Origin of the sequence: Streptomyces sp. NPDC002701, from assembly GCF_042889045.1 — a bacterium.
Lineage (GTDB): Bacteria > Actinomycetota > Actinomycetes > Streptomycetales > Streptomycetaceae > Streptomyces.
Map to the genome: position 1 here is coordinate 1 of NZ_JBIAQL010000016.1, position 57,671 is coordinate 57,671.

General features: G+C 72.0%; 46 protein-coding genes (1 of these 46 running past the window's edge). 18 read left to right on the top strand and 28 right to left on the bottom strand.

Annotation, left to right across the window (positions count from 1 at the left end):
- Window positions 1-436: 436 nt before the first annotated feature.
- Entirely contained in the window at window positions 437-1,444 is a 1,008-nt protein-coding gene (locus ACFYXC_RS30765; RefSeq protein WP_389555283.1) for a stage II sporulation protein M, read from the bottom strand.
- 116 nt (window positions 1,445-1,560) lie between these two features.
- On the opposite strand from ACFYXC_RS30765, the gene ACFYXC_RS30770 reads away from it, so the two are divergent.
- The gene (locus ACFYXC_RS30770; RefSeq protein WP_389555284.1) at window positions 1,561-2,613 is read left to right on the top strand and encodes an RDD family protein; all 1,053 of its coding nucleotides are present in this window, start codon (window positions 1,561-1,563) and stop codon (window positions 2,611-2,613) included.
- Between the two features lie 24 nt (window positions 2,614-2,637).
- Here ACFYXC_RS30770 and ACFYXC_RS30775 read toward each other — a convergent pair whose 3' ends face one another.
- The 9 genes from ACFYXC_RS30775 to ACFYXC_RS30815 all read right to left on the bottom strand — a co-directional run bounded on the left by ACFYXC_RS30775 (window position 2,638) and on the right by ACFYXC_RS30815 (window position 12,751).
- Entirely contained in the window at window positions 2,638-3,252 is a 615-nt protein-coding gene (locus ACFYXC_RS30775; RefSeq protein ID WP_389555286.1) for a hypothetical protein, read from the bottom strand.
- Between the two features lie 83 nt (window positions 3,253-3,335).
- A complete protein-coding gene (ahcY, locus tag ACFYXC_RS30780; protein WP_388920400.1) occupies window positions 3,336-4,793 on the bottom strand; it encodes an adenosylhomocysteinase in 1,458 nt (485 codons plus the stop codon).
- Window positions 4,794-5,128: 335 nt separating this feature from the next.
- Entirely contained in the window at window positions 5,129-6,106 is a 978-nt protein-coding gene (locus ACFYXC_RS30785) for a cation diffusion facilitator family transporter (RefSeq protein WP_389555289.1), read from the bottom strand.
- A 155-nt stretch (window positions 6,107-6,261) separates the two neighbouring features.
- Window positions 6,262-7,413, bottom strand: a complete 1,152-nt coding sequence (gene manA / locus ACFYXC_RS30790) for a mannose-6-phosphate isomerase, class I (RefSeq protein WP_389555291.1) — start codon at window positions 7,411-7,413, stop codon at window positions 6,262-6,264.
- 85 nt (window positions 7,414-7,498) lie between these two features.
- Window positions 7,499-8,626 (bottom strand): SIS domain-containing protein, encoded by a 1,128-nt coding sequence (locus ACFYXC_RS30795; protein ID WP_388920409.1) that lies wholly within the window; start codon window positions 8,624-8,626, stop codon window positions 7,499-7,501.
- Window positions 8,627-8,698: 72 nt separating this feature from the next.
- Window positions 8,699-8,881 carry a Trm112 family protein gene (locus ACFYXC_RS30800; protein WP_388920412.1) on the bottom strand — a complete coding sequence of 61 codons (183 nt, stop codon included), beginning with the start codon at window positions 8,879-8,881 and terminating at the stop codon, window positions 8,699-8,701.
- A gap of 203 nt (window positions 8,882-9,084) precedes the next feature.
- Window positions 9,085-10,449: a phosphomannomutase/phosphoglucomutase gene (locus ACFYXC_RS30805; RefSeq protein WP_389555294.1), complete on the bottom strand. Its 1,365-nt coding sequence runs from the start codon at window positions 10,447-10,449 to the stop codon at window positions 9,085-9,087.
- 127 nt (window positions 10,450-10,576) lie between these two features.
- Entirely contained in the window at window positions 10,577-12,193 is a 1,617-nt protein-coding gene (locus ACFYXC_RS30810) for an L-lactate permease (protein ID WP_389555296.1), read from the bottom strand.
- Between the two features lie 180 nt (window positions 12,194-12,373).
- The gene (locus ACFYXC_RS30815) at window positions 12,374-12,751 is read right to left on the bottom strand and encodes a DUF3499 domain-containing protein (protein ID WP_388920421.1); all 378 of its coding nucleotides are present in this window, start codon (window positions 12,749-12,751) and stop codon (window positions 12,374-12,376) included.
- A 320-nt stretch (window positions 12,752-13,071) separates the two neighbouring features.
- Between ACFYXC_RS30815 and ACFYXC_RS30820 the strand changes: the two genes are divergently transcribed.
- Window positions 13,072-13,524, top strand: a complete 453-nt coding sequence (locus ACFYXC_RS30820; protein ID WP_389555453.1) for a metallopeptidase family protein — start codon at window positions 13,072-13,074, stop codon at window positions 13,522-13,524.
- A 102-nt stretch (window positions 13,525-13,626) separates the two neighbouring features.
- On the opposite strand, the gene ACFYXC_RS30825 is transcribed toward ACFYXC_RS30820, so the two are convergent.
- The 3 genes from ACFYXC_RS30825 to ACFYXC_RS30835 form a co-directional block, all read right to left on the bottom strand.
- Window positions 13,627-15,174, bottom strand: a complete 1,548-nt coding sequence (locus ACFYXC_RS30825; protein ID WP_389555298.1) for a DUF5719 family protein — start codon at window positions 15,172-15,174, stop codon at window positions 13,627-13,629.
- On the bottom strand, window positions 15,171-18,926 hold the full coding sequence (locus ACFYXC_RS30830) for a glycosyltransferase (RefSeq protein WP_389555300.1): 3,756 nt from the start codon (window positions 18,924-18,926) through the stop codon (window positions 15,171-15,173). The genes ACFYXC_RS30825 and ACFYXC_RS30830 overlap by 4 nt, the downstream gene beginning before the upstream one ends.
- Window positions 18,927-19,162: 236 nt before the next feature.
- Window positions 19,163-19,426 (bottom strand): WhiB family transcriptional regulator, encoded by a 264-nt coding sequence (locus ACFYXC_RS30835; protein ID WP_053723761.1) that lies wholly within the window; start codon window positions 19,424-19,426, stop codon window positions 19,163-19,165.
- Between the two features lie 726 nt (window positions 19,427-20,152).
- Here ACFYXC_RS30835 and ACFYXC_RS30840 point away from each other — a divergent pair.
- The 4 genes from ACFYXC_RS30840 to ACFYXC_RS30855 all read left to right on the top strand — a co-directional run bounded on the left by ACFYXC_RS30840 (window position 20,153) and on the right by ACFYXC_RS30855 (window position 24,125).
- Window positions 20,153-20,650: a cysteine dioxygenase gene (locus ACFYXC_RS30840; RefSeq protein ID WP_388920430.1), complete on the top strand. Its 498-nt coding sequence runs from the start codon at window positions 20,153-20,155 to the stop codon at window positions 20,648-20,650.
- Between the two features lie 42 nt (window positions 20,651-20,692).
- Window positions 20,693-21,652, top strand: coding sequence for a 2-phospho-L-lactate transferase (gene cofD, locus ACFYXC_RS30845; protein WP_389555302.1), 960 nt, complete (start codon window positions 20,693-20,695; stop codon window positions 21,650-21,652).
- Window positions 21,649-23,013 (top strand): coenzyme F420-0:L-glutamate ligase, encoded by a 1,365-nt coding sequence (locus ACFYXC_RS30850; RefSeq protein ID WP_389555304.1) that lies wholly within the window; start codon window positions 21,649-21,651, stop codon window positions 23,011-23,013. The genes cofD and ACFYXC_RS30850 overlap by 4 nt, the downstream gene beginning before the upstream one ends.
- A 65-nt stretch (window positions 23,014-23,078) precedes the next feature.
- Complete coding sequence (locus ACFYXC_RS30855; RefSeq protein WP_389555306.1) at window positions 23,079-24,125, top strand: DNA-3-methyladenine glycosylase family protein; 1,047 nt, start codon at window positions 23,079-23,081, stop codon at window positions 24,123-24,125.
- A 107-nt stretch (window positions 24,126-24,232) separates the two neighbouring features.
- Here ACFYXC_RS30855 and ACFYXC_RS30860 read toward each other — a convergent pair whose 3' ends face one another.
- On the bottom strand, window positions 24,233-25,315 hold the full coding sequence (locus ACFYXC_RS30860; RefSeq protein WP_389555308.1) for a sugar phosphate nucleotidyltransferase: 1,083 nt from the start codon (window positions 25,313-25,315) through the stop codon (window positions 24,233-24,235).
- Window positions 25,316-25,471: 156 nt separating this feature from the next.
- Window positions 25,472-27,139 carry an N-acetylmuramoyl-L-alanine amidase gene (locus tag ACFYXC_RS30865; protein ID WP_389555309.1) on the bottom strand — a complete coding sequence of 556 codons (1,668 nt, stop codon included), beginning with the start codon at window positions 27,137-27,139 and terminating at the stop codon, window positions 25,472-25,474.
- Between the two features lie 128 nt (window positions 27,140-27,267).
- On the opposite strand from ACFYXC_RS30865, the gene ACFYXC_RS30870 reads away from it, so the two are divergent.
- The 4 genes from ACFYXC_RS30870 to ACFYXC_RS30885 all read left to right on the top strand — a co-directional run bounded on the left by ACFYXC_RS30870 (window position 27,268) and on the right by ACFYXC_RS30885 (window position 33,416).
- Window positions 27,268-28,023: a TIGR03089 family protein gene (locus ACFYXC_RS30870; protein ID WP_389555310.1), complete on the top strand. Its 756-nt coding sequence runs from the start codon at window positions 27,268-27,270 to the stop codon at window positions 28,021-28,023.
- A gap of 280 nt (window positions 28,024-28,303) precedes the next feature.
- Window positions 28,304-29,587, top strand: a complete 1,284-nt coding sequence (locus ACFYXC_RS30875) for an LCP family protein (protein ID WP_389555312.1) — start codon at window positions 28,304-28,306, stop codon at window positions 29,585-29,587.
- Between the two features lie 259 nt (window positions 29,588-29,846).
- Window positions 29,847-31,589, top strand: a complete 1,743-nt coding sequence (locus tag ACFYXC_RS30880; protein WP_389555314.1) for an LCP family protein — start codon at window positions 29,847-29,849, stop codon at window positions 31,587-31,589.
- A gap of 78 nt (window positions 31,590-31,667) precedes the next feature.
- The gene (locus ACFYXC_RS30885; RefSeq protein WP_389555316.1) at window positions 31,668-33,416 is read left to right on the top strand and encodes an LCP family protein; all 1,749 of its coding nucleotides are present in this window, start codon (window positions 31,668-31,670) and stop codon (window positions 33,414-33,416) included.
- 108 nt (window positions 33,417-33,524) lie between these two features.
- Here ACFYXC_RS30885 and ACFYXC_RS30890 read toward each other — a convergent pair whose 3' ends face one another.
- Window positions 33,525-34,553 carry a glycosyltransferase family 2 protein gene (locus ACFYXC_RS30890; RefSeq protein ID WP_388920460.1) on the bottom strand — a complete coding sequence of 343 codons (1,029 nt, stop codon included), beginning with the start codon at window positions 34,551-34,553 and terminating at the stop codon, window positions 33,525-33,527.
- 117 nt (window positions 34,554-34,670) lie between these two features.
- Here ACFYXC_RS30890 and ACFYXC_RS30895 point away from each other — a divergent pair, with 117 nt between their 5' ends.
- Window positions 34,671-36,128: an LCP family protein gene (locus ACFYXC_RS30895; RefSeq protein ID WP_389555318.1), complete on the top strand. Its 1,458-nt coding sequence runs from the start codon at window positions 34,671-34,673 to the stop codon at window positions 36,126-36,128.
- A 285-nt stretch (window positions 36,129-36,413) separates the two neighbouring features.
- On the opposite strand, the gene ACFYXC_RS30900 is transcribed toward ACFYXC_RS30895, so the two are convergent.
- Complete coding sequence (locus tag ACFYXC_RS30900) at window positions 36,414-36,959, bottom strand: acyl-CoA thioesterase (protein WP_388920466.1); 546 nt, start codon at window positions 36,957-36,959, stop codon at window positions 36,414-36,416.
- Window positions 36,960-37,078: 119 nt separating this feature from the next.
- Here ACFYXC_RS30900 and ACFYXC_RS30905 point away from each other — a divergent pair, with 119 nt between their 5' ends.
- Window positions 37,079-38,344: an LCP family protein gene (locus ACFYXC_RS30905; RefSeq protein WP_389555320.1), complete on the top strand. Its 1,266-nt coding sequence runs from the start codon at window positions 37,079-37,081 to the stop codon at window positions 38,342-38,344.
- Between the two features lie 84 nt (window positions 38,345-38,428).
- On the opposite strand, the gene ACFYXC_RS30910 is transcribed toward ACFYXC_RS30905, so the two are convergent.
- Window positions 38,429-39,586 (bottom strand): acyl-CoA dehydrogenase, encoded by a 1,158-nt coding sequence (locus ACFYXC_RS30910; protein ID WP_388920472.1) that lies wholly within the window; start codon window positions 39,584-39,586, stop codon window positions 38,429-38,431.
- Between the two features lie 248 nt (window positions 39,587-39,834).
- On the opposite strand from ACFYXC_RS30910, the gene ACFYXC_RS30915 reads away from it, so the two are divergent.
- Window positions 39,835-41,178 (top strand): UDP-glucose dehydrogenase family protein, encoded by a 1,344-nt coding sequence (locus tag ACFYXC_RS30915; protein WP_388920475.1) that lies wholly within the window; start codon window positions 39,835-39,837, stop codon window positions 41,176-41,178.
- Window positions 41,179-41,403: 225 nt separating this feature from the next.
- Here the strand turns inward: ACFYXC_RS30915 and ACFYXC_RS30920 are convergent, their stop codons facing one another.
- From ACFYXC_RS30920 to ACFYXC_RS30930, 3 genes are all read right to left on the bottom strand, one after another.
- Complete coding sequence (locus ACFYXC_RS30920; RefSeq protein ID WP_389555322.1) at window positions 41,404-42,549, bottom strand: dipeptidase; 1,146 nt, start codon at window positions 42,547-42,549, stop codon at window positions 41,404-41,406.
- A gap of 194 nt (window positions 42,550-42,743) precedes the next feature.
- Window positions 42,744-43,775, bottom strand: a complete 1,032-nt coding sequence (locus ACFYXC_RS30925) for an LCP family protein (protein ID WP_389555323.1) — start codon at window positions 43,773-43,775, stop codon at window positions 42,744-42,746.
- A 195-nt stretch (window positions 43,776-43,970) separates the two neighbouring features.
- Window positions 43,971-44,996, bottom strand: a complete 1,026-nt coding sequence (locus ACFYXC_RS30930; protein ID WP_388920481.1) for a LacI family DNA-binding transcriptional regulator — start codon at window positions 44,994-44,996, stop codon at window positions 43,971-43,973.
- Between the two features lie 143 nt (window positions 44,997-45,139).
- Here ACFYXC_RS30930 and ACFYXC_RS30935 point away from each other — a divergent pair, with 143 nt between their 5' ends.
- The 4 genes from ACFYXC_RS30935 to ACFYXC_RS30950 all read left to right on the top strand — a co-directional run bounded on the left by ACFYXC_RS30935 (window position 45,140) and on the right by ACFYXC_RS30950 (window position 50,742).
- The gene (locus ACFYXC_RS30935) at window positions 45,140-46,516 is read left to right on the top strand and encodes an ABC transporter substrate-binding protein (protein WP_389555325.1); all 1,377 of its coding nucleotides are present in this window, start codon (window positions 45,140-45,142) and stop codon (window positions 46,514-46,516) included.
- A gap of 125 nt (window positions 46,517-46,641) precedes the next feature.
- The gene (locus ACFYXC_RS30940; RefSeq protein ID WP_388920791.1) at window positions 46,642-47,457 is read left to right on the top strand and encodes a carbohydrate ABC transporter permease; all 816 of its coding nucleotides are present in this window, start codon (window positions 46,642-46,644) and stop codon (window positions 47,455-47,457) included.
- A 4-nt stretch (window positions 47,458-47,461) separates the two neighbouring features.
- On the top strand, window positions 47,462-48,367 hold the full coding sequence (locus ACFYXC_RS30945; RefSeq protein ID WP_388920487.1) for a carbohydrate ABC transporter permease: 906 nt from the start codon (window positions 47,462-47,464) through the stop codon (window positions 48,365-48,367).
- A gap of 68 nt (window positions 48,368-48,435) precedes the next feature.
- Window positions 48,436-50,742 carry a glycoside hydrolase family 3 N-terminal domain-containing protein gene (locus ACFYXC_RS30950; RefSeq protein ID WP_389555328.1) on the top strand — a complete coding sequence of 769 codons (2,307 nt, stop codon included), beginning with the start codon at window positions 48,436-48,438 and terminating at the stop codon, window positions 50,740-50,742.
- Between the two features lie 67 nt (window positions 50,743-50,809).
- Here the strand turns inward: ACFYXC_RS30950 and ACFYXC_RS30955 are convergent, their stop codons facing one another.
- From ACFYXC_RS30955 to tsaB, 4 genes are read right to left on the bottom strand one after another with little or no spacing between them, the layout of a single operon-like run.
- Window positions 50,810-51,067: a hypothetical protein gene (locus tag ACFYXC_RS30955; protein WP_388920493.1), complete on the bottom strand. Its 258-nt coding sequence runs from the start codon at window positions 51,065-51,067 to the stop codon at window positions 50,810-50,812.
- Window positions 51,064-52,155, bottom strand: a complete 1,092-nt coding sequence (gene tsaD, locus ACFYXC_RS30960) for a tRNA (adenosine(37)-N6)-threonylcarbamoyltransferase complex transferase subunit TsaD (protein ID WP_389555331.1) — start codon at window positions 52,153-52,155, stop codon at window positions 51,064-51,066. The genes ACFYXC_RS30955 and tsaD overlap by 4 nt, the downstream gene beginning before the upstream one ends.
- On the bottom strand, window positions 52,148-52,639 hold the full coding sequence (gene rimI / locus ACFYXC_RS30965) for a ribosomal protein S18-alanine N-acetyltransferase (RefSeq protein WP_388920794.1): 492 nt from the start codon (window positions 52,637-52,639) through the stop codon (window positions 52,148-52,150). Before rimI ends, tsaD begins: the two co-directional genes overlap by 8 nt.
- Before the next feature lie 20 nt (window positions 52,640-52,659).
- On the bottom strand, window positions 52,660-53,319 hold the full coding sequence (gene tsaB, locus ACFYXC_RS30970; protein ID WP_389555333.1) for a tRNA (adenosine(37)-N6)-threonylcarbamoyltransferase complex dimerization subunit type 1 TsaB: 660 nt from the start codon (window positions 53,317-53,319) through the stop codon (window positions 52,660-52,662).
- Between the two features lie 118 nt (window positions 53,320-53,437).
- On the opposite strand from tsaB, the gene ACFYXC_RS30975 reads away from it, so the two are divergent.
- Window positions 53,438-53,992 carry a hypothetical protein gene (locus ACFYXC_RS30975; protein ID WP_389555334.1) on the top strand — a complete coding sequence of 185 codons (555 nt, stop codon included), beginning with the start codon at window positions 53,438-53,440 and terminating at the stop codon, window positions 53,990-53,992.
- Window positions 53,993-54,692: 700 nt separating this feature from the next.
- Here the strand turns inward: ACFYXC_RS30975 and tsaE are convergent.
- The 3 genes from tsaE to alr form a co-directional block, all read right to left on the bottom strand.
- Window positions 54,693-55,235 carry a tRNA (adenosine(37)-N6)-threonylcarbamoyltransferase complex ATPase subunit type 1 TsaE gene (gene tsaE / locus ACFYXC_RS30980; RefSeq protein WP_389555335.1) on the bottom strand — a complete coding sequence of 181 codons (543 nt, stop codon included), beginning with the start codon at window positions 55,233-55,235 and terminating at the stop codon, window positions 54,693-54,695.
- Complete coding sequence (locus ACFYXC_RS30985; RefSeq protein WP_389555337.1) at window positions 55,201-56,451, bottom strand: alpha/beta fold hydrolase; 1,251 nt, start codon at window positions 56,449-56,451, stop codon at window positions 55,201-55,203. The genes tsaE and ACFYXC_RS30985 overlap by 35 nt, the downstream gene beginning before the upstream one ends.
- 102 nt (window positions 56,452-56,553) lie before the next feature.
- On the bottom strand, window positions 56,554-57,671 hold the 3' portion of the coding sequence (alr, locus tag ACFYXC_RS30990; protein ID WP_389555338.1) for an alanine racemase. Its footprint extends 34 nt past the window's final position; only the last 1,118 of its 1,152 coding nucleotides appear in the window; its start codon lies off the right edge, out of view — the gene reads right to left on this strand; it ends in the stop codon at window positions 56,554-56,556.

Consider the following 57,671-nt stretch of genomic DNA (forward strand, 5'->3'; position numbering starts at 1 on the left):
CTGGCGTTGATTTTTGGCACGCTGTTGAGTTCTCAAGGAACGGACGCTTCCTTCGTACTCACCCTCTCGGGCTTTCCTCCGGGCTTTTCCCTTCGTGTTTCCAACCTTACCAGATCCGTTTTCCGTTCCGTTTCCGGTCGGAATTCATTTCCGGTGGCCAGTTGAGGGGCCTTTGCCTATTCGATTGCCTTCCGGCTCTCTTTCGGCAAGTTCGACTTTATCAGAAGTTTTCGATCGGCCTGACCGGCCGCTCAATTCCGAATTATCGAGAAGTGCTCCACCGGAATCAGTTCCAGGAAGCTGACAGAGACTAACTGCCACCGCCGAGCTTGTCCAGCTCTAGGCAACTGTTCGAATCTACCTCCCCACACGTCCCGTGTCAACGGTTTTTGTGGGGCGGAGAGGAGACTAGCAGCCTGGCGGGGGTGCCCGCACATCAGGCCGCGGTCGGTACGGAGGCGCTGCGCTCGTCCTCCTCGACGTCGCCCGTCTCACCGGCCCGCACGGCGCGGCCGCCCAGGACATAGACGTAGGCGAGGAAGAGCAGTTCGGCGGCTATGCCTATGCCGATGCGGGCCCAGGTCGGGAGGCCGGACGGGGTGACGAAACCTTCGATGGCGCCGGAGACGAAGAGGACGAGGGCGAGACCTATGGCCATGCCCAGTGCCGCACGGCCCTCCTCGGCGAGGGCCGCACGACGAGTACGCGGGCCCGGGTCGATGACGGTCCAGCCGAGACGCAGTCCTGTGCCGGCCGCCACGAAGACGGCGGTCAGCTCCAGCAGTCCGTGCGGGAGAATCAGGCCCAGGAAGGTGTCGAGGCGGCCCGCCGAGGACATCAGGCCGATCCCCACACCGACGTTGAGCATGTTCTGGAAGAGGATCCAGACGACCGGCAGACACAGGAAGGCGCCGAGTACCAGGCACATCGCGGCTGCCTGCGCGTTGTTCGTCCACACATGGGCCGCGAAGGACGCCGCGGGGTGGCTCGAGTAGTACGTCTCGTACTGGCCCCCGGGGCGGGTGAGCTCCCGCAGCTCGCTCGGCGCCGCTATGGAGGACTGGACCTCTGGGTGAGTGCCTATCCACCACCCCAGGAGGACGGCGAGCGCGGTGGACAGGAGTGCGGTCGGGACCCACCAGTGGCGTGCCCGGTAGACCCCCGCGGGGAAGCCCTGCGTGAGGAAGCGGGTGACATCGCGCCAGGAGGCTCGGCGGGTGCCTGTCACGGCACTGCGCGCGCGGGCCACCAGTTGGCTCAGGCGGCCGGTCAGCTGGGGATCCGGGGCGCTGGACTGGATCAGGGAGAGATGCGTCGCCGTGCGCTGGTAGAGGGCGACCAGTTCGTCGGCCTCCGCACCGGTGAGGCGGCGCCGGCGGCCGAGTAGTGCGTCGAGCCGGTCCCACTCGGCACGGTGGGCGGACACGAAGACGTCGAGGTCCATCGGGTCGGTTGCTCCTCGGCTGCTCGTCGTGTGGTCAGCTTGTCGCACTGCGGCGCGATGTGCCTCAGCTTGGCAGACTGTCTGTTCTCAGGGCAGTTCGGGGAAGGACGGCAGGCGTGAGTGAGCTCGTGACGGGCGAGGCGGTGGCGCTGGAGCTGCGGCCGGCGAAGCTGCCGAGCCGAGTACTGGCCGTGGTGCTCGACCTGGTGGTGGCGGTGGCCGCCTATGTCGCCGTGCTGATCGCCCTGGTGCTGTCCACGGCCGCTCTCGACGAGGCGGCGCAGGCGGCCGTGTCGATCGCCGCGTTCCTTCTTCTGCTGGTCGGCGGGCCGATCGCGGTGGAGACCCTCAGCCACGGGCGTTCGCTGGGGAAGGCGGCGTGCGGTCTGCGGGTGGTGCGGGACGACGGCGGGCCGATCCGGTTCCGGCACGCGCTGGTGCGCGGGGCGGTCGGGGTGGTCGAGATCCTGATGACGTTCGGGGTCGTGGCGTGCGTCGCCTCGCTGGTGTCGGCGCGGGGGCGGCGGCTCGGTGACGTGTTCGCGGGGACCCTGGTCGTACGGGAGCGGATTCCCGCCGGGCGTACGGCGTTCGTCCCTCCTCCGCCGCCGTGGCTGTCGGGGCGGTTCGCCGACCTTGATCTGTCCGGGGTTCCGGACGGGCTGTGGCTGGCCGTCCGGCAGTACCTGACGCGGATGCAGCAGCTGGACCCGCAGGTCGGCTGGGCGATGGCGGTGCGGCTCGCGACCGATGTCGCCGAGCGCACCGGGACTCCGGCGCCGCAGGGCGTCCCGCCGGCGGCGTTCCTGGCGGCCGTGATGCAGGAGCGGCAGGCGCGGGAGGTACGGCGGTCGTTCGGTGGTGGCGGCGCGGGGAGCGGTCCGGGCAGCCGGTACGCGTACCCGGGCGGGGCCGGTCCCGGTGTGCCGTACGGCCCGGTTCCGTCCCAGGGCCCGGTGTACGGCCCCGTCCCGGGCCCGCCGCAGGGACCGTTCCAGGCCCCGGTGCAGCCGGTGCATCCGATGCAGCCGGCTTCTGTTCAGCCGGTGGCTCCCCCGCCCGTGGCGCCTACGGCGCCCGCGGTGGCCCCGGTGAGCGCGCCGCCTCCGCCGCTCGTGCGGGAGGCCGATGGCAAGCGGCCCTCCACCGGGTTCGCCCCGCCCGCCTGACCGGTGTCCGGCGTGGTGTCGTCGTCAGGCGAAGGCCGACGGCGGTGATTCGAGGTCTTCGAGCTCGATGCCGGGAGCGGAGAGCACCACGTCGCCGGAGAGGTGGACGGCGTGCTGTTCGCCCGTGTCCAGGGCTGTGACCTGGTATTCCTCCACCGCCAGGGGGCCGTTGTCAGTGGCGTGTGTTTCTCTCGTGATCAGGGCCCAGGACTGGTCGAGGGTGCGCGGGGCGAGGACCGGGTCCGTGAGGGCGACGAGACGTACACGCGTGGCGGAGGCATCGGGGGTGAGGCGCAGCAGACGTGCGGTGGCGACGAGGAACGCGGGGGACGAGCCGGTGAAGGCGTGGGCGCGGACATTGCCTTCGGTGGCGTGCTCTCCGGTGGGGTCGGTGCGGACCCAGGTGACACCGTCGAGGGCAGCGCCGCGGACCTGCCAGCCCGACGCGTGGAGTTCGAGGCGGATGGGGCGGCCGCGGTCGTCGAGGGCGAGGTCGACGGAACCGGCGGGGGTGCCGGAGGGGGTGGTCAGGTGGGAGACGTAGCGCCAGCCGGAGGGGCCGGGTGCGCAGTGGAACCGTTCGTCGGCGAGGGGGGTGTGGTCGTGCGGGTCATGGAGCGAGTAGCGGCCGCGGGGCATGGTGGCTCGGGGTCCTCGATAGGGGGCAGGCCCCCGCCGGTGTGGGCGAGGGCCTGCTGACAACCGTCCGGTGAGCGCTGGGCTCAGTAGCGGTAGTGGTCCGACTTGTACGGGCCCTCGACCTCGACACCGATGTACGAAGCCTGCTCGGGGCGGAGCGTCGTGAGCTTCACGCCGAGCGCGTCCAGGTGGAGGCGGGCGACCTTCTCGTCGAGGTGCTTGGGCAGCACGTAGACGCCGGTCGGGTACTCCTCGGGCTTGGTGAACAGCTCGATCTGGGCCAGTGTCTGGTCCGCGAACGAGTTGGACATCACGAACGACGGGTGACCGGTCGCGTTGCCGAGGTTCAGCAGGCGGCCCTCGGAGAGGACGATGAGCACCTTGCCGTCGGGGAACGTCCAGGTGTGCACCTGCGGCTTGACCTCGTCCTTGACGATGCCGGGGAGCTGCGCGAGGCCGGCCATGTCGATCTCGTTGTCGAAGTGGCCGATGTTGCCCACGATCGCCTGGTGCTTCATCTTGGCCATGTCCGAGGCCATGATGATGTCCTTGTTGCCGGTCGTGGTGATGAAGATGTCCGCCGTCTCGACGACCTCGTCGAGGGTCGTGACCTGGTAGCCGTCCATCGCCGCCTGCAGTGCGCAGATCGGGTCGATCTCGGTGATGATCACGCGGGCGCCCTGGCCGCGCAGGGACTCCGCGCAGCCCTTGCCCACGTCGCCGTAGCCGAAGACGACCGCGGTCTTGCCGCCGATCAGGACGTCGGTGGCGCGGTTGATGCCGTCGATCAGGGAGTGGCGGCAGCCGTACTTGTTGTCGAACTTCGACTTGGTGACGGCGTCGTTCACGTTGATCGCCGGGAACAGGAGGGTGCCCTCGCGCTGCATCTCGTACAGGCGGTGGACGCCGGTCGTGGTCTCCTCGGTCACGCCGCGGATCTCCGAGGCGAGCTGGGTCCACTTCTGCGAACCGCCCGAGATCGTGCGGTTGAGGAGCTCCAGGACGACGCGGTGCTCTTCGTTCTCCGCGCTGTCCGGGGAGGGGACCTTGCCGTCCTTCTCGTACTGGACGCCGTTGTGGACGAGCATGGTGGCGTCGCCGCCGTCGTCCAGGATCATGTTCGGGCCGCCGGTGGGGCTGTTCGGCCAGGTCAGCGCCTGCTCCGTGCACCACCAGTACTCCTCCAGGGTCTCGCCCTTCCAGGCGAAGACCGGGATGCCCTGGGGGTCTTCGGGCGTGCCGTTCGGGCCGACCGCGATGGCGGCCGCGGCGTGGTCCTGGGTGGAGAAGATGTTGCAGGAGGCCCAGCGGACCTCGGCGCCCAGGGCGGCCAGGGTCTCGATGAGCACGGCGGTCTGCACGGTCATGTGCAGCGAGCCGGTGACGCGGGCGCCGGCGAGGGGCTGCGCCTCGGCGTACTCCTTGCGGATCGACATCAGGCCGGGCATCTCGTGCTCGGCGAGGGTGATCTCCTTGCGGCCGAAGGCGGCAAGGGAGAGGTCGGCGACCTTGAAGTCCTGGCGGTTGTCGACGGTGGTCATGCGAGCTGCTCCTCGGGTTGGGCGAGGTCGGGTTCGGCTGGTCTGCGCGGCGGTGGGCACGGTGAGCGCCCCACGGGGCACACGAATGCCCGGTGCCTTGCGCAGCGCAGTCCGTCGGAGGCCCTCTCTCCCTCGGCCGGCCTGCTGGGGCCGCCCGACCGCCATCAGCAGCGACGTCTGGCTCGGTGACGAATCTACACCGATCGGCGCAGTGGGCCCCAGTCCGCCTGAGAACAGTTCGAGCGGTTGTCGAGGCGTGGACGGAGCCGGAGACGGGCCTGGGCCCGCCGAATGGTTCGGCGGGCCCAGGTCAGGTACGGGTCGGCGGGTGGGGATCAGTGTCCGGCGGTCGGTACCGGGCCGCCCGGTGATGCCTCCGGGTCCGCGCCCCTGGCCGCCTCGGCCTGGTTGTAGATGTCGGGTTCGAGGTAGATGACGCGGGCGATCGGGACGGCCGCCCGGATGCGGGACTCGGCGGCGTCGATCGCCGTGGCGATCTCGGTGGCCGTGTCGTCGTGCTCGACCGCGATCTTGGCGGCGACCAGCAGTTCCTCGGGGCCGAGGTGAAGCGTGCGCATGTGGATGACGCGGGTGACCTTGTCGCCGTCGACGATCGCGGCCTCGATCTTCTCGACCGCTTCGAGGCCGGCGGCCTCGCCGAGGAGCAGTGACTTGGTCTCGGCGGCCAGGATGATCGCGATGGCGATGAGGAGGACGCCGATGCAGAGGGTGCCGATGCCGTCCCAGACGCCGTCGCCCGTGGCCAGGGCGAGGCTCACGCCGCCGAGCGCGAGGATCAGGCCGACCAGTGCGCCCAGGTCCTCAAGGAGGACGACGGGCAGCTCGGGTGCCTTGGCGTGGCGTACGAAGTCCTTCCAGGACTGCTTGCCGCGGGTCAGGTTGGACTCCTTGATGGCCGTCCGGAAGGAGAAGGTCTCGGCGATGATCGCGAAGACGAGGACGCCCACCGGCCAGTACCAGTGCTCGATCTCGTGCGGGTGCTTGATCTTCTCGTAGCCCTCGTAGATCGCGAACATGCCGCCGACCGAGAAGAGGACGATGGAGACGAGGAAGGCGTAGATGTAGCGCTCGCGGCCGTAGCCGAAGGGGTGCTGGGGGGTCGCCTCGCGCTTGGCCTTCTTGCCGCCGAGGAGCAGCAGTCCCTGGTTGCCGGAGTCGGCGAGCGAGTGCACGGACTCGGCGAGCATCGACGACGAACCACTGAAGAGGAACGCCACGAATTTCGCTACCGCGATCGCGAGGTTGGCGGCGAGTGCCGCCACGATCGCCTTGGTGCCGCCTGACGCGCTCATGTGTTCCCGAAGTCCTTTCGTCTGTCACTCGGTTGCCACTCGGTTGCGGCCCGGCCGCCGTCCGGCCGCCGTCTCGCGCTTTGCCTGTCCTTTGCGGTGCGCCATTGTTGCAGTCCGGGACCGCCCCGGAGTGCCGGGTGGTCACAGTGCTTCACTCAGACGACGACCGTGGCCCGGAAAAGCGTCCCGCTTCCGGACACTTCCGCCTTTTCGTCGGCCGGTACGAAGACGGAGTCACCGGGTGCGAGCGGGTGGTCGCCCGCCCGTACGGAGCCCGCGGTGCACAGCAGGATCTGCGGGGTGCCTCGGGTGAGGTCCTGGCCGGGGCCGCCCTCCGCGAGGACGTACCGGGAGAGGCGGAACTCGTCGATGGGGGTCTCGTAGACCTCCTCGCCGTCCGGGGACGCCTCGGGCCGCAGTACGCCCGGGTCACCGGCTTCGAAGCGCACGATCCGCAGGAGTTCGGGGACGTCGACGTGCTTGGGGGTGAGGCCGCAGCGCAGCACGTTGTCGGAGTTGGCCATGATCTCGACGCCGAGGCCGTTCAGATACGCGTGCGGCACGCCGGCGCCGAGGAACAGGGCCTCGCCCGGCTGCAGTCGGACGTGGTTGAGGAGCATCGCGGCGATGACACCCGGGTCGCCGGGGTAGTGGTGGGCGATCTCGGCGTACGGGGCATGGGCGCCGCCGAGCCGGGCGCAGGCCGCGGCCGCCTCGCTGACCGTGGTGGCCATCGGCTCGGGGTCCGCGGTGAGCACCGCGGTCAGTACCTCGCGCAGCGCGGCGTCCTCGGGGCGGGCGTGCAGCAGGTCGACGTACGGCTTGAGGGAGTCGACCCCGAGGGCCGACAGGAGTGCGGCGGCCTCCAGCGGGGCGCGGAACCCGCACAGGCCGTCGAACTCCGTGAGCGCGCAGATCAGTTCGGGCTTGTGGTTGGCGTCCTTGTAGTTGCGGTGCGGCGCGTCGGCCGGGACACCGCGGCGCTCCTCGTCCTCGTATCCCTCCTTGGCCTGGGTGAGGTCGGGGTGGACCTGGAGGGAGAGGGGGGCGCCGGCGGCGAGGATCTTCAGCAGGAACGGCAGGCGCGGGCCGAACCGGGCGACCGCCTCGCTGCCCAGTTCCTGTTCGGGGGCCGCTTCGATCACCTCGGTGAGAGGACCGCGGGGGGTCCGTGAGGGCGCGCCGGGGTGGGCGCCCATCCACATCTCGGCCTGCGGTTCGCCGGTCGGCTCGACGCCGAGGAGCCGCGGGATGGCCGTGGTGGAGCCCCAGGCGTAGGGGCGGACGGTGTTGTCGAGGCGGTCCATGCTGTGTCTTCTTCTCCGTACGGGTGCTGGTACGCGTGCTGATCGACGGGTTCTGCGGATTCTGGTCAGGAGGCGTTGCCCGAGATCAGGCCGTCGAGGCGAGCGCCAGGTAGACGGCGGCGAAATCCGTGGTGGCGATCAGTTCGGCGAGTGTCTCCAGGTCGCTGCCCTCTTCGGGGGCGAGTTCGCTGATCGCCGTGTCGTGGCCGAGGGCGAGTTCGCGGGCGGCGGGGGCGGCGGTGCGGCCGCCGGCCGGGCGGTCGCGGAGCAGGACCACGCGCGCGTGGAGGACCTGGGCGTCCTCGACGCGGTCACGGAAGAAGTCGTCGGGGTCGGCGCCGGCCGCCAGGGCGCCGGCGAGGAGCACGCTGTGCGAGGCCAGCGCCTCGGGCAGTTCGGCGGTGAGCGCGGGACGTCCCGCGAGCTCCGCCAGGGCGGCGACGAAGCGGCGGCCCGCCGGGCCCGCGGAGTCGCCCTCGGTCCAGATCACCGGGAGCGATTCGGCGAGCTCGGCGGCGAGGGTCTTGGCGGGGTTGCTGTAGGTCGCGATGGCGGGGCCGCAGCGCTCGGCCACGTGGTCGAGGCGGTCGGCGACCTTCTGCAGGGCGTCGGGCGGCGCGGACAGGAGGCCGGTGCGGTCGAGCAGCGCGAGCAGCGGGGTGAGCAGCGCCCACAGGGAGCCGGGGGCCGAGGCGGCGGCGGGGGCCTGCGGTTCGTAGGGGGCGGTCGCCATCGGCACGGTGAGGCCGTGGGCGACCGCGACCGTTTCGGTCAGCGGGGCGCGGGGCGGGCAGACGGCGACGACGGTGAGGCCGCGCCGGTACGCCTGCTCGACGAGGAGCGAGAGGCCGGGCTCGCTGCCGTCCGGGGTGGCGATCAGGAGCAGGTCGACGGGGCCCGCCCAGCCGGGCAGTTCCCAGAGCAGGGCGCCCGCGGCGGGGGCCACTCCGCGGGGGGTGAGGCGGGTGACGGGGCAGGCGGCGCCCGCGAGTGTGCCGAGCAGGTCGGCCACGCAGGTGGCGGCCAGGCCGGGGCCCGCGGTCAGGATGGCGCGCGGACGGCCGTCGGGCTTGAGCTCGGCGATGCCGGCCTCGTTGGCGTGCCGGACGGCGGTGCGTACGCGGGCGCCTGCCTCGGCGGCACCGCGGAGCAGTTCCCGCCGGTCCGCGCGGGCCAGCCCTTCCTGGTCGTCGAGGAGTGTTTCGTCGAACATGGTGGGCAGCCTCCGGACACCTGGCGGGGTTGCTTCTGCGGGAGCGGCGGGGTTGGGCGGGGCGGGTGGGGGTTACGCGGGGCGACGGGCCTCGTCGACGAGGAGGACGGGGATGTCGTCCCGGACGGGGTAGGCCAGGCCGCAGTCCTGGCCTGTGCAGACCAGCTCCTGCTCCTGCCCCTGCCCCTGTTCCTTGAGGGGCGCGTGGCAGGCCGGGCAGGCGAGGATCTCCAGGAGGCCGGCTTCGAGCGGCATGTCAGGTCCCTTCGGAGCGGGTTCGATCTTGCGGTGATGTGGCCTGGTCAGGGTACCGCCGGTGGGGGCGAGCGTCTGATCCTGTTCTCGCCCCCGCCGCCCCTTCCCTTCCCGCCCCTGGGGGCTCCGCCCCCAGACCCCCGTTGCGCAGTTCCCCGCGCCCCTGGGTACCCAGGGGCGCGGGGAACTGCGCGATCAGCCCCTCAGCCCCTGATGATGGCCAGGACCTCGTCCCGGGTCCTGGCCATCGTCGGCTCGTCCCGTGCCTCCGCGTTCAGGCGCAGGAGCGGTTCCGTGTTGGACGGGCGGACGTTGAACCACCAGTCGGCGGCGGTCACCGTGAGGCCGTCGAGTTCGTCGAGGATGACGCCCTCGCGGCCCTCGTAGGCCGCCCTGATCGCGGCGAGGCGGGCCGCCTGGTCGTCGACGGTGGAGTTGATCTCGCCGGAGCCGGCGTAGCGGTCGTACTGGGCGACGAGGGCGGAGAGCGTGCCCTCCTGGCCGCCGAGGGCGGCGAGGACGTGGAGCGCCGCGAGCATGCCCGTGTCGGCGTTCCAGAAGTCCTTGAAGTAGTAGTGCGCGGAGTGTTCGCCGCCGAAGATCGCTCCGGAGGTGGCCATCTCGGCCTTGATGAAGGAGTGGCCCACGCGGGTGCGGACCGGTGTGCCGCCGTGCTCCCGGACGACCTCCGGGACGGACCAGGACGTGATCAGGTTGTGGATGACCGTGCCCTTGCCGCCGTGTCTGGCCAGTTCGCGGGCGGCGACCAGGGCCGTGATGGCGGACGGGGAGACCGGCTCGCCGCGCTCGTCGACGACGAAGCAGCGGTCGGCGTCGCCGTCGAAGGCGATGCCGAGGTCGGCGGACTCCTCGCGGACGCGCTTCTGGAGGTCGACGAGGTTCGCCGGGTCCAGTGGGTTCGCCTCGTGGTTCGGGAACGTGCCGTCCAGCTCGAAGTACATCGGGACGAGCTGGAGGGGCAGGCCCGCGAAGACGGTCGGGACGGTGTGCCCGCCCATGCCGTTGCCCGCGTCCACCACGACCTTCAGGGGGCGGACGGAGGTCAGGTCGACGAGGCCGCGCAGGTGCGCCGCGTAGTCCTTCAACGTGTCGCGCCGGGTGATCGTGCCCGGTGTCGCGTCCGAGGAGGGGGCTCCCGAGTCGATCCAGGACTCGACGAGCCCGCGGATCTCGGTGAGGCCGGTGTCCTGTCCGACGGGGGCCGCGCCCGCCCGGCACATCTTGATGCCGTTGTAGCGGGCCGGGTTGTGCGAGGCCGTGAACATGGCGCCCGCGAGGTCGAACGCGCCCGACGCGTAGTACAGCTGGTCGGTCGAGCACAGTCCTATCTCGGTCACGTCGACGCCGCGCGCCGCCGCCCCGCGCGCGAAGGCCCGTGACAGACCGGGTGACGAGGGGCGCATGTCGTGCCCGGTCACGATCGCGGTCGCTCCCGTCACCTGGGCGAAGGCCGCGCCGAACAGCTCGGCCAGCGTCTCGTCCCACTGGTCCGGGACCACCCCGCGTACGTCGTACGCCTTAACGAGCTGCGACAGATCAGCGGTCACGGCCAACCTTCCTGGAGTCCTCAACGGTGACCCACAAAGTACCCGCAGGGAGGGTCACCGGGCCGGGCGGGACCTGTCCGGGCACATGCGGACATCACGGCCGACTGCACGCAGACCTCGCACAGGTCTACGGAAGCATCCAGTCCAGGACGGGTGAGCTCTGACCGACGACGATGAGGCACATGACCAGCAGGAGTCCGAGGCTCCAGGGCAGCACCTTGCGCAGCAGGTCTCCCTCGCGGCCCGCGAGCCCGACCGCCGCGCAGGCGATGGTGAGGTTCTGCGGGGAGATCATCTTGCCGAGGACGCCGCCCGAGCTGTTGGCCGCCGCGAGGAGCTCCGGGGAGAGGCCGGACTCCCGTGCGGCGGTCACCTGGAGGGCACCGAAGAGGGCGTTGGCCGAGGTGTCCGATCCGGAGACGGCCACGCCGAACCAGCCGAGGACGGGTGACAGGAAGGCGAGTCCCGCGCCGGCCGCCGCCACGAAGTGGCCGATCGTGGCCGCCTGTCCGGAGAGATTCATGACGTAGGCGAGCGCCAGGACGGAGGTGACGGTGAGGATCGCGAACCGCAGCTCGTGGACGGTCGCCGCCCATTCCCTGACGGCCACGCGCGCGTGCACGCCGAGGACGACGGCCGTGCACACCCCGGCGAGCAGCACCAGCGTGCCTCCGGTGGACACGATCGGCCAGGTGAAGACATTGCCGCCGACGGGGTCGCCGTCCGGGTTCACGACGTTCAGGAAGGGCCAGTCGAAGGTGCGGGTCGCCTTCGCCAGCTGGTCCTTGACGGGCGGGATCTGGGCGATGGAGAAGATCACGACGATCAGCGCGTACGGGGCGTACGCACGCACCACCTCGCGGCTCGGGTCCTCCTCGTCCAGGTCCTCGCTGCGCACGCCGGTCAGGACCGCGGCCCGTACCGGTTCGGCGGCGGGCCTGCGCGCGTGCGGCACCGCCATCAGCGCGCCCGCTCCGGCCAGGGCGGCCCCGATGTCGGCGAGTTGGGCGGAGACGTAGTTGGAGGCGGCGAACTGGGCGACGGCGAAGGCGACACCGCACGCCATCGCGGGCACCCAGGTCTCACGCAGGCCGCGCCGTCCGTCCACCAGGAAGACCAGCACCAGGGGGACGACCAGAGCGAGGAGCGGGGTCTGGCGGCCCACCACGGAGGCCACGGTGTCCAGGGGCAGGTCGGTGACCTGGGCCAGGGTCACGACCGGTGTGCCCATCGCTCCGAAGGCGACCGGGGCGGTGTTGGCGACGAGCGCGACCACCGCGGCGCGGACGGGCTCGAAGCCCAGGGCGACGAGCATCACCGAGCAGATCGCGACGGGCGCTCCGAAGCCCGCGAGGGCCTCCAGGAGCGCGCCGAAGCAGAACGCGACGACGAGCGCCTGGATGCGCGGGTCGTCGGAGAGCCGCCCGAAGGAGCGGCGCAGGATGTCGAAGTGCCGGGTGCGGACGGTCATCCGGTAGACCCAGAGGGCGTTGACGACGATCCACAGGATGGGGAAGAGACCGAACACGGCTCCCTGGGCGGCACTGGAGAGCGTCTGTCCGGCCGGCATGCCGTACACGAGCGCGGCGACGAGGGCCGCGACGGCGAGACCGATGAGGCCGGCCAGGTGCGCCTTCATGCGGACGCCGCCGAGCAGGACGAGGACGACGACGAGGGGCAGGGTCGCGACGAGCGCGGACAGGCCGAGCGAGTCGGCCACGGGCTCGAGTTCCTGGACGTACACGGAGCCTCCCCCGATTCCGCCATGCGGAAGTCAGTTTCTCACTTACGGACCGGGGAAATGGTCGTGTCCGCGACAAGCGCGCGTCAATGGCCGTGCGCCGCCGAATGGAACGTGCACGGAACGCACACGGGTGAAGTCCCCTGCCCACAGGGGGAGTCGCGGCGGTCCGCCGCGGGCGGCTCAGGAGTCGGGTGACCGCAGGACCCGCAGGTGGCCGCGGCGGGCGACCTCCGTCGGGTCCGCGCCACGGGCGTTGCCGCCACCCGCCTGCGCCGTACGCTCCTGCGGGCGGGCCGCCTCACGGACCGCGTTGGCAAGCGCTTCCAGGTCGTCACCGCTGGGGCGGGAGGGAGCGGAGCCGTCGGCGAGCCTGACGACCTCCCAGCCGCGCGGGGCGGTGAGGCGCTCGGAGTGCTCGGCGCACAGGTCGTAGCAGTGGGGTTCGGCGTAGGTGGCGAGCGGGCCGAGGACCGCGGTCGAGTCGGCGTAGACGTACGTCAGCGTCGCTACGGCGGGACGGCCGCAAGCGGTGCGCGAACAGCGACGTACAGGGCTCACGAGGTTGGACGGTACCGCACTCTTGAGCGGGCCGCGACGACCCTCCCCCGCATCACCCCACCGTGTCGGGTGGTGACGCCCGTCACAGGGGGTCTCCGGCGGGCCTTCTTGACCTGCGGGTACGGGAATTGACGCGAGACCGGACAGAATCGGGGCTGATCACGAGTCGGTGCAAACGCTGTCATTTACCGTGCTTCCCGTGGTCGGTGAGGATACGGAAACAAGCCCGACCTTGGCCGGAATGGTCATCCTGCGACATGTCGCGAACGAGCCGCGGTGCGGTCTCCGGGCGGGTGCGCGGGGACTACGCTTCGTCAGTGATGGACAACCCCGTACCGCCCCGTCCCGCCGAACCCAGGCCCCGTCGTCGTGATCGACACGGGCGGGGGATGCGTGGGCCGGTGGCGCCACCGCAGGTGCCCCTCTCGGCCAGCCGCGCCGAGGTGTTCGCGGATCTGGTGCAGGACTCCGTGGAGCGGCTGGAACGACGGTGGCCACAGCTCTCCGACATCGAGTTCATGGTGCTGGAGGTCCCCCGGTTCGACCCGGCGGGCGACGACGGCTGGGGCGACGAGGCGGTGCCCCTGGGCGGCACGACGCCGGCGCACGAGGGGCGTCCCGCCCGGGTCGTCGTCTACCGGCGCCCCGTGGAGATCCGCACCAAGGGCCGTGACGAGCGGGCCGCGCTGGTGCACGAGATCGTGGTGGAGCAGGTCGCCGAACTGCTCGGACTGACTCCGGAGACCGTCGATCCCCGCTACGGCGAGGACTGACGGCCGACGGCCGCCCCGGCCGGAACCGGCGTCACCGGCGGCCGGGACCCGCCTCACCGGTACCGGACCGGCGGCATCCGTACCGGTACCGGTGAGGGCCGATCACTTCATCAGGATCGAGAGGTCCTGCTCCGCCTCCGGTACCTTCACCGTCCCCCGGTCGTCCGGGAGGGTCTGCACGGTGAACATCGGTACGCCGCCCTCGGCCGCCTCGATCATGCGCGCCGCGTGGACGGGGCCGCCGGACAGCCGCTCCACCGTGAGCGCGTAGGTGCCCTTGAGACCGCTGGGCACCGGCAGTTCCACGTTCTGCGTGGTGCCCGCCTTGACGGTGTACGACTTCGCGGCGGCCGTACCGCCGCCGCTGCCCGCGGAGGCCGTGACCCTGACCTTCGCGGCGCGGCCGGGGGCGACCAGGGAGAGCGTGGAGCCCTTGGACCGGTTGTCGGCGGCCGTCGCCCGCCCGCCCACCGCGGAGGTGGCCGGGATGAACGCCGTCTCCTGGCTGTCGCCCTTGCCGCGGACGACCCGCAGGGCGGCGACCACCGGGGTCGACCTCCCCGTCGGTGTCAGCATGAGGGAGCCCGCCTCGCCGCGCGTGATGTCACCGAGGTCGACGGCGGCCGTCATGCCGGCCTTGACGTGCAGCGTCTCGTGTCCGGCGGGGGTGATCGGACCGGTCGGCGAGGCGAGCCGCAGCTTCAGGTCGGCGTCGGCCTCACCCGGCGCGAAGGCGACCAGGCGGACGGAGGTGGCGTCCTTGGGGATGCCGGGCAGGACGAGGCTGCCCGCCGGAGCGGCGGAGGGTGCCAGCCAGTCGCCACCGAGCGTGTCGTCCACGGCCTCGACGGCGGCGGCCACCCGGCCGCTGCGGACCGTGACGTGCACGGTGAGGTCGGCCTGCGGCTCGTCGATGAGCGTCGACAGGAGCACCGCCTCGCTGGAGCGCGGCGGGATCTTGATGCCCTCCCCGACCGTGGACTTGAGGGTCCCGTCCTTGCCGTACAGCTCGACGTCGGCGACGGCGGCGGACTCGTCGGGGTTGGTCAGGTGCGCGTAGTCCGTGCGCTCCTTGGTGGTGCTGGCGCCCGGGAACCAGAAGTCCGTGTCCGGGGCCGAGCAGGCGGTGCCGAGCAGGCCGCGGCCGGCGCCCGCCTCGACCTCCGTGGTCTGCTGGACGGCCCAGCCGGGTGCGAACCTGCCCTCGGCCGTGCCGACCAGTGCGGGGGACTCCGCGCCGGACGCCTCGCCCGTCACCGGCTTCCCGGGCTCCTTGAGCGCCAGGACGGGCTTCTCCTTCTTGTCGTCCTTGTCGTCCGCCTTGTCGCCCTGCTCGCCGTCCTGCTCGTCCTGCCCGCCGCCGGACCCGTCGGACGTGTCGTCGGCCTGCTGCGCACCCGCGGCCACCAGTTGGGCCTTGCCGCCCGTGCCGGTGCCCTTGGTGACGGGCGTGAAAGACGTGTACGCGGTCTCCGCGAGGTCCGAGGTGCTGGGAGTGGGGCAGAGCAGGCTGGTGCGCTCCACGGGCAGTCGGGCGGCCGCCTTCGCCGTGGCCGGGCCCGGAACCTCCGGCTCGGACATCGAGGCGAATCCCGTGACGGCGGCGAGCGCGGTCACGCCGGCGATCAGGGACACGGTGCTGCGGTTCACTGCTGGCTCCCGTCGGGGCGCTCACTGTCGGTACCGTGCGGCGGCTGCTGTTGCTGTTGCTGTTGTTGCTGCTGCTGCTGCGCGGGGTCGTACTGCGGGTCGTAGCCCTGCCCGTACGTCTGCGACGGGTCGTACGCCGCGTTTCCCGGCTCGTACGCCGCGTACGGGTCGTAGTGGCCCGCCTGGTAGGGGTCTGCCTGGTACTGCTGTTGCTCGTAGGTGCCCGCCGGGTACTGCGGGGCGCCCTGGTACTGATCGCCGCCGTAGGTGCCGTACTCGGCGCCGTACGTCGTCGTGTCCCACTCGTCGTAGGTCTGCTGCTGCGGGACGGGGGCGGCAGCCGGTGGCGTCTGCGGAGGAGGCGGGGAGTGGGGCGGGAAGGCGTCGGCGTGCCCCGGCTGTTCCGGCTGGTCCTCCTGACCTGACCGCTCTGCCTGTTCGGCATCGGCCTGGGCGCGCAGGCGGCGGGCCCTGCGGCCCTCGCCGGACGCGGTCAGGACGGGCGCGACGGGCTCTTCGGGGAGGTCGTCGTCGACGTCGCGGCGCCGTCCCGGCAGCGCGAGCACCACGAGGACGACGGCGAGCGCGCCCTGCGCCCACAGCCAGCCGGTGTGGCTCACCGGTGCTTCGAAGGTGACGTCCAGGCGGCCCCCGGCGGCGGGCAGTTCGAAGCCCTGGGCCCAGCCGTCGACGGTGGTCCCGGTGAGCGGCTTCCCGTCCAGGGTGGCCGTCCAGCCCTCGTCGGCGGTGTCCGCCAGGCGCAGGACGCGGCCGTCGGCACCGGCGGGGATCCTGGTGTGCAGTTCGACGGGACCGGCGGCGATGGGCTGCGGGTCGCCGGAGCCGGGAACGATGGCCGCGCGCGCCACCTGCCGGTCGACGCGCCACAGGGCGCTGCCGTCCTGCTGGCTCAGCCGGCTCAGGCCCGGCGTGGCGTCCAGGACCCGGCCGACCTCGCGGGGCGCGCCGTCGCGCACCAGGACGTACCGCACGGCGAACCCGCCGAGCTGGTCGGCCTGGTCGGCGCCCGAGCCCGCCACGAGGTTCGCGACGACCTTGTCGAGGGGCTTGTTCTCGCCGCCGGCCGCGGCCAGTTCGGCGTCGCCGAGGCGGGCGCCGGAGCCGCGGACGAGGGTGTAGCCGACCTCGGCCGTCGAGTCGCTGTCGAGGACGAGCGTGCGGGCCTGGTCGCGGGTGCCGCTCTCCTCGGCGACGAACGCGGGCACCTGGACGGGATCGCGCCGTTCCAGCGGACCGTCCGCACCGCGGATCATCCAGCCGGCGGCGATGAGCAGGGGCCCGGCGGCCGAGGCGAAGGCGATGAGCACGGCGACCGGCTGGCGCCAGCCGAAGCTCTGCTCGGCCACGCGCGAGCGTGCCCCGTCGGCGCCGAGCGCGGCGGCGGCGAGGAAGGCGAGGCCGTAGACGAGGGTGGCGGGGCCGGCCCAGGTGGAGCCGTTCGACAGCGCGGCGAAGACCAGTGCCACCAGCGCGGCCGCCCAGGCGCTCCAGATGCCCAGCTGTCGCTCCGCGCGCAGCAGCGCGGCCACGGCGGCGCACACGATGCCGATGAGCATCAGCCCGCTGACCGTCCCGGGTCCGCCGGGGCTGGCGCCCAGCAGGTCGAGGGCGGAGGCCGCCCCCGAGTCGTACTCCATGCCGGCCTCCTGGAAGAAGCCGAACGGGAGCAGGGAGAGCGACCAGGGGGCGAGGACCAGCAGCGGGGTGCCGAGCTGGGCCAGGAGGCGCAGCCCGTAGGCGACGATGTCCCGCCGGCGCACGACCGCCGCCGCGAGGCCGAGGACCAGCGCGATGGGCCACACGATCGGCGTGAACGCGGTCGCGAGGGTCAGCAGGAGCGCGTACGCCCAGGTGGCCCGCCAGCTGCCGCGGCCCGACTCGGCGGCGAGGCCGCTCGCCGCGACGCCCGCGCGCGCGATGAGGGGCAGCAGGACGGCGAGCACGGCGGTGCCGATGCGGCCGCCGGCGAGCGCGCCGGTGGCGGCGGGCAGGAAGGCGTACGCGACGGACGCCCAGGCGCGCAGCAGGCGCGACTCGACGAGCGGCCGGGAGGCGAAGTAGGCGGCGAAGCCGGCCAGCGGTACCGAGCCCACCAGGAGGACGGTGACCGCGAGGCCGGTGGATCCGAACAGCACGCTCGCGAGCATGGCGACGAGCGCGAGATAGGGCGGCGCCGACTGTGTGCCGCCGGTGCCGACCGGGTGCCAGCCGTCCAGGTAGCGCGACCACAGTTCGGCGGAGTCCGCCGGGGCGGGCAGCAGCGCGCCGCCCGCCAGCGCACCGCCGCCGAGGAGTTCCCGGCAGGCGATGAGGGAGAAGAAGAGGAGCACCACGAAGACCATCGGCCCGGGCTTGCGGGCGACCCGCTTGAGGCGGGCGAACTGCTCGACCTGGAGGAAGTCGGCGTCGTCGCCGCCCGGTCCGGACTCGACCGCGCCGCCGTGGCGTCCTGCCGCGTTCAGTTCGGGGTCGGAGCGGCCCACGAGGTTGCCCGCGGCCTGTTCGACGGTGGCGCGGACCGTCGCTCCGGGGGGCGGGAACAGCGCGCGCAGTTCGTCCTTGTCGACCTGGGGGCTGCCTCGCCTGCGCCGGCCCGCGATGATGCGCTCGGGGCGGAGCAGGGTGCCGAGGAGCCCGCGGATCTCGTCGATGGCCTGGCCGGGGACCTTGCCGATGACGTACGCGACCGTGCGCACCAGCGTGCCGAGGACGAGCCGGACGACGACCCAGGGGAGCGCCGCGCTGCGGGTGTTGACGAGGAGGGTGTAGGCGGCGCCCGCCTTGTCGACCTTGTGGGGGGACGCGGAGGTGCGGCCCACGCAGTCGACGGTGCGGCGCTCGCGGGAGGACGCCTCGGCGTGCCGGACGACCGCCTCGGGGGCGACGAGGACGCGGTGGCCCGCGGACTGGGCGCGCCAGCACAGGTCGATGTCGTCGCGCATCAGGGGCAGGCGCCGGTCGAAGCCGCCCAGCTCCTCGTAGACGTCGCGGCGGATGAGCATGCCGGCGGTGGACACGGCGAGCACGGGCTGTACGTGGTCGTGCTGGCCCTGGTCCTGCTCGCGCCGGTCGAGGCCGGTCCAGCGGCGGCCGCTGTTGGCGATGGTGACGCCGACCTCGAGGAGCTGCCTGCGGTCGTACCAGCCACGGAGTTTGGGGCCGATGACCGCGACGTCCTTGCCGAGCTCCCGCTCGTTCTCCACGACGCGCAGCAGCTGGGCCAGGGCGTCCGGTTCCGGTGCGCAGTCGTCGTGCAGCAGCCACAGCCACTGCTCGGGCTCGCCGTGCGGCAGCTCCGGCATGTCGTACGCGTCGTCGCGCCAGGTGCGGGTCACGGGGTCCCAGCCGCTGGGGCGCTTCAGGTACGGAAGGTCGTCCGGGGTCAGCACCCCCGCGGTGCGGACGGCCTCCTCGACGGCCTGGCCGAAGCCGGTGCGCCGGGCGAGGTGCAGGACCCGGTCCGCGCCCAGGGCCTCGGTGACCAGCTGGGCGGAGTCGTCCGCGCTGCCGGTGTCGGCCGCCACCGCGTTCTGCACGGGGCGGTCCTGGCCGAGGAGCCCGGCGAGGGCGTCGGGCAGCCAGCGGGCACCGTCGTGCGAGACGAGCACGGCGGTGACCACGTGCCGCGGGAACTCGGGCGGGCGACCGGGGTCGGACGCTCCCCGGCCGGCCGGGTCGAACGCTGCGGAGGCAGTGTCGTAGTGACCTGCCGAATGGCTGTGCACGGACATCGAGGTACGGGCCCCGGTTCGCTGGACTGCGGTGGACGCCTGTGTCCTGGGAGGACCACGGGGCGTCTCGGACGGAGGCCCACACTAACGGCTGCACAACAGGGCGGCCCGCCGCCTGTGGATAACCCACCTGCGACGGGCCGTTCGTTACGTATCAGTAGGTATCGGTATACAGGGTTGTGCGCCCTTCGGCCGGAGCGCGGCCTGACGGCGAACGGGTCGCGATCGAGCCACGGTCAGACGGCGGCCTTCTTCAGCCGGCGCCGCTCGCGTTCGGACAGACCGCCCCAGATGCCGAAGCGCTCGTCGTTGGCGAGGGCGTATTCAAGGCATTCCGAGCGGACCTCACAGGCGAGGCAGACCTTCTTGGCCTCGCGGGTGGAGCCGCCCTTCTCGGGGAAGAAGGATTCGGGGTCGGTCTGCGCGCAGAGCGCCCGCTCCTGCCAGCCGAGTTCCTCTTCGGCCTCGTCGACCAGCAGTTCCTGAAACAGCTCGGTCATGTGTGCCCCTCGTCCGTCTCGCGTCCCCGTGATGCTGCCGTTACCGATTTCGGCTGAACGACACGAGTGAAATTACAAGTGCGCCGATCCAGGCCAGTCAAGCCGAGATCTGCTATTGGGCCCCTTATTCACTCTGCGGAACCAAGGCTATGCGGAAAGTGTTCAAATCGGGATAAACTCCGACAGCCGAAAACGACCCGGTGGACACCGACTCCGCACGGACTTGTACAGAGAAGGACGCCCGGGAGTTCGATCTCGTTCCGACACGGTCGACGAAGCGAACCGGATCACCTGGGGATCACGGGGATCACCCGGGGATCACGGGGTCGCGCCGAGGTTCGTGCGCCCGGTTGTGCGCCATGTGTCCCCACAACCCCGTGCACAAACCTTTCATCAGCGAGGTGGACCGGATGAGGTGAAAGATCGCCCACATGCCGGGACGTCAAGTTGACAGCGCGGGTGTGAACCGGTGTCCTGGTGGGCATGCTCGCGAACTCGGCACTCACCTCGACCCGCACCGCCGGGTCCCTCGGTGCTGTCCGGTCCCGCTGTAGCTGTTGCTGTCGCAGCTGTTGAGCTCACCGCGCTCCCGCTGCCGCCGAGTCCACTGAGGCCGGCCGCTGGTCCCCTTCCGCCCGCACCGGGGCACGCCCGCGATCCGGGCGGCCGGTACGTGACATCCCAGACCTCCAGCACTCTCATCCGCCGAGGAATCCACCGCACCCCATGAACAGCGACAGCGACCTCCAGATCGCCGGCGACATCCTCGAAGTACCGCACCTCCTCCAGCCGCCGCGCGAGCATCCGGCCACCGTGGCCGAGTTCGTCGGCCTCGCCCGTTCCCTCGCGGCCGACCGCACCCAGTGGGAGCACCTCGTCCGCTACGACGCCGTCTCCCGCTGGTACCACCGGCTGCGCACCGGGCCCGGCTACGAGGTGTGGCTGCTGTCCTGGGTTCCCGGGCAGGGCAGCGGGCTGCACGACCACGGCTCCTCCTCCGGCGTGCTCACCGTCCTGGAGGGAGCGCTGACGGAGCGCACCGAGCGGGGCACGCGCGCCCTGGGCGCGGGCGCTCAGCGGGTGTTCGCGCCCGGCTATGTGCACGAGGTCGTCAACGACTCGCTCGAACCCGCCACCAGCCTGCACGTGTACCACCCCGGCCTGACGGAGATGCCGATGCACGGCGCCCACGCGGCCCGGTGCTCGGTGGCCGAGCTGTCGTGACCGGCTGACACGATGTCGTAGCCGCCTGCGAGACTGCATGCCATGCGCATTGTGGTTCTGGCAGGCGGCATCGGCGGTGCCCGGTTCCTGCGTGGTCTCCAGCAGGCCGCGCCGGACGCGGACATCACCGTCATCGGCAACACCGGGGACGACATCCACCTCTTCGGGCTGAAGGTCTGCCCGGACCTCGACACGGTGATGTACACCCTCGGCGGCGGTATCAACGAGGAACAGGGCTGGGGGCGGGCCGACGAGACGTTCCACCTCAAGGAGGAGCTGACGGCGTACGGCGCCGGGCCCTCCTGGTTCGGTCTCGGCGACCGGGACTTCGCGACGCACATCGTGCGCACGCAGATGCTGACCGCGGGATATCCGCTCAGCGCCGTCACGGAGGCGCTGTGCGACCGGTGGAAGCCGGGCGTCCGGCTGATCCCCATGACCGACGACCGGGTCGAGACCCATGTCGCCGTGGAGGTGGACGGCGAGCGCAGGGCCGTCCACTTCCAGGAGTACTGGGTACGGCTGCGGGCCTCCGTGGACGCGCACGCCGTGGTGCCCGTCGGCGCCGAACAGGCCGAGCCGGCGCCCGGGGTGCTGGAGGCCATCGCCTCGGCGGACGTCATCCTCTTCCCGCCGTCCAACCCCGTCGTGTCCGTCGGCACGATCCTCTCCGTGCCCGGCATCCGGGAGGCCATCGCCGACGCCGGGGTCCCGGTGGTCGGCCTCTCCCCCATCGTCGGGGACGCGCCCGTGCGCGGCATGGCCGACAAGGTCCTCGCCGCGATCGGTGTCGAGTCCACCGCGGCGGCGGTCGCCGAGCACTACGGTTCGGGGCTCCTGGACGGCTGGCTCGTCGACACGGTGGACGCCGCGGTGGTGGACCGGGTCACCGGAGCGGGCATCCGGTGCCGTGCCGTCCCGCTGATGATGACCGACCTCGACGCGACGGCCGCGATGGCCCGCGAGGCCCTGACCCTGGCGGAGGAGGTGCGGGGCGCTTGAGCGACGAGACGTCCCCCGGCGGCGGGCCTGCCGGGGAGCTGCCGCCCGGCGCCTCCGGCTACCGCGTCTGGGCGCTGCCCGGCCTGCCCGAGGTGCGCCCGGGCGACGACCTCGCCAAGCTGATCGCCGGCGCCGGGCCGGATCTCCTGGACGGGGACGTGCTGCTGGTCACCTCGAAGATCGTGTCCAAGGCGGAGGGGCGCGTCGTCGAGGCGACGGACCGCGAGGCCGCCATCGACGCCGAGACCGTGCGGGTCGTGGCCCGGCGCGGACCGCTGCGCATCGTGGAGAACCGGCAGGGGCTCGTGATGGCAGCCGCCGGGGTCGACGCCTCGAACACACCCGCCGGGACCGTGCTGCTGCTGCCCGAGGACCCCGACGCCTCGGCGCGGTCGATCCGCGACGGCCTGCGGGACGCCCTCGGTGTCGAGGTCGGGGTCCTCGTCACCGACACGTTCGGGCGGCCCTGGCGGACCGGGCTCACCGACGTCGCGATCGGCGCCGCGGGCGTGCGCGTCCTCGACGACCTGCGGGGCGGCACGGACGCGCACGGGAACCCGCTCGGCGCCACCGTCGTCGCCACCGCCGACGAGCTCGCCGCCGCCGGGGACCTCGTCAAGGGCAAGGCCGCCGGACTGCCGGTCGCCGTGGTGCGCGGCCTGTCCCACGTGGTCGGCGCGGACGGCCCGGACGGGGACGCGGACGAAGGGACCCGGGGCATGGTCAGGGGTGCCCGCGACGACATGTTCCGGCTCGGCACCTCCGAGGCCGTACGGGAGGCCGTCACCCAGCGGCGTACGGTGCGGGCCTTCACCGACGAGCCCGTCGACCCGGGGGCCGTACGGCGGGCGGTGGCCGCGGCGGTCACCGCGCCGGCCCCGCACCACACGACGCCGTGGCGGTTCGTCCTCCTGGAGTCGGCCGCGTCGCGTACGCGGCTCCTCGACGCCATGCGGGACGCCTGGATCGCCGATCTGGAGCGGGACGGGAAGAGCGCGGAGTCCATCGCGAAGCGGGTGCGCCGCGGGGACGTGCTGCGCCGGGCCCCGTACCTCGTCGTGCCGTGTCTCGTCATGGACGGGTCCCATACCTACGGTGACGCCCGGCGGGACACGGCCGAGCGGGAGATGTTCGTCGTCGCCACCGGCGCCGGGGTGCAGAACTTCCTGGTCGCGCTGGCCGGGGAGCGGCTCGGGTCGGCGTGGGTGTCGTCGACGATGTTCTGCCGCGACGTCGTCCGGGAGGTGCTCGCGCTGCCGGCGGGCTGGGATCCCATGGGGGCCGTCGCCGTCGGGCACGCGGCGGAGGAGCCGAAGGTCCGGCCCGAGCGGGACGCGGGGGCCTTCATCGAGGTGCGGTGACCCGCGGTCCACCGCCTACCCTCATGCGTGTATCCCCGAGCGGCTTCTCCCGAAGGACCCCATCCGTGGCCGGACGCTTCGAACAGCGGCCCACCCGTACGACCGTGCGCGGCGGGTATGCCGGCGTGCCCGCGCCGCGGTCGGCGCCACGGCTCGGAGCCGGTGCCAGTGTTGGTGCCAGTGCCGGTGTCGGCGCGGGTGTGGGTGGGCGGACGCGGAGGTGGGTGCCGCCGTGGCCGCTCGATCTGCGGCTCGTGCTCGGGCCGTTGCGGCGGGGTCCCGCCGATCCCACCTTCCGGGCGACCGCCGACGGATCCGTGTGGCGGGCCAGCCTCACCCCTGTCGGGCCCGGGACCCTTCGGGTGTCCGCGCGCGGAGGTGTCGTGCACGGCGAGGCGTGGGGGCCGGGCGCGGAGTGGCTGCTCGACCGGCTTCCCCACCTGCTCGGGGAGGCGGACGACCCCGGGGCCTTCGAGCCCCGGCACCGGCTGGTGGCGATGACCCGGCACCGGCGCCCCGGGCTGCGGCTCACGCGTACCGGGCTCGTCCTGGAGTCGTTGATCCCGTCGATCCTGGAGCAGAAGGTCACGACCGACGAGGCGTACCGGGCCTGGCGGGCGCTCGTGCGGAAGTACGGTGTGCCCGCGCCCGGGCCCGTCGAGGGGCGCATGTTCGTCATGCCCGAGCCGCGGGTCTGGGCGCTGATCCCCTCGTGGGAGTGGCATCGGGCCGGGGTCGACGACAAGCGGGCGTCGACCGTCCTGCGGGTCGTGCGGGTGGCCCGGCGGATGGAGGAGGCCGTGGCGCTCGACCCGGTCGCCGCGCGGGCGCGACTGGAGGTGGTGTCCGGGGTGGGGCCGTGGACCTCGGCGGAGGTGGTGCAGCGCAGCCACGGGGCGGCGGACGAGGTGACCGTCGGGGATCTTCATCTGCCGGGGATCGTGGGGTATGCGCTGGCCGGGGACCGGGATGCCGACGACTCCGCCATGCTGGCGCTGTTGGAGCCGTACGCCGGGCAGCGGCACCGGGCTGCCCGGCTGATCCTGCTGAGCGGGCGGACGCCGGCTCGCAGGCATCCGAAGATGCCTCGCGGGGACATCGGGAGACTGTGAGCCGACGGGGCTCTCGCCCCCGCCGTCCCTGCCGGCCTGCCACCCCCACCACCCCTGCCGGCCCTGCCGGCCCTTTCGGCCCGCACCCGTGTCGACGGCGCTCGGTGCTACTGGTCCGACGAGAAGCGCAGTGCCGCCCGGGGTATGTGGGCGTCGCACCAGATGCGGGCGCCGTCCCGGAGTTCGTTGTCCGGGCCCACCGTCGCCCCGTCGCCCACGAACACGCCCGACAGGATCGAGCGGGCGCCCACGCGGGCCCGGGCGCCGATCAGGGAGTCGGTGACGACCGCGCCCGGTTCGACGACGGCGTCCGCAAGAATCGTGCTGCCGCGGACCCTGGCCCCCTCACCCACGGTCGCGCCGTCGCCGACGACCGTGCCGCCGGTCAGTTTGGCGTCGGAGGCGACCGCGGCCGTCGGCAGGACCAGGCTGTCGCCGCAGCGGCCCGGGACGGCCGGGGACGGCACCCGGCCGAGGACCAGGTCGGCGGAGCCGCGGACGAACGCCTGCGGGGTGCCCAGGTCCAGCCAGTACGTGGAGTCGACCATGCCCTGCAGGTGGGCCCCGGCGGCCAGCAGGTCCGGGAACGTCTCCCGTTCGACCGAAACGGGGCGGCCCACCGGGATCGAGTCGATGACCGACCGGCGGAAGACGTACGCGCCGGCGTTGATCTGGTCGGTGACGATCTCCTCGGGCGTCTGGGGCTTCTCCAGGAACGCCTGTACGCGGCCCGAGTCGTCGGTCGGCACCAGGCCGTACGCCCGTGGGTCCGTCACTCGTGTCAGGTGCAGCGAGACGTCCGCGCCCGAGGAGCCGTGGGTGGCGATCAGGGCCGGTATGTCCAGGCCGGTCAGGATGTCCCCGTTGAAGATCAGGACCGGGTCGTCGGGGGCGGATCTCAGCCGGGAGGCCACGTTGCGGATGGCGCCGCCGGTGCCGAGGGGTTCGTCCTCGGTGACGTACTCGATGTGCAGCCCCAGCGACGAGCCGTCCCCGAAGTGGGGCTCGAAGACCTCGGCCAGATAGGACGTGGCGAGCACCATGTGTTCGACTCCCGCCGCTCGCGCCCGTGCGAGCTGGTGCGTGAGGAACGGCACCCCGGCCGCCGGGACCATCGGCTTGGGCGTGTGCACCGTGAGGGGGCGCAGGCGCGTGCCCTTGCCGCCGACCAGGAGGATCGCTTCTGTCACCTGTCGTCTCTGCTTCCTGACGGGGCCGGCCGAACGGAGCTCGGCCGGCCGGTGTGTGCAGACCGTCTCGATGGCTGTGGGGCGCCTCTTGGAGGGGGGTCGTGGGGAGCCGGAGGACCCGGCGTGCCGGGCCGCACCGTTTCCGCCGACCGGACCTCATCGTCCCTGGTATCGGGCCGAAGCGGCCCGGGCCTTGCCGAGCTTCGCGTACAGCCGACGGCCCGGGCATTCGGTGGCGAATCCGTCCCGGTGACCGGAGATCACATTGAGTCGCACCTTCTTCCCTTTTCGGTACAGATTTCCGCCTCCGGACTTGAGGTAGGTCTTGCCGCGCGGGTTCGCGCCGTAGAGGCCGAGCTTCCATGCCGTGAGCCGGGCGATGCCCTTCACCGCGGCGGCGGGCGGGTTCGTGGCGCCGAAACTTCCGAGGACGGCGATCCCCATGCTGTTGCTGTTGAAACCGAGGGTGTGGGCGCCCATGACCGGCTTGGCCACGCCACCGGCCCGGCCCTCGTAGATGTTTCCGCACTTGTCGACGAGGAAGTTGTAGCCGATGTCACGCCAGCCGCTGCTCTTCACGTGGTAGCGGTAGATACTGCGGATGACTGAAGGGGCTTGCGCACAGCGGTAGTTGTTGCCCGAGGCGCTGTGGTGGACGAAGGCGGCCCGCACCGTCTTCGTGTAGCTGAAGTTCCGCTCGCGGAGCCCTTCGTCGGCTCGCCAGCCCCGGCGGGTGACGATGCGCGGCCGCGCGCCGATGTACGGTCTCGCGCGCTGCTCCGCGGTTCCGCCCGCCCCCTGCGCCACGTCTGCCATGCCCGCCGTGGCGGCCGCGTCCTCCCATGCGCCACGGCTCGCGAGCAGGTCGGCCCGGGTCTCCTGCCGGCTAAGGGCCGGGATCTCGGTGGCCCCCATCGGCGCGAGATCGGCGTTGACGGCGGAGGAGGCCGCCGCCTCGGCGCTCAGGAAATTGCCGCGGGCGGCGTCCAGTTCCGGGCCCTGGGGCGGGGGCTCGGCGCCGGGGTCGACCAGTTCGACGCGCAGGCCCGCGGGGAGGGGCTCGGCCGCGGCCCTTCCGTCGGCACCGGAACGGTTGTCCGCCTCCGACTGGACGCGGACCTCCACCCCGTCCGAGTCCCCCACCCACAGGGGGGCCGTGGAACCCCGTACGCGGCCGGAGGTGCGCTCCGCGGTGTCCGGGTCCGCCGCGTGCTCGTGGTTGTGGGTGTCCACGTCCTGCCAGACGGACCACTTCGTGGTGCCGGTGGCGCGGGTGCGGACCTGGACCCGGCCGCGGAGTTCGCTGTCCGGGTCGTCCCAGACGACGCCCACGAGGGAGAAGGGCCGCACGTCCCGCGGGGCGAGGCCCTGGGCCGGGGCGGACGCGGGGGGCAGGGTGCGGTCGTTGGAGGGAGGGGGTTCGGCGGGGGTGGTGCGGGGGGCTTCGGGGGTGTCGGGCGTGAGGGGCGTGAGCGGGAGGGACTGGGTGCTGCCGGGGACGGCCCGGCCGGACCGGGTCGCCGTGGAGGGCGCGGCCGCGGTGGCCGGCGCCGACCAGGGGGGTGCGGGTCGGGCCCGTGCCGTGAGTTCGGATGCCGGGCCGTGTGCCGGACCATGTGCCGGGCCGTGGGCCCGGCTGGGTGCGGAGCCGTGAGCCCGGCTCGGTGCCGGTGCGTCCGCGTGGGGCCGCTCGGTGACCGCTCTGCCGGTGGTCGTTCTCCCGTCCACCGGGGGCGTGGCCGCGGCGGCCGAGGACAGCGCCAGCGGAAGGGCCAGGGCGGCCGCACAGGTGACGGCGATCGAGGAAGCAAGGTGTCCGCGCATGCCCCTGATCCTGGACATAGTAAGACTTATCTGTCCATCCAGGATGTGACGGGTCGTCGGTCCCGCTCGGCCGAACCGGTGGCCCTCGCTCCCCCGCCCCGGCGGCTGCCCGCGTACGCTTGCGTCCCGTGAACGCCACCGACCGCACCCCTGCCGACCTGCTGCGATCCGCGCTCGCCGCGGATCCCGCGCGCCCCCTGGTGACCTTCTACGACGATGCCACCGGCGAACGTGTCGAACTGTCCGTCGCCACCTTCGCCAATTGGGTGGCCAAGACCGCCAATCTGCTCCAGGGCGAGATGGGCGCCGAGCCCGGTGAGCGGGTGGCGTTGCTGCTGCCCGCGCACTGGCAGACGGCCGTCTGGCTGCTCGCGTGTTCCTCGACGGGTGTCGTGGCCGAGCTCGGGGGCGACGCCGGGAGCGCCGATCATGTCGTCGCCGGGCCGGGGCGGTTCGAGGACGGGCTCGCCTGTTCCGGGGAGCGGGTGGCGTTGTCGCTCGCGCCGCTCGGGCGCCGCTTCGCGCAGCCACCGGGCGGGTACGCCGACTACGCCGTCGAGGTTCCCGGACAGGGGGACGTCTTCCGGCCGTACGGGCCGGTGGATCCGGAGGCTCCCGCCCTCCTGGTCGCGGGGGCGGAGCTGAGCGGGGCGGAGGTCGTCGAGCGGGCCCGGGCGGACGCGGGGCGGCTGGACCTGGTGGGACCGGGGGCGCGGCTGCTGTCCGCGCTGTCCTACGACACGTGGGACGGGGTGAGCGCGGGGCTCTACGCTCCGCTCGCCTCCGGTGGGTCCGTGGTGTTGTGCCGCAACCTCGATCAGCTCGGGGAGGAGGCGCTGGCCAAGCGTGTCGAGAGTGAGCGGGTCACGTCCACGGCCCGCTGAGGCGTTTCTCGCCCCCGCCGCCCCTACCCGATCCCGTCACCACCTCAGGGGCTACGCCCCCGAACCCCCATTGCGCAGTTCCCCGCGCCCCTAGGCCCTCCAGGGGCGCGAGGAACTGCGCGACCAGCCCCCGCCGGACCCGCGGACAAAGGCTGGGGCACAGCCCCGTCCGGGCCGGAGCCGGCGGCAGCGTCGCCCGTTCGGACCCTCCCCCGGGGACGGGCGGGGTCCGGACCGGCATGGTCGTAGGGGCAGGGTCGGGCGGCAGGAGGGGCGGAGAGTGGCGAGCGGCACCGGAGGGACACGCGGGCCCGGGGCGGACGTGCCCCCCACCGGCCCCGGTACCGCCCGGCGCCGCAGACGCTGGCTGCGGTGCACGGCGATCGCCGCCGCCCTGGCCCTCGCGGGCGCTGCGGGAGTCGGCTGGGCGGTCTACGAGAAGCTGGACGCCAACATCACGTCGGACGACGGCACGGCCGCCGAACTCGCCCGGTACGAGAAGGAACGCCCCACCGCCCTGGTCCGCGACGCGCAGAACATCCTGCTGATCGGTTCGGACTCGCGGTCCGGGGACGGCAACCGCAAGTACGGCAGGGACTCCGGCACCGAACGCTCCGACACCGCGATCCTGCTGCACCTCGCGGCGAACCGGCGCAGCGCCACCGCCGTCTCGCTGCCGCGCGACCTGATGGTGGACATACCGAGCTGCCGGGGACCGGACGGCACCCGCACCCGGCCCGTGTTCTCGTTGTTCAACTACGCCTTCCAGAGCGGCGGCCCGGCCTGCACGATCCGTACGGTGGAGAGGCTCACCGGGGTTCGTGTCGACCATCACGTGGTGGTGGACTTCCACGGGTTCAAGGACATGGTCGACGCCGTCGACGGCGTCGAGGTGTGCCTGACGGAACCGATCGACGACCCCGCGGCCAGACTGCGGCTGCCCGCGGGCAAGGTGAAGCTCGACGGCGAGCAGGCCCTCGGTTACGTGCGCGCCCGCAAGACGATCGGCGACGGCAGCGACACCGAGCGGATGGACCGCCAACAGCAGTTCCTGGCCGCGCTCGTCAACAAGGTGCGCAGCAATGACGTACTGCTGAATCCGGCGAAGCTCTATCCCGTGCTGGACGCGGCGACGTCCGCGCTCACCACCGACCCCGGACTGGCGAACCTGCGGGGGTTGTACGACCTGGTGCGCGGCATGCGCGACATCCCCACGGAACGGGTGCAATTCCTCACCGTGCCGCGGGAGGCGTACGCGCACGACCCCAATCGCGACCAGCTCGTGGAACCCGCGGCGGAGAAGCTTTTCGAACGGCTGCGCACGGACGCCCCCTTGGAGGTCACCAAGGAAGTTCCGGCGGATTCCGGCGCGGGGAGGCGCGCCACCGAGCCGGCCGACGACCGGGACCGGCACGGATATTCGTACGACTTCGAGCGCTATCGGCCCGGCGCGGATGCCGGAGACGGCAAATCGGAAGGAAAGCGGCCCGACGGCCCCTCCTCGACGGTCAGCCCCGCGCCGACTTTCCGGGGCAACACGGCGGCCGAGGACGCGTGCGGTTGACGCCCGGACGGGCCGCTGGGTAAAGGGCACACCAAGAGAGAGAACGCGCGTTCAAGGAATTGGGCGTATTGCCCGCTTGTAGGGGCGTGCAATATGTCACCGTCGTCGCTCGGCGCCGAACGGGGCGGATAGTGTGAGCGGTCCGGTGCACCCGGCCGCGAGCTCTGTCCCGCGGGTCGCGCACTGGTTGGACCGACTGACCGAGCGCCTTTTGAGGGGGAAAGGCGCCGCGTGGCCCCGACGGAGGACTCAAGCAACCGTGGACGCGCAAGGCCGTGGGCGGGCGGACGATATCGACCCCGCAGACCAGTGGGTACTCAACCCGGACACCGGCGACTACGAACTGCGACTGCAGGCTTCCGCACCGCAGTCGGCGGTCCCAGGTCCCCGCTCCCGCAGATCGGCGGGCGCCGCCGCGCCACCGCGCGGGCGCACCGCCCCCGGGCGGGACCGGAAGAGGGCACCCGAGGAGGCGCCCGGCCCCGGCGTGCCCGGACCGCGCAGACGGCGTGCGCCGCAGGAGCCGCCGCCGGGCCGCCGCAAGGGCCGGCCCAAGCAGTCGAGGACCCGGAAGATACTGCTCTGGACGGGCGGCACGATGGCCTTCCTGCTCGTCGGGACGAGTACCGCCGGGTACCTCTACTGGAAGCACCTAAACGGCAACATCACGTCTGTCTCCGACGACGGCGCGGGCACCGGTGGCTTCAGCAAGGACCGGGCGATCAACGTCCTGCTGGTCGGCACGGACAAGCGCACCGGTGACGGGAACTCCGGCTACGGCGACTCGGACAGCCCCGGGCACGCCGACACCACGGTCCTGCTGCACGTCTCCAAGGACCGTACGAACGCCACCGCGATGAGCATTCCGCGCGACCTGATCACCGACATCCCGGACTGCCCGACGACCCAGGAGGACGGCTCCACCAAGGTCATCCCGGGCACGCTGAGCACCCGCTTCAACAACAGCCTGGGCCAGGAGGGCCGCACGCCGAGCTGCACGATGCGGACCGTCACCGCGCTGACCGGCATCAAGATGGACCACTTCATGATCGCCGACTTCAACGCGGTCAAGACGCTGACCACGGCGGTCGACGGCGTCGACATCTGTCTCGCCAAGGACATCGACGACCCGGACTCCAAGCTCAAGCTGGCCAAGGGCGAGCACACCATCCAGGGCGAGGAGGCGCTCGCCTTCGTCCGTACCCGCCACTCGGTGGGCTTCGGCGGCGACCTCAGCCGGATCGAGATCCAGCAGCAGTTCCTCAGTTCCCTGATGCGCAAGCTGAAGTCGAACGACACGCTCACCAGCCCGACCAAGCTCCTGAAGCTGGCGGAGGCCGGCACCAAGGCACTGACCGTCGACTCGAAGATCAGCAGCATCACCAAGCTGCGCGACCTGGGCATGGAGCTGGGCAAGTTCGACACCAAGAACCTGTCCTTCACCACCGTGCCGGTGGTGGACAACCCCTCCGAGCAGGTCAAGGCCACGGTGGTCCTCCAGGAGGCGAAGGCGAAGGCGATGTTCGCCCTGATCAAGGACGACGTCTCGCTCACCGCGGTCAAGAAGCAGGAGAAGAAGGAGAAGGCCGCCGAGGCCGCCCGGCTCAAGGGCAGCAAGGCCGACCCCTCCGAGGTCCGCGTCCGGGTCCTCAACGGCGGCGCGGTCGCCGGTTCCGCGCAGGAGACCCTCAACTGGCTGCAGCTGGAGGAGGGCATCACCAAGTCCGAGAACGCGGGCAACTCCGGGGGGACGCTGAAGAAGACAACTGTCGAGTACGCTCCCGACCAGGCCGATCAGGCACGCACGCTCGCCGGGCTCATGGGTCTGTCCGGCTCGGCCATGAAACCGGGCAAGAGCGTGACCAACTCCCAGGGTCTGCCCGCGATCACGCTGACCCTGGGTGAGGACTTCAAGGGGGCCGGGGTCTCTCTGACCACTCCGTCGAAGGCGCCGGAGGACGTCGAGAAGTCCACGGCGGACAAGGTCGAGTGCGCCAAGTAGTGACCTAACAGGTCCGTCCTACGTCTCACAGGACGTAGGACGGACCTGTGTCAGGCGCAGGGTGGGGAGGCAGGGGACATGGCGCAGAGCAGTGTGCGTGGGGAGGGGGCTCGCCCACGTGCCGCGCGTGCGGGGGAAGGCAGCCGCGGCGACGGCTCCTCGCAGGCCGGGGAACGCGGCGGGAACGGCGGTTCGGGGGTCCGGACCGCGCCGCGTCGCAGCGCGGCCGACGACGGCGGCGGCGGCGAGGGACCGGACGGCGGCAGACGCCCCGTACGGCCGGGCGGCCGACCCCGGCGCATACTCCGGTGGTCCGCGCTGATCCTGTCGGTGCTGATACTCGGGACGGCCGGCGCCGGCTACCTCTACTACCGCCACCTCAACGGGAACATAGCCAAGGGCACACGTAACAGCGGCGAGTCGGGCGTCGAGAAGGCCGGGCCCAACTCGGACGGCCAGACACCGCTGAACATCCTGCTGATCGGCTCCGACAGCCGCAACTCGGACGAGAACGTCGAACTCGGCGGCAGCAAGGACCAGCGGGGCAGCAAACCCCTGGCCGACGTGCAGATGCTGGTGCACGTCTCCGCGGACCGCCGCAGCGCGTCCGTCGTGAGCATCCCGCGGGACACCCGGGTGACCATCCCCAGGTGCGAGGACCCCGAGACCGGCGAGACGTACCCGGAGACCAACGGCATCATCAACATGTCGTTGCAGCGCGGTGGCGCCGGCTGCACGCTGGCCACCTGGCAGAACCTCACGGGTGTCTACATCGACCACTGGATGATGGTCGACTTCGGCGGCGTGGTGAAGATGGCGGACGCCGTCGGCGGTGTCGAGGTCTGTGTGCGGCAGAACGTGTGGGACCGCCCGCTGCCGGGTGTGCCCGGCGGCTCCGGTCTGAAGCTGAAGGCCGGCAGCAAGAAGATCAAGGGCAAGCAGGCCCTGCAGTGGCTGCGCACCCGGCACGCCTTCGAGAGCGACCTCGGCCGGGCCAAGGCCCAGCACATGTACATGAACTCGATGATCCGCACGCTGAAGAGCCAGAACGCCTTCACGGACAGCGGACGGCTGATGGGTCTGGCCGAGGCTGCCACCGAGTCGCTCGAGGTCTCCGAGGAGATCGGTACGGTCAAGAAGCTGTACGACCTCGGGATGAAGCTCAAGACCGTGCCCACGGAGCGGTTCACGATGACGACCATGCCCACGGTGCCGGACCCGCAGAACGGCAACCACCTGATCCCCAGGCCCACGGACGCGGACAAGCTGTGGTCGATGGTCCGCGACGACGTCTCCTTCGACAAGGGCGGCGAGAGCGACAAGGACGGCAAGGGCGGCGACGGCAAGGGCAGTTCGGCGTCCGAGGGTCCTGAGGCGACGGGCACCGGGCCCGCGGCGGCTCCCGCGGAGGGGCTGGCGGTCACGGTGGTCAACGGCACAGCCGGTGAGGACAGTACGCAGGCGCCGGTCGGCAACCGCGCCTCGGAGATCGCGGGGGCCCTGCAGGGCAAGGGGTTCGCCAAGGCCGTCGCGAGCGCGCAGCCCGGTCCCAGCTCGCGGACGCAGGTGACGTATCCGAAGGGTTCGGGGGCGCAGGGCCGGGCGAACGCCCTCTCCGTGGCCAGGGCCGTCGGGGTGCCGAGCGGCCAGGTGCGCGCCACCGCGGACGTCGTCACGACGACGCTGACCATCGGCAGCGACTGGCGGGAGGGCACGGCCTACCCGAAGCAGTCCACTCCGCGGGCCGGTGACCTGCCCGAGAGCGCGGACGCCCTCAACGGCGCGCAGAAGGGCTGCATGCCCGTGTACGCGCCGTACCGGTACTGAGGCTCTGCCGGCGCGCCAGAGGGGGGCGGGAGGGGCCGGGAGGGGCCAGGACCGCTGTCACCGCACCGGCGGTGACAGCGGTGGTGCAGCCGTGCGTGACGGCCGTGGTCAGGTCTCGCTCGGTACCGCCGGCCTGCGGGACGCGATGACCTTCCTGGCCAGTGCCTTCGGGCTGGTCAGGAAGCCCCAGCCCCACGACATGTGCATGGTGGCGAGGGCCACCGGGATCCGCAGCCGTGCCCTGAGGGGCAGGCCCTTGCCCGCGGGCAGCGAACCCACCGCGATGGCGGCGAGGTAGCCGCCGGGGACCAGGAAGCCCCACGGGGTGACCGCCGCGCCCACCACGAGACCGGCGGCGATCGCGCAGACCGCCGTCGGCGGGGCCAGGTAGCGCAGGTTGATGGATCCCTCGTGGTAACGCGCGACGACATGGCGCCAACGGCCGTAGTCCTTGTACTGCTTGGCCAGGGCCTGTATCGAGGGACGCGGCCGGTACGAGACCCGCAGCTCGGGCGAGAACCAGATGAGGCCCCCCGCCTCCCTGATCCGGAAGTTCAGCTCCCAGTCCTGGGCGCGGATGAACTCCTCGTTGTAGCCGCCCTGTTGCTCCAGCGCCGCGCGGCGGAAGACACCGAGGTAGACCGTCTCCGCCGGGCCCGCCTGGCCGCCCGTGTGGAAGGCCGCGTTGCCCACGCCGATCTTCGACGTCATGGCCGCGGCGACCGCGTGCTCCCAGTCGTTCTCGCCCTCGGCGTGCATGACACCGCCGACGTTCTGCGCGCCGGTCTCCTCCAGGAGGCGCACGGCGGTCGCGATGTAGTTCGGCGAGAGCATGCCGTGGCCGTCGACCCGTACGACGACGGGGTGGCGGGACGCCTTGATCGCCGCGTTCAGAGCGGCGGGGGTGCGGCCGGTCGGATTCGGGACCGTGTGTACCCGGGGGTCCTCCGCGACGAGTCGGGCGGCGATCTCGTCCGTACGGTCCGTGGAGGGACCGATGGCGATCACGACCTCCATCTCGCCCGCGTACTCCTGGGCGAGGATCGCTTGGACGGCTCCGCGCAGATGCCGTTCCTCGTTGAGGACGGGCATGATCACGGATACGGCGGGAAGCTGCACGGCGGGCTTGGCGTTCATCGCGGGTACGTTACCGCGAACGGGGGACACGGAGGCGCGCCGCCCGGCCTCCGCACCGGTCAGCAGATCGTATGGGCCTACGGTGCTCACGGACCCCCACACCCGGCCGACGCGGAGGTGTCCGCCTTGCCCACCCCGCCCCCCTCCCCCGCCCCGCCCCGGAGCCGGCGCCCGTGGCTGCCGTGCCTGCGACGCGGCCGGCAGCGCTGGACCACGCGGGCGGCGACCGCGGTGTCCGTGGCGGTACTCGCGGCGGGCGGCGCAGGACACGCGGTGGTCACCGGTCTCGACTCCGACATCGACCGGATCGACCCCTTCAAGGACATGAAGAACCGGCCCGCGCGGGGCGACGGCACGAACGTGCTGCTGGTCGGCACCGACGGGCGGGACCGGATCTCGGCGGAGGAGAAGGAGAAGTACAAGCTCGGCGGTGAGCCCTGCCACTGCACGGACACGGTCATGATCGTGCACCTGTCCGAGGACCGGCGGCGGGCCAGCGTGGTGAGCCTGCCGCGCGACTCGTACGCCGAGACGCCCGCGCACACCGACCGGAACACCGGCGAGCGGCACCGGGCCCACCCGGTCAAGCTGAACGCCGCGTACGCGGAGGGCGGGCCGCGGCTGACCGTGCGCACCGTGGAGAACATGACGCACGTGAAGATCGACCATTATCTGGAGGTCGACTTCACGAGTTTCATGAAGACCGTGGACGTGCTCGGCGGGGTGCGGATCTGTACGGCCCGGCCGTTGAAGGACCCGGTCACCGGGCTCGACCTGGTGGCGGGGAGCCACGAGCTGAACGGCGGGCAGGCCCTGCAGTACGTGCGCTCGCGGCACCTCGACGGGGCGGCGGACCTCGGCCGGGTGCAGCGCCAGCAGCGGTTCATGGCGGCGCTGATCGCCCGTGCGACGTCGTCCGGGGTGCTGCTCAACCCGGTCAGGTTCCGTGACGTGACCCGGGCGGCGCTCGGTTCGGTGCGCGCGGACAAGGGGTTCGGGGCGGACGAACTGATCGCTCTGGGGCGGGCGATGCGGAGCTTCTCGCCGTCCTCCTCGGAGTTCACGACGGTCCCGATCGGGGACATGGCGTACGCCGTGAAGGGCGTCGGCTCGACCCTGAAATGGGACGAGGACAAGGCGGGGCGGCTGTTCAGGACCCTGCGCGACGACAAGCCGCTCGCTCCGCACCGGGTCCGCGCCGAGGTGCTGCGCGTGGAGGTCGCTCCGCAGCAGATCCAGGTCCAGGTCGAGAACGGGACCATGACGGCCGGGCTGGGGCGCCAGGTCGATCGCGGGCTGGCGGCCGCCGGGTTCCGTACGACGCGGGTCCCGGTGAACGGGCAGGACCGTTCCCTGCGGCGGACGGTCGTCCGGTACGACCCGCGCTGGGACCGCTCGGCGGAGTCCCTCGCGGGGGCCCTGCCGGGCAGCGAACTGCGGGCCGTGCCGGGGCAGGGGCCCGTGATGAGGGTGGTCGTGGGAGCGGACTACAAGGGGGTCCGGAAGGTGCGGGCGGACGACCCGACGCGCGGGGAGTTCTCGACGGTGACGGGCGACCAGGTGGTCTGCCCGTAGCCCATCCACCACCCGCCCGCCCGACGAACACCGTCTGCGGCCCGGTGGGGGTGACCCGCGCAGTTCCCCGCGCCCCTGACGGGGCGCCCCGCCCGGGCCACGAGGAACAGCGCGACCACGGCCCCGCAAGGGGCGCGGGGAACTGCGCGACCAGCCACGACGAACCCGCAGGCGCAGACGTCCCCACAAGGGGCGCGGGGAACTGCGCGATCGGCCACCACGGACCCGCAGAGACACGACGGCGGCTCGGGGGCGCCAGCGAAGCGCGGGGCGGGGCGGGACGGTTCAGTCCAGCCCCTCCGCCGTACGCCGCTCGCGGAGATCCATGATCGCCCGGCGGCGAGCCAACCGGTGCGTACGCCGGATCTGCGCCTCCTGATACCGCCGCTCGTCCCGCTCGGTCTCCGGACACACCGGCGGCACCCGCCGCGGCTTCCCGTCGGCGTCGACCGCGGCGAAGACGAGGTACGCCGACCCCACCTGCTGGGGTGGCGTCGACTCGTTCCAACGCTCGGCGAGCACCCGGACGCCGACCTCCATGGACGTACGCCCGGTCCAGTTGACCTGGGCCTTCACATGAACGAGGTCACCTACGCGCACCGGTTCGAGGAAGGCCATCTCGTCCATGGAGGCCGTGACGGCGGGCCCTCCGGAGTGCCGCCCGGCCACCGCGCCGGCCGCGTCGTCGACCAGTTTCATGATCACTCCACCGTGCACCGTTCCCAGAAGGTTGGTGTCGTTGTGGCTCATGATGTGGCTGAGGGTGGTCCGGGACGCCGAAGTCGGCTTGCCCGGAATATCGGATTCCGGGGTCTGAGCCTGGTCTGTCATGCCGCCCACCCTATGTCGGGGCACGCAAGGAGCTCTTTGCATCAGCTTGGCAACAGCCCTGATCCGATTTTCCGAAGACTCTTGTATGCCACACCGTCGGGCACTGCACACTGGGGCGCATGAACGATTGGCCCCAGGGATGGTCCGGAAACAACGGCGGCGACCGCCAAGGCCGCGGCAGCGCGAGCGCCCAGCCCGAGGGCGCCCGCGTGATGCGGCAGGTGCAGCGCGGCCCGGGAGCCGGCTCGCGCTCCCCGGCGCCTCCTCACGGGGTCCCGCCGCAGCAGACGTACACCGACGGTCACGGCGACGACGGCTACGACGGTTACAACACCGGGCAGGTCTACGGCGGCGGCCCGCAGGGCCCGGGTCCCGGCGGCCGCCCGGACCGCCCCGCGCCGAACTGGCGGCGGCGGATCAAGCTGACCTCGATCGCCGTGGCCACGACCCTGGTCGTGGTCTCCGTCGGCACGTACTTCTGGGCCGACTCCAAGCTCAACCGGGACGTCGACCTGTCGAAGGTCATCGACCGCCCCGACGCGGGCGAGGGCACGAACTACCTGATCGTCGGCTCCGACAGCCGCGAGGGCATGTCCGCCGAGGAGAAGAAGAAGCTCCGCACGGGCTCCGCCGAGGGCAAGCGCACGGACTCGATGATGATCCTGCACGTCGGTGACAACGGGAACACCATGATCTCGCTGCCCCGCGACTCGAACGTGACGATCCCCACGTTCAAGGGCTCCGAGTCGGGCAAGACCTTCCAGGGCACCGGCCGCCAGGTGAAGCTGAACGCGGCGTACGCGGAGGACGGGCCCGAGCTGCTCGTGCGGACCGTCGAGTCCAACACCGGCCTGCGTATCGACCACTACGCGGAGATCGGCTTCGCCGGCTTCGCGCAGATCGTCGACTCCCTCGGCGGCGTGGAGATCGAGATCCCCAAGGGCGGCATGAAGGACACCAAGTCCGGCGCCGACTTCGAGGCGGGCAAGCAGACCCTCGACGGCCAGCAGTCCCTGGCCTTCGTCAGGACCCGGTACGCCCTCGCGGGCAGCGACCTGGACCGTACGAAGAACCAGCAGAAGTTCCTCTCGGCGCTCGCCAACCAGACGGCGACCCCGTCGACGATCCTCAACCCCTTCAAGCTCTACCCGACCCTGAGCTCCGGCCTCGACACCCTCACCGTGGACAAGGACATGTCCCTGTGGGACCTCGGCTCCATGTTCTGGGCCATGAAGGGCATCACCGGCGGCGACGGCAAGTCCATGAACATGCCGATCTCGGGCAACGCCGGCAACGGCAACCTCCAGTGGGACACCGCCAAGGTCAAGACCCTGGTGGACCAGCTGAAGAACGACGAGAAGGTGACGGTCACCAGCGACCGCTAGTGCCGCGGCACGGCACCCGTCACGGCACGGCAGAGCGAGAGGCCCCGGCATCGGATGCCGGGGCCTCTCGCCGTGCCGCGGGACCTACGGCAGGTTGCGGGCCATCACGATCCGCTGGACCTGGTTGGTGCCCTCGTAGATCTGGGTGATCTTGGCGTCGCGCATCATGCGCTCGACCGGGTAGTCACGGGTGTAGCCGTAGCCGCCGAGGAGCTGGACGGCGTCCGTGGTGACCTCCATGGCGACGTCGGAGGCGAAGCACTTGGCCGCCGCGCCCTGGAAGGTGAGGTCCTTGTCGCCGCGTTCGGACTTGGCGGCGGCCGCGTACGTGAGCTGCCGGGCGGCCTCGATCTTCATGGCCATGTCGGCGAGCATGAACTGGATGCCCTGGAAGTCGGCGATCGGCCTGCCGAACTGCTTGCGCTCCTGGACGTAGCCCTTGGCGTAGTCGAGGGCGCCCTGGGCGATGCCGAGCGCCTGCGCGGCGATCGTGATGCGGGTGTGGTCCAGGGTCTTCATCGCGGTGGCGAAGCCCGTCCCCTCCTCGCCGATCATGCGGTCGGCGGGGATGCGGACGTTGTCGAGGTAGACCTCGCGCGTCGGGCTGCCCTTGATGCCGAGCTTGCGCTCGGGGGCGCCGAAGGAGACGCCCTCGTCCGACTTCTCGACGACGAACGCCGAGATGCCCTTCGAGCGCTTGGTGGGGTCGGTCACGGCCATCACCGTGTAGTACTGCGACTCGCCGGCGTTGGTGATCCAGCGCTTCACGCCGTTCAGGACGTAGAAGTCGCCGTCCCGGACCGCCTTCGTCTTCATGCCGGCCGCGTCCGAGCCCGCGTCCGGCTCGGAGAGGCAGTACGAGAACATGCCCTCGCCCTTGGCGAGCGGCGTCATGTACTTCTTCTTCAGCTCCTCGGAGCCCGAGAGGATGACGGGCAGGGAGCCCAGCTTGTTCACCGCGGGGATCAGGGACGAGGACGCGCAGACCCGCGCCACCTCCTCGATCACGATGACCGTGGCCAGCGCGTCCGCGCCCGTGCCGCCGTACGACTCCGGTACGTGCACGGCGTGCAGGTCGGCCGCGACCAGGGCGTCCAGGGCCTCGCGGGGGAAGCGCGCCTCCTCGTCCACCGCCGCGGCGTGCGGCGCGATCTTCGCCTCGGCCAGGGAGCGGATCGCGTCCCGGAGCATGTCGTGCTCCTCGGACGGGCGGTACAGGTCGAAATCAGCCGATCCGGCCAAGGTCTCTCACGCTCCAAGGAAGACACAGTGGTGCTGACGCTAATTACCGTTAACTAACCCAAATTTTAGGGGCCCCGCCCACACGAGTGATACGTGAGTTTGGCGACAGGAAGGATCTGCGCCGCGATCCACCGGGATCCGCGCGGGATCTGCCCGTTGAAGGGCCCCGGCACGCCCCGACTATGCTCGATCAGCGCACTCGAGGCGCCCTGGCGGCGCACCCCTGACGGATACCAACTGGAGCACCGATGGCCCTCAAGATCACCGTGATCGGCACCGGCTATCTCGGCGCCACGCACGCCGCGGCCATGGCCGAACTCGGGTTCGAGGTGCTGGGCCTGGACGTGGTGCCCGAGAAGATCGAGATGCTCCAGCGGGGCGAGGTCCCGATGTACGAGCCCGGTCTCGAAGACCTGCTGCGCACGCACGTCGCCGGCATCGAGGGGTCCACCGGCCGGCTGCGCTTCACCATGGACTGGGCCGAGGTCGCGGAGTTCGGCGATGTCCACTTCGTCTGCGTGAACACCCCGCAGAAGCACGGCGAGTACGCGTGCGACATGTCGTACGTCGACGCCGCCTTCGCCTCGCTCGCACCGCACCTCACGGCCCCCGCCCTGGTCGTCGGCAAGTCCACCGTGCCCGTCGGGTCGGCCGACCGGCTGGCCCGTACGCTCGTCGAACGCGCCCCCGCCGGTGAGGACGTCGAGCTGGCCTGGAACCCGGAGTTCCTGCGCGAGGGCTTCGCCGTCCAGGACACCCTGCGCCCCGACCGCATCGTCGCCGGCGTCCGCAGCGAGCGCGCCGAGAAGCTGTTGCGCGAGGTGTACGCGACGCCGCTGGCCGCGGGCACGCCCTTCGTGGTGACCGACTTCCCGACCGCCGAGCTGGTGAAGACCTCGGCGAACTCCTTCCTCGCCACCAAGATCTCCTTCATCAACGCGATGGCCGAGGTCTGCGAGGCGGGCGGCGGCGACGTCGTGAAGCTGGCCGAGGCGATCGGGTACGACGACCGCATCGGGAAGAAGTTCCTGCGCGCCGGCATCGGCTTCGGCGGCGGCTGTCTGCCCAAGGACATCCGCGCGTTCATGGCGCGGGCGGGCGAGCTGGGGGCCGACCAGGCGCTCACCTTCCTGCGCGAGATCGACTCCATCAACATGCGGCGCCGCGGCCAGATGGTGGAGATGACACGTGAGGCGCTGGGCGGGGGTTCCTTCCTCGGGAAACGGATCGCCGTGCTCGGCGCGACGTTCAAGCCGGACTCGGACGACGTCCGGGACTCGCCCGCGCTGAACGTCGCCGGGCAGATCCATCTGCAGGGCGGCCAGGTCACGGTCTTCGACCCCAAGGGCATGGACAACGCGCGGCGGATCTTCCCGACGCTCGGGTACGCGGAGACCGCGGTGGACGCCGTGCGCGGGGCCCATGCCGTCCTGCACCTCACCGAGTGGCGCGAGTTCCGCGAGCTGGACCCGGCCGCGCTGGGCGAGGTCGCCACGGACCGGGTGCTGCTGGACGGCCGTAACGCGCTCGACCCGGCGGTGTGGCGGGCGGCGGGCTGGACGTACCGGGCGATGGGCCGCCCGACGGCCTGAACCGCCCGACCACCGGTCCCGCACCCTTCCGTCGCGCAACCGCCCGACCACCGGTCCCGCGCCCTTCCGCCCCGCAACCGCACGACCACCGGTCCCGCACCCTTCCGCCCCGCAACCGCACGGCCCGCGCCGCACTCGGCTACTCGGCGCGGTAGCGGCGCATCTCGGCGCGGGCGCCGCAGCCCGCCGTCGAGCACCAGCGGCCGAGGGGCCGAGGGGAGCGCCCTAGCCGTCGAGTTCGGCGATCCTCGCCATGGACGGCTCGCGGCGCAGCCGGGCGGCGCGGGCCGTGAAGTCCGCGCTGCGCAGGACGCGTTGGACGTTGCCCCAGGTGAGCAGGGCCAGATCGGCCGCGGACCAGCCGCGGCCGAGGAGTTCGGCGACGAGCCGCGGATAGCCGGAGGCGTCGGACAGGTCCCGCGGGTGCGCGGCCCCGGAGTCGTACGTCCCCGAGAGGCCGACGCACTCGGGTCCCGCGAGCTCCCGTACGTGGTCGAGGTGGTCGGCGACGTCCCGGACCGAGGGACCGGTCTGCTCGGCGGTCAGCGGGACCAGGCACAGGCCCTCGCCGGCGCCGAGTGCCACGAGCGCGTCGTCGGGGAGGTTCGCCGGATGCGGGCGCAGGGCGCGGGCGGCGGAGCGGGTGCACACGACCGGGGCCTTGGAGATGACGAGGGTACGGCGGAACGTCGCGTCCGAGGCGCCGGAGAGATCGGCGACGACGCCGAGGCGGTTCATCTCGCGGACGACCTCCTCGCCGAACCGGGTCAGCCCGTTCTCGCCGGCCCAGGACGCGCCGGAGAGGGTCAGGACGCGCAGACCGAGGGCGTGCATCGAGCGCAGGATGCCCAGCGAGCAGTCCAGCGCGGCGGCGCCCGCCGGGCCGAGCAGTACGGCGACCCGCCCGCAGTGCCTGGCGTCGGTGACCTGCGCCGCGCTGTCGGCCATGCGCAGTCCCTCCGGGTGCGCCGCCACCACGTTCCTCACCAGGTCGAGCTGTTCCAGCGTCGCCCCGACGGCGCGTTCGCCGACGAGCCCTTCGGGCAGGTGCAACGACCAGAACAGCGCCCCCACGTGCCCCTCGCGCAGCCTGGGCACATCCGTGTCGACCGCGCTCTCGCCGACCTCCAGGTCGTACCAGGACAGGTGCCGCAGGGCCCAGGGCAGCCCGCTGTAGCCGTCCGCGACGGGATGGGCGGCGAGGAGGACGTGCGCGAGGGCGAGCGGGTCCGGCGCGTGCTCGTCGCGCCCCGGGCCCGCGTCCTCGGCCCCCGTCGCGGGGCCGTGCGGTGCGAACTCGCCCGGGCGCCCGGGAAGGTCCAGCTCGCCGACCTCCGCGGTGGTGTGCAGTTCGTCCTGCAGATCAGCCATGGCGGCGCTCCGGGGTCCGATGGTGGCAACAGGTGCAGCCACCGTGACACGCGCCCGCCCCGGGGTCACGCCGGACAGGGCGTTCGAGCGACCCCCGCCGCCACGCTCAGGCGCTCCGCGGGGGCGCGGGGAACGGCGCGCTCACCCCTCGCCCACCCGCGCCCTCGAACCCTCCGCACGCGGCGCGCCCGCCCTCACCTCAGCGACTCCCACAGCTCCCCCGCCTCCGGCTCCTGCGCCACCACGCGGTTGCGGTCCCACGGGGCCGGGACCACCGGCATCGTGACGGTCTCCGTGGTCGTGGAGGAGAGGGACTGGAGGCTCTGGCCCAGATCCATCAGCTCGGTCAGGGAGTTGAGGCCCGTGTCCGTGATGAGGCTGCTGGTGAGGGCGTCGGCGACCCTGTAGAGGCGGGCGGGGCTGGTGAGGAGGTCGGTGGAGGAGACCTGGTCGAGGAGCGCCTTCACCAGTTTCTGCTGGAGCCCTATGCGGCCGAGGTCGCTGCCGTCGCCTATGCCGTGCCGGGTACGGGCGAGGGCCAGGGCCTCCGTGCCGTCGAGGTGGTGGGTGCCCGCCTCCAGTTCGAGGTGGCTGTCCTCGTCGGAGATGTCCTCCTCCGTCGTCACGGTGACCCCGCCCAGCGCGTCCACGAGGTCGGCGAAACCGGCGAAGTCGATCTCGATGTAGTGGTCCATGCGGACGTCGGTCAGGGACTCCACCGTCTTGACGGCGCAGACGGGCCCGCCGAGCGCGTACGCGCTGTTGAACATCACGCCCTGCGCCTGCGCCGTCGAACCCCCCTCGGCCCGCGGGCAGGAGGGGCGCGTGACGAGGGTGTCGCGGGGGATGCTCACCACGGTCGCCTCCGAGCGGCCCTCGTCGACGTGGATGATCATCGCCGTGTCGGAGCGGGCCGCTCCCTCGGTGCTGCCGCCGCCGAGTTCCTTGTTGCGCTCGCCGTCGCGCGAGTCCGAGCCGAGGACCAGGATGTTGAGCGCGCCGCTGGGCAGCGGGCTCGCCGAGGTCGTCGGGGTGGTCATCCCCCGGGCCGGCCGGTCGTCGCCGAGCGCGCCGTCGATGTCGACGCTTCTGATGTTGTGGTTCAGATGCCAGTACGCCCAGGCCGCCCCCACCGCGGAGACGACGAGGACGCAGCCGACGGCGATGCCCGCCGCCCTGAGCAGCCGTGACCGGTTCGCCCACCCGGCCCATCGGGCCCGTCCCACCCGACGCCCCTCGTCGGGTATCGCGGCATCCTCGCCTCCGAGCCCGTCTTCTCCGCCCACGCCAACGCTCACAGAGAGAACGTAAGTCCGAATTATTACAAGGAACAACAACTTCGCGGCTTTACTTCGGAAACTCTCAGGTTTCGTTGAGTTTTCTCAGACCCGCCTTCGAAACTTTCGATGCATCGTCCCCGTTCAGGCCGGTGGCGCCGTGCTGCTGCGGACCACCAGGCTCGTCGCCAGTTCGACCCGGGTGGCCGTCGAGGGCCGTTCCGAGCGGCCGAGGTCCAGGACGAGCCGGGCCGCCGCCTCCGCCATCTCCGTGAGCGGCTGCCGCACGGTGGTGAGCGGCGGGCCGACCCAGCGGGCCACCGGCAGGTCGTCGAAGCCGACGATGCTGAGGTCCTCCGGGATACGCAGACCCAGCTCGCGGGCGGCCTCGTACAGGCCGAGGGCCTGGAGGTCGTTGCCCGCGAACACGGCGGTCGGGCGGTCCGGCAGCCTCAGCAGTTCGAGCCCGTTGCGGTACCCGCTGTCGTGATGGAAGTCGCCGGTGCGCACGAGCGCCGGGTCGACCGGCAGCCCGGCCGTGTCCAGCGCCGCCCGGTACCCGTCGAGCCGGGCCCGGCTGCACATCATGCGTGAGGGTCCGCTGATCACGCCGATGCGCCGGTGGCCGAGGTCCGCCAGATGCCGGGTCGCGGCGAGTCCGCCCTGCCAGTTGGTGGCGCCGACGGACGGCGCGTCGTCACCGGGGTCGCCCGCCGGGTCGACCACCACGAACGGGATGGAGCGGCTGGTCAGCAGCGCCCGCTGGGACTCGTCGAGCCCGCTGAGGACGAGCACGACCCCGTGCGGGCGCCGCGCGGCGACCTGGTCGGCCCAGGTGCGCCCGGGGGTGAGCCGGCCCGCGCTCTCCGAGAGGACGACGCTGAGCCCCTCGTCCCGCGCCACGTTCTCCACGCCCCGGATGACCTCCATCGCCCAGGCGCTCTCCAGTTCGTGGAAGACGAGGTCGATCAGCGGCGACCGGGACGCCTCGGCGCGGCGGCGCCGGTAGCCGTGGTGGCGCAGCAGTTCCTCGACCCGCGTGCGGGTCGAGGGGGCCACGTCGGCACGGCCGTTGAGCACCTTCGAAACAGTCGGGGCCGAGACTCCCGCCTCGCGGGCGATCTCGGCGAGCGTCGCTGACTGGGCAACAGCGGGATTCGGGCGAGTCATGAACGGGATCGTATCCCTGCGCAACCTCTTGACGAACCCCCTCTGCCGCCATACGTTCCCGGAACATTCGAAACGCCACCCGAAACATTCGTGATGCGAGTGAGCCACACCGGCGAGCGAGCCGCAGAAGATGAGGTGCTGTCATGGAGTCGATCAACGGGCGGTCCAACGGCGGGCGGCCCACGGGCGCAGGCGCGGGCGGCGGCCTGGGCGGCCGCGCGTTCAGCAGGCGCTGGGTCCTGGGCGCCGGCGCCACCACCCTGCTCACCACCGGTCTCACCGCCTGCGGCTCCGACAGCGGCTCGGGCGGGGGCGGCGACACCCTCACCGCCTTCGTGTACGGGGATGACGCGGTGAAGGTCCAGCAGGCGGGCGTGGAACGCTTCAACAAGTCCGCCGCCGCCAAGTCGGCCAAGGGCAAGGTGAAGCTGGAGCGGATCCCGGGCGCGGAGTACCCGGCCAAGCTGCGTACCGCGATGGGCTCCCCGAGCGCCCCCGACATCTTCTTCAACTGGGGCGGCGGGTCCATCAGGGACTACCAGGAGGCGAAGCAGGTCGTCGACCTGACCGACACCATCCGGAACGACCCGGCCCTCAAGTCCGCCTTCCTGCCCTCGGTGCTCGCGGCGGGCGGGCTCGGCGGCCGCAACTACGGGATACCGATGCGCGGTATGCAGCCGGTCATCCTCTTCTACAACAAGTCGCTCTTCGCCGAGCACAAGCTCCAGCCGCCCACCACCTGGGCGGAGTTGCAGGACATCAACGCGAAACTGAAGAAGGCGAAGATCACCCCGTTCGCGCTCGGCGGCGCGGACACCTGGCCCGAGCTGATGTGGCTGGAGTACCTCGTCGACCGCATCGGCGGGCCGGAGGTCTTCGCGAAGATCCAGGAGGGTGACGCGTCCGGCTGGGGCGACCCGGCGGTCCTGAAGGCCGCCGAGACGGTCAGGGAACTCATCGACGACGGCGCCTTCGGCTCGAAGTTCAGCTCGGTCGCCTACACCAACGGCGGTGCCCCCGCGGTCTTCGCCAAGGGCAAGGCGGCGATGCACCTGATGGGCTCGTGGGAGTACTCGACGCAGCTCGGCAAGTTCCCGTCCTTCGCGAAGAACAACCTCGGCTGGTGTGCGTTCCCCACGGTCGAGGGCGGCACCGGCGACATCCGCAACGTCGTCGGCAACCCCACCAACTATTGGTCGGTCAACACCCGGGCGGGGAACAAGGACGCCGCGATCGCCTTCCTGAAGGACTGCGCGTCCGAGACGTACGCCAAGGCACTGGTCGCCAACGGTGACATCCCGGCGACCTCGAACGCGGCCAAGCTCCTGGACGCCTCGCCCAACCCGGAGTTCGCGAAGTTCCAGTACGAGATGGTCGAGAAGGCGCCCGCCTTCACCCTCTCCTGGGACCAGGCGGTCGGCTCCGAGACCGCGACACCGATGCTCACCGAGATCAACAAGCTGTTCGTCGGGAAGTCCTCGCCGAGCGAGTTCGTGTCGGCGCTCAAGGAGCTGAAGTGAGCGCACCGAGCCCCACGAAGACCCCGGCGGCGGACCTCGCCGGGGAGCACGAACGGGCCGGGCGGCCGGCGAGGCCCCGGACGTCCGGGGTCTCCGCGGTCGGCCGCCCGCGCGCCGTCTGGGCACTGCCCGGCGTCCTCTTCTTCGCGTTCTTCGCCGTGGTCCCGATGGGCCTGGCCTTCTACCTCTCCTTCACCAGCTGGGACGGTCTCGGCGACCCGCGGCCCGTCGGTCTCGACAACTGGCGGAAGCTGATCGACGACGACCGGATGCTCCAGTCCCTGTGGCTCACCGTCCTGCTGACGGTGGTGAGCTGGGTCTTCCAGACGGTCATCGCCCTGCTGCTCGGGGTGTGGGCCGCGGGCCGCCAGCGCAACCGGGCGGTACTGTCCGCGATCTTCTTCGTGCCGTTCCTGCTGTCGTCGACGGCGATCGCGCTGCTCTTCTACGCCCTGCTCGACCCGAACTTCGGCGTCATCCAGAAGAACACCCTCGGCTCCTCCAGCGGCGCGTTCCTGGCGATCGTGTTCGTCGGCGGCTGGCAGTTCATCCCCTTCCACACCCTGCTCTATCAGGGCGGGGCCCGGCAGATACCCGAGGTCCTCTACCAGGCGGCGGCGATCGACGGGGCGGGCCGGTACCGCCAGTTCTTCTCGATCACGCTCCCGCAGCTGCGCCACACCATCACGACGTCCACGGTCCTGATGGTCGTCGGCTCGCTCACGTACTTCGAGACCGTGCTCATCCTCACCAAGGGCGGCCCGGGCACGGACACGGCGGTCCTGCCGTACCTGATGTACGAGGCGGGCTTCAAGAGCTACGACTTCGGCTACGCGAGCGCCATCGCGTCCTTCCTGGTGCTGGCCGCCACCGGCCTCTCCCTGATCCTCGTGCGGCTGACCGGTTTCGGCAGCATGCGCAGTACCCGCGAAGGGATGTGACGGAGTGTCACACGATACGCTGCCCCGCCCGCGTCCCGTGCAGAGCGGCGAGCCCCCCGCCGGGCCGCCGCCACCCGGCCGGCGCAGGCACTGGACGAGGCGCGCCAACCCCCTCGCGGGGCTCGGCTCGGCCCTCTGGCTCGTGGTCGTGATCATCCCGATCTACGCGATGCTGTCGGCCTCCCTCACCAGCCAGGACAAGGCCCTCACCGGCAACCCGCTGACCCCGCCGACGAGCCCGACGCTGGACAACTACAACACCGTCCTGAACAGCGGCTTCGGCCATCTGCTCAGCAACACGGTGATCGTGGCCGTCGCGGTCGTGGCCATCGTCCTGGGCCTCTCCGTCCCGCTCGCCTACGTGGCCGTCCGCACCCGCACCCGCTGGTCGGGCCTCGCCTTCCGGCTCTTCCTGCTCGGCGTGGCGATCCCGGCCCAGGCGGTCGTCGTCCCCCTGTACCTGCTGATCGCGAAACTCGACCTGTACGACAGCCTGCTCGCGGTCATCCTGCCGACGGCGGCCTTCGCGATGCCGGTCTCGGTGCTCGTCCTGGTGGGCACCCTGCGGGACGTCTCGGAGGAGCTGTACGAGGCGATGGCCCTGGACGGCGCCTCGCCGCAGCGGATGCTGTTCCAGCTCGCCGTCCCGATGGCCAGGGGCGGCATCAGCACGGTCGTCATCTACTCGGCGCTGCAGGCGTGGAACGGCTTCCTCTTCCCGCTGATCTTCACCCAGTCCGACGGGCCGCGCGTCCTGACCCTCGGACTCTTCAACTACGTCAGCCAGTTCGGCGTGAACATCCCCGCCCTGCTGGCCTCGGTCGTCCTCTCCGGCATCCCGATCTTCGCCGTCTACCTGGTCGCCCGCCGCGCGCTGGTCGGCGGCCTGATGGGCGTGGGCGGAAAGTGAACCCACTCGACGCCGGCACCGCTCCCGGCTCAGACACAGCTCCCGGCTCCGACTCTGACAGGAGTTTCATGACCACCGCCCCCTGGCGTGATCCCGCCCTGCCCGCCGACGCCCGGGTCGACGACCTGCTGTCCCGGATGACCCTGGAGGAGAAGACCGCCCAGCTGTACGGCGTGTGGGTGGGCGCCGCCACGGACGGCGACGGGGTCGCCCCGCACCAGGACGAGATGACCTCGGACTTCGACTGGGACGAGGTCATCACCCACGGCCTGGGGCAGCTCACCCGTTCCTTCGGCACGGCCCCCGTGGACCCCGCGCTGGGCGCGCAGGCACTGGCCCGCGCCCAGCGCCGGCTCGGGGCGGCGGGCCGCTTCGGCATCCCGGCCGTCGCGCACGAGGAGTGCCTCGCCGGTTTCACCGCGTGGGGCGCCACCGCGTACCCCGTCCCGCTGGCCTGGGGCGCCTCCTTCGACCCCGCCCTGGTCGAGGAGATGGCCCACCGGATCGGCCGGGACCTCGCCTCGGTCGGCGTCCACCAGGGTCTCGCCCCGGTCCTGGACGTCGTACGGGACCTGCGGTGGGGCAGGGTCGAGGAGACCATCGGCGAGGACCCGTACCTCGTCGGCACGATCGGCGCCGCCTACGTCCGCGGTCTGGAGACCGCCGGGATCGTCGCCACGCTCAAGCACTTCGCGGGGTACGCGTCCTCGGCCGGCGCCCGCAACCTTGCCCCCGTACGGGCCGGTGTGCGCGAGTTCGCCGACATCACGCTGCCCCCGTTCGAGTTCGCGCTGCGCGAGGGCGGGGCTCGCTCGGTGATGGCCGCGTACACCGAGACGGACGGGGTGCCCGCCTCCGCCGACCCGTACCTGCTGACCGAACTCCTGCGCGAGCAGTGGAAGTTCACGGGCACGGTCGTCAGCGACTACTTCGGCGTCGGCTTCCTGCAGACCCTGCACCGGGTCGCGGGCACCGAGGCGGCGGCCGCCCACGCGGCGCTGGCCGCGGGCATGGACGTCGAACTGCCGACGGTCCGCTGCTACGGGGACCCGCTGGTCGAGGCGGTACGGGCCGGTGCCGTCCCGGAGTCGCTGGTGGACCGGGCGGCGGCCCGCGTCCTGCGCCAGAAGTGCGAGCTGGGGCTGCTGGACGAGGACTGGAGCCCGGAGCCCACCGGCCCGATCGACCTGGACTCGGCCGCGAACCGCGTCCTGGCCCGCCGGCTCGCCGAGAAGTCCGTCGTCCTGCTCTCCAACCCGGACGGCGTGCTCCCCCTCGCCCCCGCCACCCGCATCGCCGTGGTCGGCCCGCGGGCCTCGGACGCGCTGGCCATGCTGGGCTGCTACTCGTTCCCCTCGCACGTGGGCGTCCACCACCCCGACCTGCCGATGGGCATCGAGATCCCCACGCTCCTGGAGTCCCTGCGCACCGAACTGCCCGACGCGAAGATCACGTTCACCGAGGGCTGCGACACCACCGACCCGGACACCTCCGGCTTCGAGGAGGCCGTCGCGCGCTCCACCGAGGCGGACGTCTGCGTGGCCGTGCTCGGCGACCGGGCCGGCCTCTTCGGCCGCGGCACCTCGGGCGAGGGCTGTGACGTGGCGGACCTGCACCTCCCGGGCGTACAGGCCCAGTTGCTGGACGCCCTGACCGCGACGGACACCCCCGTCGTCCTGGTCCTGCTCACCGGCCGCCCGTACGCGCTGGGCCGCTGGCACGACCGGCTGGCCGCCACGGTCCAGGCGTTCTTCCCCGGCGAGGAGGGCGGGCCGGCGGTGGCAGGCGTCCTGTCCGGCCGGGTGAACCCCTCGGGCAGGCTCCCCGTGAGCGTCCCGCAGACCCCGGGCGGCCAGCCCTGGACCTACCTCCAGCCCCCGCTGGGCCTGGCCGGCGAGGTCAGCAACCTGGACCCGACCCCCCTGCACCCGTTCGGCCACGGGCTCACGTACACGGACTTCACCTGGGAGGACACGGACGACCGGCACGCGGAGATATCGACGGACGAGCCGTACGACGTCTCGGTCACCGTCCGCAACACCGGCCCCCGCGAGGGCGCGGAGGTCGTCCAGCTCTACCTGCACGACCCGGTGGCCTCCGTGACCCGCCCCGACGTCCGCCTGATCGGCTACCAGCGCCTCGAACTGGCACCGGGCGAGGCCGGCCGGGTGACCTTCCGCTTCCACGGTGATCTCTCGGCGTTCACCGACCGTTCGGGCCGGCGGGTGGTCGAGCCGGGCGCGCTCGAACTCCGGTTGGCGGCGTCCAGCGCGGACGTACGGCACACGACGCGGCTGACCCTCACGGGTCCGGTCCGCGTACTGGGCCCGGACCGAAGGCTCCGGTGCGAGACGGAGGTGTCGACGGCGGAGTGAGCTCCGCGGGAAGCACGGGGGCGTGTCGACGGCAGGCCGGGGAAGATGTGTTGCTCCCCGGCCTCCGTCAGTCCTCCGGCACCGGTTCGAAGCGCCAGCGGTGCACCGCCCGTGTGACCAATTCCGCGCCCGGTTCCGGCAGTTCGGGCAGTTCGGCGTCGTACGCCGCGTCCCACCAGGTGATGACGAGCACCCTGTCCTGCGGGGCCCGGAAGGTCTCCCGGCGCAGTGCGGTTCCGGGCAGTGCCTGCGCCCGCACCCACGCGAGCAGTTCGGCGCCGCGCCCCTCGACGGCCCGCGCCTCCCACATCAGCGCGACGGTCACGAGTACAGGTTCCCCTTGCCGACCTCGTGCACATGTTCGTGCGAGTGTCCCGGTACGTGCGGGTCCGTCACCGGCAGCGACGAGTCCGCCGACAGGTCCCAGTCGGAGGCGGCCCGCCCACGGGCCACCATCTCGGCCCCGAGCGCGGCGACCATCGCCCCGTTGTCCGTGCACAGCTTGGGCCGCGGCACCCGCAGCCTGATCCCCGCGGTCTCGCACCGCTCCTGGGCGAGGACCCGCAGCCGCGAGTTCGCCGCCACGCCGCCGCCGATCATCAGGTGGTCGACACCCTCGTCCCGGCAGGCCCGTACGGCCTTGCGCGTCAGCACGTCCACCACCGCCTCCTGGAAGGACGCGGCCACGTCCCGCACCGGCACGTCCTCGCCCGCGGCCCGCTTGGCCTCGATCCACCGGGCGACGGCGGTCTTCAGCCCGGAGAAGGAGAAGTCGTAGGCGGCGTCGCGCGGCCCGGTGAGCCCGCGCGGGAAGGAGATCGCGTTCGGATCACCCTCCTTCGCGTACCGGTCGATGACCGGCCCGCCCGGGAAACCGAGGTTCAGCACCCGCGCGATCTTGTCGAACGCCTCACCCGCCGCGTCGTCGATGGTCGCGCCCATCGGCCGTACGTCGCTCGTGATGTCCGAGGACAGCAGCAGCGAGGAGTGCCCGCCGGAGACCAGCAGGGCCATCGTCGGCTCGGGCAGCGGGCCGTGCTCCAGCTGGTCCACGCAGATGTGGGACGCCAGGTGGTTGACGCCGTAGAGCGGCTTGCCGAGCGCGTACGCGTACGCCTTCGCCGCCGAGACGCCGACCAGCAGCGCGCCCGCGAGTCCGGGCCCGGCGGTGACGGAGACGCCGTCCAGGTCGCGGGCGCTGACCCCGGCCTCCTTCAGCGCGCGCTCGATGGTCGGCACCATCGCCTCCAGGTGGGCACGGGACGCGACCTCCGGCACCACACCGCCGAACCGCGCGTGCTCGTCGACGCTGGAGGCGATGGCGTCCGCGAGCAGGGTCGTACCGCGGACGATGCCGACGCCGGTCTCGTCGCAGGAGGTCTCGATGCCGAGGACGAGAGGTTCGTCAGCCATTGATCTCGGTTCCTTGTACGGAAGTTGACGGGTCGTTGAGGCGCATCACGAGCGCGTCCACGTTGCCCGGCTGGTAGTAGCCGCGCCGGAAGCCGATCGGCTCGAAACCGAACCGCTCGTAGAGCTTCTGGGCGCGGATGTTGTCGACCCGGCACTCCAGGAGCACCTCGGCGCACTCGAAGGCGGTCGCGGCCCGCAGCAGCTCGGTCAGGATCAGCGCGCCGAGGCCCGTGCCCCAGTGTTCCCGGGCGACGGCGATGGTCTGCACGTCACCGGCGTCACCGGCGGCGGCGAGTCCCCCGTACCCGACGATCCGCCCGCCGCCCCCGGGGCCTCCCCCGACCTCGGCCACGACGTACCGCCGGGTCGCCGCGGGGCCCCGCGCGTGGGCCAGGTCCGACCAGAACATGCCCCGCGACCAGGCGTCCTCGGGGAAGAGGTCCTTCTCCAGCTCCAGCACGGGCTCGATGTCCCACCAGCGCATCTCACGCAGCACCGCGGTCGTCACTTCGGGGTGACCACCTTGTAGTTCTTGGGCACCTGGGCGTCAGGCCGGCGCAGGTAGAGGGGCCGGGGCGCCGCCAGTTCCTCGCCCGCCACGAGCCGCTCCGCCGCCAGGGACGCGAGCGCGGCGGCCGAGACGTGCTCGGGCGCGCGGGCGTCCGGGAAGGTGTCGGGGTACAGCAGCGCGCCCGCGCCGACGGCGGGCAGCCCGCCGATGTCCAGCTCCCCGGGCCGGTCGACGGCCGGCTCGGTCACCCGCGTACGGGTGTCGGCGTACCGCGCCCAGTAGACCTCCTTGCGCCGGGCGTCGGTGGCCACCACGAAGGGGCCCTCGATCCCGCCCTCCTCCCCGGCGGCGTACGCGAGACCGTCCAGCGTGCACAGTCCGTGGACGGGGACGCCGAGCGCGAGCCCGAACGTGTCGGCGGTCATCAGGCCGACCCGCAGGCCGGTGTACGGGCCGGGGCCCACGCCGACGACGACGCCGGTGACGGCGTCGAGCCGGAGCCCGGCCTCGGCGAGCACCCGGTCGACGGCCGGCAGGAGCAGTTCACCGTGCCGGCGCGCGTCCACCTGGCTGGAGGCGGCGACGACGGACGTCCCGTCGTGCAGCGCGACGGTGACGGCGGGGGTGGCGGTATCCAGAGCGAGCAAGAGCACGCGAACAGCCTACGGCGCCGGGGCCCGGCGCACCGCCGCCTCAATCCGGTGAGGACCTGCTGCTAACGTCATATCGGCACAGCACGGACAAATGCCGTACGAGAGGTGGTCGGTCAGGGTGGTTGGGAGCAGCTCGGGAATCGCGGCCGGGCTCACCGCGACGGCGCTCGGCACTGTCGGCTACCTCGCCTTCCAGGCGTCCGCGCACGCGCCGGACGACCTGAGCGCGCCGCGTACCACCGAGCCCTCGTCGCTCAGCGCGACGAAGGCCCCGCGGGACGGCGACGACCCGACAGCGCTACCCCTCGGGTCGGGCACCGGTCAGCGGGTCGTCTACTCGCTGGACGACGACCGGGTGTGGCTGGTCGGCGAGGGCGACCGGGTCAGCCGGACGTTCCCGGTCAGCCCCGGCACGGTGGATCCGCCGCCGGCCCGGTACGTGGTCACGTCCCGCTCCAACTCGATCGTCGGCTCGGACGGGGTGGCCGTCGAACACGTGGTCCGCTTCGCGAACGTGGACGGCGTGGCCATCGGCTTCAGCGCCCCCACCGACGGCCGGGTCCTGACCCCCGAGCCCGGCAAGAAACTGGGCGGCATCAGAGAATCAAGAGAAGACGCCACAGCGATGTGGACGTTCGCCACCATCGGCACAACAGTCACGGTGATCAAATAACCGAAATCAAGGACGCGCCTCAAGGGGCGCGAGGAACAGCGCACATTTCGCCCTTAAGGGGCGCGGGGAACGGCGCAATCTTGTGCCTTGAGGCGCACGGAGAACGGCGCTCCACCCCTAGGGGCGCGGGGAACTGCGCAATCTTGTGTCTTGAGGCGCACGGAGAACGGCGCTCCACTCCTAGGGGCGCGGGGAACTGCGCAATCTTTCGCTCTTACCCGCAGGGAAGACGGCGCTCCACTTTTAGGGGCGCGGGGAACTGCGCAATCTTTTAAGGGGCGCGGGGAACTGCGCGACCAGCCACAGCGCACCCGCACATGTAAGCGAACCCCCCGCGGAGCGCAACGCTAGGCGGCCCGCCGCTCAACCCCCTCAACACCCACAGCCTCATCCGCAGCCCCACCAACCGCCTCGGCCGGAGGCCCCGGCGGCACGGAAACCGCACGAGCCAATACCCCCGCCGCAAGCAACTCAGCCATCGACACCCCACACGGCTGCGAAGGAACACGTTCCGGCGACGTCGACATGGCGGCCTCCTGAGAACCCCGGGAGCTGACGTGGTTAGGTAGACCTAACCAACTCCTCCGCCCATGTGAACACGCCGAAGCCACCAGACGCAACATGTTCCCGACGCGATGTCGGAACGTTGGGACGAACCTACAAAAGGCGGGCACCGAACCGATCCGGCACCCACCACCGCTCACCCCGAGAGCCCGCCCAGTTCGACCGCCCCCCACCGCTCCCCCACCCCGCGGAGCACCACGTGCCGCACCTCGTCCGCCGTGTCACCGACGGCCCGGTGGATCAGGACGTGCAACCGGTCGTCGGTCAGCTCCTCCACCTTGCCCTCGCCCCACTCCACGACGATCACCGAGTCGGACAGCGACACGTCGAGGTCGAGGTCCTCCATCTCGTCGAGCCCGCCCCCCAGCCGGTACGCGTCCACGTGGACCAGCGGCGGCCCCTCCCCCAGGGACGGGTGCACGCGGGCGATCACGAAGGTCGGCGAGGTGACCGCCCCCCGGACACCGAGCCCCTCGCCGAGCCCGCGCGTGAGCGTCGTCTTGCCCGCGCCCAGTTCACCGGTGAGCATCACGAGGTCACCGGCCCGCAGCAGCCCGGCAAGGCTGCGCCCGAGCTCCTTCATCCGCTCGGGCGAGTCCACGGTGAACTCGGTCGTGGCGCCGTCGGTGGAGGGCGCCGAAGGGTCAACCGCGTCGTGCGGTGCTGCTGGTGCTTCCATAGCCACCCACGGTAGCCCCTGCCGGAACGGCACCGACGCGGGTCAGCAGGTCGGCGAGCCGGTCTATGACGACCTCCGGGTGCTCCATCATCACGAGGTGCCCGGCGTCCGGCACGAGCACCAGCTCGGCGTCCGGCAGCAGGTCGGCGATGGCCTCGCTGTGCTCGCTCGGCGTCACCAGATCCTTCACCCCGGCCAGCACGAGCACGGGCAGCCCGGCGAAACGGGCGAGCGCCTCGGTCTTGTCGTGGTCGGTGAAGGCCGGATAGAACTCCGCGACCACATCGATCGGCGTGCCCTCGATCAGCCGCTCCGCGAACCGCGCCACCGCCGGGTCGATGTCCCTGGACGCGAACGAGTACCGCTTGATGATCCCGGCGAACAGGTCGGCGGTGGCCCGGCGCCCGCGCTCCACCAGCTCGGCCCGCTGCCCCAGCGCCTTCAGCACGCCGGGCAGTATCCGCCGCACGGCGTTGACGCCCGCGACGGGCAGCCCGAAGTTGACCTCCCCGAGCCGCCCGGAGGACGTACCGATGAGCGCCACGCCGACCACGCGCTCACGGATCAGGTCGGGGTACTGGTCGGCCAGGGCCATCATCGTCATGCCGCCCATCGAGTGGCCGACGAGCACGATCGGGCCCTCGGGCACGGCCGCGTCGATGACGGCCTTCAGGTCCCGGCCCAGCTGGTCGATGGTGACCGGCATGTCGTCCTCGGCCTGGGCCACGCCCCGCCCCGACCGGCCGTGGCTGCGCTGGTCCCAGTGGACGGTCCGCACGACACCGCGCAGCGCGGCCCGCTGGAAGTGCCAGGAGTCCTGGCTGAGGCAGTAGCCGTGGCTGAAGACGACGGTGACCGGGGCGGGCGCCTTGCGGCCGAAGAGCCGGCGTCGGCGCGGGGCCAGGTCGGAGTCGGTCTCCACCTCGTCGACCTCGTAGTACAGCTCGGTGCCGTCGTCTGCGGCGGCCTTGCCCGGCATGCCGCGCAGGGCCCCGTACGGACCGGCCGAGTCGAGGGCGAGCCGCGCCTTCCTGCGCATGCCGCGGCCGACCGTGAGCCGCTCGATCGCGACTCCGGCGGCGGCGCCCGCGGCCACCACGCCTATCGCGGTGCCGGCGACACCGGCCCTGCGCCAGTTGGCAGGCCCGGCCGCGGCGACGACCGAGGATGCGGCCGCGGCCGCCTCCACCGCTGCCTCCGCGCTGCTCTCGCTCACGAACCGCTCCTCATCGCCGGGTCCTGCCCATGTCTGCCGCTGCGCCTGCCGCGTCCCTCGGGGCGGAAGGTATCCGCTGTACCGTGCCCGGCACCCATGCGATTACCCCGCTTGTTCTGTATTCACGTAGCCGCGCGGCACACGGGTTCCGATGCGGGTGACGATTTCGTACGCGATCGTGCCCGCGGCCCGGGCCCAGTCCTCGGCGGTCGGCTCCCCGTGGTCGCCCGGTCCGAACAGGACCGCCCGGTCGCCGACCGGCGGTTCGTCCCCTCCGAGATCGACCGCGAACTGGTCCATCGCGACCCGCCCGGCGACCGTCCGCCACTTGCCGCCCACCAGCACGGGGCCGGTGCCGGAGGCGTGGCGCGGGATGCCGTCCGCGTATCCGACGGGCACCAGGCCGAGGGTCGTGCCGCCGGCGGTGACGTAGTGGTGTCCGTAACTGACGCCGTGGCCCGCCGGGACGTGCTTCACCAGCGCGAGCGACGCCCAGAGCGTCATCACCGGGCGCAGCCCGAGGTCGGCGGGGGTGCCCACCTCGGGGCTCGGGGAGATGCCGTACGTGGCGATCCCGGTCCGTACGAGGTCGAAGTGGCTCTCGGGCAGCGTGAGCGTGGCGGGCGAGTTGGCGATGTGCCGCACCTCCGGGCGCAGGCCCTGCCCCTCGGCGTGGGCCAGCATCTCGCGGAAGCGGGTGAGCTGGGCCTGGACGGAGGGGTGGCCCGGTTCGTCGGCGCAGGCGAAGTGCGACCAGAGCCCCGTGACGGTCACCAGGCCCTCGGCCTCGGCGCGCCGTGCCGCGGCGACCAGCTCGGGCCAGTCGGCCGGCTGACAGCCGTTGCGGCCCAGGCCGGTGTCGGCCTTGAGCTGGACGCGGGCGGTACGGCCGGCCGCCCGCGCGGCCTCCGCCACCTCGCGCAGGGCCCACATCCCGCTGATCCCGAGGTCCAGGTCGGCCTCGACGGCCTCCCGCCACGGGCCTCCCGGGGTCCACAGCCAGCACATGATCCGGCCCCCCAGGCCGGCCGCGCGCAGGGCGAGGGCCTCCTCCGGGGTGGCCGTGCCCAGCCAGGTCGCGCCCGCGTCCAGGGCCGCGCGGGCACACGGGACGGCGCCGTGTCCGTACGCGTCGGACTTGACCACCGTCATCAGGGCGGCGGCCGGTGCCTTGGCACGCAGGGTCCGCACATTGGCCCTCAGGGCGGCCAGGTCGATCT

What these genes read in the sequence shown, in the direction of transcription:
- ACFYXC_RS30765 (WP_389555283.1), bottom strand. Translation starts at nt 1,444, where the DNA reads ATGGACCTCGACGTCTTCGTGTCCGCCCACCGTGCCGAGTGGGACCGG.
- ACFYXC_RS30775 (WP_389555286.1), bottom strand. Translation starts at nt 3,252, where the DNA reads ATGCCCCGCGGCCGCTACTCGCTCCATGACCCGCACGACCACACCCCC.
- ahcY (WP_388920400.1), bottom strand. Translation starts at nt 4,793, where the DNA reads ATGACCACCGTCGACAACCGCCAGGACTTCAAGGTCGCCGACCTCTCC.
- ACFYXC_RS30785 (WP_389555289.1), bottom strand. Translation starts at nt 6,106, where the DNA reads ATGAGCGCGTCAGGCGGCACCAAGGCGATCGTGGCGGCACTCGCCGCC.
- manA (WP_389555291.1), bottom strand. Translation starts at nt 7,413, where the DNA reads ATGGACCGCCTCGACAACACCGTCCGCCCCTACGCCTGGGGCTCCACC.
- ACFYXC_RS30795 (WP_388920409.1), bottom strand. Translation starts at nt 8,626, where the DNA reads ATGTTCGACGAAACACTCCTCGACGACCAGGAAGGGCTGGCCCGCGCG.
- ACFYXC_RS30800 (WP_388920412.1), bottom strand. Translation starts at nt 8,881, where the DNA reads ATGCCGCTCGAAGCCGGCCTCCTGGAGATCCTCGCCTGCCCGGCCTGC.
- ACFYXC_RS30820 (WP_389555453.1), top strand. Translation starts at nt 13,072, where the DNA reads ATGGACAACCCCGTACCGCCCCGTCCCGCCGAACCCAGGCCCCGTCGT.
- ACFYXC_RS30830 (WP_389555300.1), bottom strand. Translation starts at nt 18,926, where the DNA reads ATGTCCGTGCACAGCCATTCGGCAGGTCACTACGACACTGCCTCCGCA.
- ACFYXC_RS30835 (WP_053723761.1), bottom strand. Translation starts at nt 19,426, where the DNA reads ATGACCGAGCTGTTTCAGGAACTGCTGGTCGACGAGGCCGAAGAGGAA.
- ACFYXC_RS30840 (WP_388920430.1), top strand. Translation starts at nt 20,153, where the DNA reads ATGAACAGCGACAGCGACCTCCAGATCGCCGGCGACATCCTCGAAGTA.
- cofD (WP_389555302.1), top strand. Translation starts at nt 20,693, where the DNA reads ATGCGCATTGTGGTTCTGGCAGGCGGCATCGGCGGTGCCCGGTTCCTG.
- ACFYXC_RS30865 (WP_389555309.1), bottom strand. Translation starts at nt 27,139, where the DNA reads ATGCGCGGACACCTTGCTTCCTCGATCGCCGTCACCTGTGCGGCCGCC.
- ACFYXC_RS30885 (WP_389555316.1), top strand. Translation starts at nt 31,668, where the DNA reads ATGGCGCAGAGCAGTGTGCGTGGGGAGGGGGCTCGCCCACGTGCCGCG.
- ACFYXC_RS30890 (WP_388920460.1), bottom strand. Translation starts at nt 34,553, where the DNA reads ATGAACGCCAAGCCCGCCGTGCAGCTTCCCGCCGTATCCGTGATCATG.
- ACFYXC_RS30900 (WP_388920466.1), bottom strand. Translation starts at nt 36,959, where the DNA reads ATGACAGACCAGGCTCAGACCCCGGAATCCGATATTCCGGGCAAGCCG.
- ACFYXC_RS30905 (WP_389555320.1), top strand. Translation starts at nt 37,079, where the DNA reads ATGAACGATTGGCCCCAGGGATGGTCCGGAAACAACGGCGGCGACCGC.
- ACFYXC_RS30915 (WP_388920475.1), top strand. Translation starts at nt 39,835, where the DNA reads ATGGCCCTCAAGATCACCGTGATCGGCACCGGCTATCTCGGCGCCACG.
- ACFYXC_RS30920 (WP_389555322.1), bottom strand. Translation starts at nt 42,549, where the DNA reads ATGGCTGATCTGCAGGACGAACTGCACACCACCGCGGAGGTCGGCGAG.
- ACFYXC_RS30930 (WP_388920481.1), bottom strand. Translation starts at nt 44,996, where the DNA reads ATGACTCGCCCGAATCCCGCTGTTGCCCAGTCAGCGACGCTCGCCGAG.
- ACFYXC_RS30935 (WP_389555325.1), top strand. Translation starts at nt 45,140, where the DNA reads ATGGAGTCGATCAACGGGCGGTCCAACGGCGGGCGGCCCACGGGCGCA.
- ACFYXC_RS30950 (WP_389555328.1), top strand. Translation starts at nt 48,436, where the DNA reads ATGACCACCGCCCCCTGGCGTGATCCCGCCCTGCCCGCCGACGCCCGG.
- tsaD (WP_389555331.1), bottom strand. Translation starts at nt 52,155, where the DNA reads ATGGCTGACGAACCTCTCGTCCTCGGCATCGAGACCTCCTGCGACGAG.
- rimI (WP_388920794.1), bottom strand. Translation starts at nt 52,639, where the DNA reads ATGCGCTGGTGGGACATCGAGCCCGTGCTGGAGCTGGAGAAGGACCTC.
- tsaE (WP_389555335.1), bottom strand. Translation starts at nt 55,235, where the DNA reads ATGGAAGCACCAGCAGCACCGCACGACGCGGTTGACCCTTCGGCGCCC.